The following is a 43,138-nucleotide window of genomic DNA, read 5'->3' as shown; positions in this document are numbered from 1 at the left end:
GCGGCGGAAACGTCGCCATACCGGAACGGGTCATCACACGACCACTGCGCAGCCCACAGGAACCCGCCATGCCCCGACCCAAGCCCAGCCCACCGGCCACGCTCCGGATTCGCCGCGAAACGCAACAACCGCGCCCTCGCCGTCAACGTCCGACCCGCATGCTCAACCGTCAAATCCTCCGGCTCCCCGTCAAAACCCATGTTCCGGTCAAGATGAGCCAACAACTCATCCCGGGCCGTCGAGATGTGCGCGGTGCCCTGCACCAACACATGCCGCGCCTCAGCCCACACCGGCCCCCCGAACACACCATGCCCAGGGCGCGGATCGGTGCGCTGCCTCGGTGAGGGCCGCTCCTCCCACCCGTCCAGGGAATAGATCGTCACCGGGCCGTCCCCACCCCCGATGCTGAGGCCACGCCAATGGATCACCGTACGGCTCACAACGCACCCACCATCTGCCACTTAAACGCGGCCTCAACCTGAGACAAGTCCGCGCCGCCGAGACGCTCCACGTGCACCAACGGGCCGGAAATGGACCGCGGCTCGGTGGGGGCGGGGGCCGCGACCTGGATCACCTGGGGAGCCGCCTGGTACGCCGGAGTCCCACCCCCGGCAAACCCACGCACACCAGCCCTGGCCCACGCACGCATCTGCTCCATCGCCGCATGCCCGCCCGCGCCACGAACCTCCGCCGCGGACCACACATGCTCGTTGTGAGACAGGCGGGCGGCGATCGAGTCCGACGTCTCGCTGCCGGGGCCGAAGACGGGGCCACCGGAAGCGCGCATCAGATCCGCACCCACCTGGACCCTCTGATTGTTCAACTGCCGGATTCGGGCCTGGGCGGCGGCCACGTTCGCGTCGATGTTCACGCGGTACGTCTGCTGCCCAGCCCAACCACCAAGGCCGCGGACGGTGGCGCGGGCGGGGGAGTCGTTGGCGTCGAGCAGCGTGCGAGTCGTTGTGCGCTCCCACCTGCCCGTCTCGCGGTTGAAGACCTGCACAGCCCGGTTCTCGTTCAGATCCAGCAGCGTCTCGGTGGTAGTGCGCTCCCACGCCCCGGTCTGCTCGTTGAAGATCTTGACCGCCGGGCCAGGGTCGGCGCTGAGCATGGTGTCTGTGGTAGTGCCTTCCCAGTCGCCCATCAACGCCAGGGCCTCGGCAATGGCCGGGCGGGGGTCCACGTCCAGGTTCGTGTCAGTTGTGGTGTTCGAGAAGTCGTCCACCAGCGCTTCAAAGCCGGACCGGGCGGGCATGTCATCAATGTCCACACCCGGACGGCGCGCACTCTCTACCCCGTCCGCGAACGCTTCCCCACCCTGCTCGCCCCGGTCGCGAGCAAGGCCGGCCAACTCCACGAACTCGTCGTCCGTCATCGATACCAGCAGGGCCGCGGCCTCGGCTGAGTCCATGCCGCCCGCGATCAGGGCGTCAACCATCTCGTCAGCGGCGTCCCACATGTGCCGGGGGAGCAGGTCCCGCGCCCGCTCAGTGGCACCGATGATGTTGGACTCCCAGTTGTTGTGGGCGTCGATCTGCGCGCTCAGTGCGGCAATCCAGTCCTGCGCCGATGCGGTGGCATCCTCGGAGAATTCCTTAGCCGCCGCCGACGCTGAGTCATAGGCGTCCATCACGTCACCGAAGGACTGGCTGGCGCTGATCGCCATCTCGCGCCACGCCTCGCGCAGTTCGCGAGCGGCCTCCTGGTTCTCGATCCAACCCTGGCGCATCTCTGCCAGCGCCGCGTCGGCTTCGCTGATGCCGCCACGAGCCATCTCTGCGGCATCGTCCAGCGCCATCAGGGCACCCGTGGCCTGCGGCATCAGTTCACTTAGTTGTTCAGCGGAAAGCCCCAGACCCTCCAAGAGCACTCGCACCATATCCCCGTGCCCCGAGTCCACCAGGTGGGCCAGCGCGGCGTCGGTCTCAGCGACCGCGACCTCGGTGTCCTTCATCCAACTTGGGATGCCAAACGATCCGAAGAATGCTGATATCGAGCCCGCCAGGCTCGGGTTAGCCAACCGCTCCAAGGCCTCGCCGAGATTGTTTGACTCGATGGTCACTCGGTCGAATCCCCACGTAGCCATCTGGGAGAAGATTTGGTCCATCTGAAGGTTGGCCAGGTCGTCGCCAGCGTGGTAGATGCGCTGCATCGATCGCGCAATATCTTCCATGTCCCGAGGAATCCCAGGATCATGCACGGCTGCGGAGAGAGCGCCAACCGCCGCGGTAACGCCAGCGATGACCACCCCCACGCCCGCCAGCCGGGCGATGGCGCCAGTGAACCCGCCGATCGCTCTCGACCAGACAGGGAATGACCTCGCAAGGGTCTCTAGGGAGGTCCGGAACTCCACAATCCGCGGGACCGCCAACAGCAGCGACCCCGCAGTTAGAGTCGCGACACCACCGAGCCCGGTAAGCGCCGCTCCGGTTTGGATCAACCCGTCAGGCAGGCGCATGAAGAGACGCATGGCATCGGCCAGGCTGTTCAGCCAGGTGATGAGCGCGCCGCCGCCCTCGGGGTCCACCAGCGGGGCAGCGATCGTGGCCGACAGGTCACGCCATGCAGCCTTCACTCGGTCAACAGCACCCTCGAAGGTCTCCCGGACGTTCGCGGCGGCGCCGCCGAAGTTCTCATTCAGGCCGGCGACAAGCGGGTCCCAGATCTGCTCAACCGGGATGCCACCCGGCTTCATTGCCATGTTGCGGATCTCCTGACCGGAGACACCCATCTGCTCGCCCAAGATCGTCGCCATGTCGATGCCGTACTGGCCGACCTGGTTGAGCGTTTGTCCAGTCAGGCGCCCTTGCGACTGCATCTGCGCAAGCGCGTAGACGATGCTCTCGATGTCAGAGTTCGACCCGCCGACCGCAGCGACGGCATCCTGCACTCCATCGAGGATGGGGATGACGCGACCGGCCTCGACGCCGAAGCCGATCAGTTGCTGTTGGGCGGTGATCCACACCTGGCGGGCGAACGGGCTCGTGGAGGCGAAGTGGTCCAGGCGGTCCATTTGCGCCGCCGCTGCCTCGGCGGAACCGAGCATGGTCGTGAGACCAGCCGTGGCCGTCTGTCGCAAGGTGTTGTACTGGATCCCGGTGTGAAGGACGGCGGCGCCAAGGCCGGTCACGGCCGCGCCGACACCAACCAAGGTGGAGCCGACCGTGGTCCACTCCTGGCGCTGGAGGCGGGCCGACTGTGCCACCCGGCCTGCAAAGGTGTCCGCTGCCCGCTCACCCTCGCCGGACTTCTTGACCACTTGGTCCAGCGACGAGGCAGCAGACGAGATCTCACGGTTGAAGTCGGTGACCTCGGCCCGGAGGCGAACCGCTATTGAGCGAGTGGACACGGAATCACCCCCGTCCGGCGTCGAAGTAAGGCAAACTCAAGGCATGGACACACAGAAGAAGCAGCGAAAGGGCGGGGCAGAGAAGGCGATCGCATCCGGGATTGGGGCGCTGATCGCCATCAGCGGCACCATCGCCGCCGTCAGCAACATCGAAACCGCAGCACTCGGGATCTTCGTCGCCTTATTGGGGTTCGGCGTGTTGATCTATGCGCAGTTCTCCGGACGCATGGACCGCTAACCAGCCCGCGCCTTGCCGACCTTCCCCCTGCCCCGCCGCTTCCGTGGCGGTTTCGGGTTGCGCCACACATAGGCCAACTCGCCCGGTTGCGGCTTGTGGTCATCGCCGGGGTGGTTCGCGGCGCACGCCTGGCACGTCACCGTCTTGCGCTCGTACCGGCCATGGTTGGCCTCGTCGTGGGCCTCGTCCATGTGCTGCCCGCACCCGCCCGGACACAGCCCCTCTTCGTACAGTTCCAGGGCCGTGGTGAGCAGGAAATCAACTTCCGGGTCGCGAGGTAGGCCAAGGTGTGCGCACGGGTACGCCCCGTATTTCCTGCCCGTGCGCAGCACCGTCAGCCAGTACGGGTGATGCCTCAGCGCCCGTGAGAGAAATCCGGCCTCACCGGCGCCTTCGCCGCCACACTGTTGGCGCGCTGCCCAGCCGCATAGATCAGATCCACAGCGGGCTCGTTGACTTCCATCAGCGCCTCCAGGCCCTCAGCGGTCACACCCTTGGGGTGCACCACCTGGTCAGCCAACTGGTGCAGCATCACCGTCTTGGCGTAATCCCCGTACTCTTCGTCGGTGGCCTTCTTGCCGGGACGCTGCACACCGAGTTTCTCCAGGTGCTTCTCGATCTGGCGGCGGCGGGTAGTGGAGCGTCCCTCCATGATGAACAACGGCCGGTTTGCCTCGAACTCAGCCTTGGCTTCCTCGTACTCGCCCACCAGTTCGTCTACGTCCTGGCCGGCGCGTTCGGCTTCCTCGATGCGCATCACGAGCATCTGCATCCGCCCCAGTAGGTCACCGCGCACCGGGACGCGGATGGCGTGGCGGTTCGGGCGGGCGCCTTGCACGAACTCGTCGAAGTCGAAGTCTTCGGGGGTGAGGTCGGCGGGGATGTCCAGGATCTCCGGTTCGTCCGGGTCCGGTGCCGCCTGCCCCAGGGCCTCGTCCTCGATGGGTTCGGCCTTTGCCTTGCGGGAGCCGAGGGTTTCGTCAGTCATGTCAGGTCCAATCGTCAGATGCGGTCAGGTCCAGGCGGTCAGGTCCGGTTGGTGACCCCGGCGGGGCGGGGGACCTGACCCCAGCCCGCCCCGCCGGGGCGTCATTGGTCAGACGACGTTCGCGGCCACGTTGAAGTACGTCTCGAAGTCCTGAACCCCGAGCGGCACAACAACCTTGATGAACCCGTCGTTCGGGTCAGACGGCTCACGCGGCACATCGGTCTGCACGACCCCGCCCCAGCGAACCTCATCGTCGGCCTGCCAGTCCTCATCCGGGTCCGGACCCTTCCGCACGAACAGGCCCACACGAGTGCCCGGCTCCCGCACGGCAGCGAAAGTCGTCTCGCTGGACGACACCGCATCAGGGCGGCCAGTCTCGTCCAGGTCACGCAACACGGTCACCGAGGCGTTCGCGTTGCGGCCGGCGAAGTTCGTCCACTGCCCCTTGCTGCCCAGCGGGGTGTCATTGTGCGTGGTCGAATCCGTAGCCGTGGCCTGGAAGTCGGTCTTCAGGATGTCGTTGTGGATGTCGAGCCCGGCGTTCAGGTCTGCGGCCGTGACGGTCAACAGATCCTCGGGCGGGTCGAGCACGAGCGTCACCTTCTGCGACGCATCAGCGGCTGTGTAGGCCATCGGTCAGTTCTCCTTCTTCTTCTCGGCCCCGCCGGTAGCCGCCGGGGTGTCCACCGTCTTGGTGGGTGGGGTCTTGCGGAACGGACGGCCGAGCACCTTGTGCCCGAGCCAGTGCTCAGGGATGCGGACCTTCTTGCCATCCCTGCTGCGATACGCAGTGGTGTGCGCCATGTCAGCCCTCCTCGGGCATCTCGGTGAACCCCAGCGCCAGGCGGCACAGGGGACAGATAGAAACAGGGCTCAGCCGGCCCGTTGCGGGGTGGAGAGCAAGTGGAAAGCGTCCACACCGAAGATCGGGTGCTGACCCGTCGCAGTCACCCGCACATCGCGGTCCTGGTCGGTCATCTCATGCCGCAGAAACTTGACCGTCGCCTTCCTGTCAGGCACCACCAGACGCCGCGGGCCACGACCAGGTGACAGCACCTCACGCACCGCACCCAACAGCCCCAGCGCAGACGCCGGAGACGTGCCCACAGACCGCACCTGCAAGTCATGGTCGATGGAATCCAACCGCTCATTCAACGGCCGCTCACCAGGCCGCCCGTAGCCCGGCGAGATCAGCACATACGGGTACCGAATACTGTTCGGCTTCGGCACCGAAATGATGTATACGGTGAACCCACGCTCAGACTCAATGAGAGCCTTCATCGCGTTCAGGTGCGCCATCATGGGCCAAGCGCCAACTCTGCCGCGAGGTCAGCCAACGCATCGGCGAACTTCGGCGCCTCACGCTCCAACGCGGCTGTTGGGTCTTCCACCGTCCCGGCTCCGAGGGAATCCCCGAAATATGCGATATTGGCGAGCGAGCCAGGGGAGCCCTTCTCTGGGCCGATCTCAGCCTCATACGCCCCACCAGGGGACCGCATGTCATACGAGATCCCGCGAGCCACCGGGGCGAAGTGCCGAGACTTACGCATCTCCGCTTGCAGGTCGTTCTTGATCTGCACCGCCCCGCGCTCCACCACCGGCCGCACATGCCGCGACAACCGCGAGTCGATCCGGCGCATGTCCTCAGCCAGGGCGCGCACCTCAGAAGCGTCAATGGTCACCCGTCCCACGGCGGCACCTCCTAACTAGGCCCAGGGGCAACGAACGGCCACGAAGCGTTCTTGGATGCATTGCAACTACGACATGCCGGGCGAAGGTTCGCCAGCATATGCGGCCCACCAGCCTTCACCGGCTTGACGTGATCCAATTCCTCATACGGAACCTCGCGGCAGATCCAACAGACCCCGCCATAGAAGGCAATCCGGGCCACGAGTTGTTCGGGCGAAAAGGGAATGACCTGAACGCCAGCCATTCGCGCCCTGCGCCGAGACAAGTGCTCCCGGTTCCAGCGTAAGCGCGCTTCGTAGTTCTCAGCGTGGTAGGCGGCTATCTGCTGAATCCGGGACTCACGGTTTTCCTGATACCAGCGCCTGTTGTATTCGCGGTAGTACTCTGGATTCTCGCGAGACCACCGCAAGGCGTTAAGCCTGCTCTTCTCTTTGTTCTGGCGGTACCATTCTCGGGCCGCTGCGCGCAACGCCTCCCGGTTCGCATTCCGGTACTCCAGGCCCTTCGCTCGCCGCGCCTCGCGGTTGGCGTGATAGTTGGCCCTAACCCTGGCTCGCACGCAGTCCTTGCATGAGCCGCGGGGGCGACCTCTTGCCAGGTAGTACTCAGTGAGCGGCTTCGTGTCGCCACAGGACTTGCAGGTACGGGTAGTGTCAGCCATGCCGGTTACCTCTTGCCAGGTAGTCGGTAGGCCCTCGGGAGGTGCGAACTCCCGGGGGCCGCTTCTTTCTGTAATTCTACCGCTAATTCGGGTTAAACGGTGGAACCTCTAGTCCCACGTTCAGTTCCACCGCGATTCGATATGCGGTCTTGTGTGTAGCGTAGGGTGCCTCAACCGTAACCCGGTAACTCTGCCCGATAAGCAAAGGGTCAATGCTGTCCAGAATGGTGATTACGTCTTCCGGCATTATCCGCGCTACACCTACTGGGATATCGACTCTCACCCGGTTTATGATTTGGGTAAGTCCTGCGGATTCGCGTTCCTGTTCAAAGGCTTCGTGACTCTGAACTTTGCATTTACCGAAATGCGGGCCTTGTCGCGGGTCGTAGATCACGATCAGTTCCGGCACGTCCTCGAACGTCTCCGGGTCCGTGACCATGTTCCCGGTGGGCCGGCGGATCACACACTGGTCGGTCATCAGCCGCTCGGCCGCGATCCGGCCCGAGTACAGGGCCGCGCTCACCGACGAGGCCACAGCGTCCTCCGGTCAGGCTCGAAGCCTGGGCGGGTGGAGAACCCGCCAGCGCCGGCGTGGGGCAGCAGCATCCCCCACTCGGACTCGGTAAGGAACAGGTCGCCGCGGGCGGCGTCCTCGGTCAGCCCGTAGGAGTAGTCGTCGATCCGTTCGTTCTGCTTGCCGGTCGGGTTGAGCGCCTTGCGCACCACGGCGTTCGTGGTGACCATGGCGACGATCTCAACCGTGGGAGCGCCGGCCGCGATCCGCTCGTCAAGGTCGGGGATGCGGGATCGGATGATCGCCTCAACGTCACCGATCCAGGCGTTGACTTGCTTGATCTCGTCAGGGTCGGTGATGGGGCGGCCAAGTCGGTCCGCAACGTCGGTTAGATTCGCGAAAGACATGACCGCCCCACCCCCTCTACTCAGCCCGCGGGGGGCGTGTCGGACACCGCGGTCTCGCCGGTGTCGTAGTTGTGCGTCACGTAGACGGTGGTGCCGTCCGGGCCGACGCGCTCGTAAGTCTCCGAACGCGTCCCGGTCGGGGTGTTGTCCGGCACTTCGCCGGACTTCACCACCGCGTTGACCGTCTGGTGCCCATCCGCGGCCGCTGCGGCCTTGTCTGGGCGCGCACTGGATGCGCGTTCCTTCGGGTCGTAGGTGTCCGCCGGGGCGTCCCCGGGGTCGGTGGGCTGCGGCTTGGTCACATCGTTCGACAGCCGCGTGGTCTTGGGCGCTTTGGTGCGTGCCATGGTTACCCCTCCCGTTCTCAGTTGGTGGTCACGCCGCGCAGGCGTGCGGCGGCCTTACCGCCCTGGACAACGAACCCGGTGTAGAAGTCGATTCGGGTGCGCACTGCGGGCTTCTCGTCGAGTTCACCCAGGTAGTACGCCTGGAGCCCACCGTTGGTGATACCCAGGACGCCGGACACGCCGATGCCCGAAGCGAACTTCACGGCGTACAAGTCGCCGCCGTTGGTCGGATCAACGCCGAGGATGGCGCGACCAGACCAGTGCTCGCCCGGATCGATGAACGGCACACCGTTCCAGGTGAACTCCCGCTTGCCCGTGATCTCGGAGTTGATGTACTCCGCACCGCCAACCTTCCGGCCCAGCGACTTCAGGCGCGAGATGATCGTGCCAGGGCCGTAGACCACATCGGGAGCACCGCCGGTGACCTGGCCGAACAGGGCATCCAGTTCGTCTAGGAACGCCTCTTCGGTGGCAGGCGCGACGGAGTCGATGACCTGCCCGCCGATGAGTCGCTTGCGCAATCCATCGAACGACTTCGGGTCAACCTCAACGTCTCCGTTGAACATGGTGTCCACGTAGGTGGCCTGCGCGGACTCCAGTTTCATGCGGACTTGATCGGCCATGAGTACCCCTCGCGAGGACTGCATGGTCTTCTCGATAAATTGATCCACGTCGGCGTCGCCACCGAGGATCACCAGACGCTCGGTGTCCTGGTTGATCACGCCGGTGGACTCCACGTACGCCTCGTTGACGGTACGGAACGCGGTGCCCGGGAGCACCTTGTCCTTGTCGTAGGCGTAGGCGTTGCCCTCGATGTTCTCGAAGGGCAAGCGGTCCCACACCTGGGACACTTCTACAGCAGTTTCCAGCGCGCCCCGGCGGACGGGAGACGTCTCCAGGGCGGCTGCCTGTGCGAGGGTGACGGCCATGGCCGATCACACTCCTTTCATTGTTGGTGCCGCCCCGGATGGGTCGGCGGTTACTTACGGGTGTTGCTCATGGCGTCATCGAACGCCTGGGCCATGCGGGGAACGCCGGGCAGCGCCTCGGCGCGGACGGGTTCGCCCCGGGCGCCTTGGGTGAGATCCGGCTTCGGAATGCCCGAACCCTGGCCACCGTCCTCGCTGGGAGCGAGTCGCTTGGCTAGGACTTCCATCGCCTCGGCATCCTTCGCGGTGCCAAGAAGTTCGAGGTCTTGCTCGTCGGTGATCTTGTGCTGGTTCGCCAGCCGCAACAGCGCGGACTCGTGCCGCATTGTCGCAACTTGATCCTGCAACTCAGACAAGAGGTCTTTTCCGTCGTCAGCAGGTTCGGGCTTCACGCCGAACGCCTCAGCAACGGAGGACTTGAACGCGTCGAGCTCAGCCTTCAACTGCTGCCGCTCAGTGCGCTCTTTGGCCAGGTCGGACAACACGGACTGCTTGGAATGTTCGGACTTGAACCCGTTGTCAGTCGCGTCCGCGTGAGGCTCAGGTTCATCCGGCTCGCCTTCGGGCTTCGGGGGCTCGGTGGGCTTCGGGGTGGTTTGCTGCGCCTGTTGTTGCCTGGGCTGTGGCGTCCACCCGGAGGTGGCCGGGGTGAGCGAACGTAGGTTGTGCATGGTGGCGATCTCCCTCTCGGAGTCATAACCCAGCGACCTCGCGCCACTGGGAGTCTGTGTGTCAGCGCCAGATGTAGCCGTACTGGCGCAGCAAGTCCTGCATCCGGTCCACGTTGCCGTCGGCGATCTCGACAATGGACTCGGGCATCAGTCGGGGTGCGCCACCGGATCGGCGGCCATACATGCCGCGCCGGGTCGCACCTTCCGCTGTGGTGTACGTGCCGCGTGCGTCACGGGTCAGCCGCCCAGACTGCGCCCGGCTCATCCCGCGGCGTGCGTTCACAACCTGTGTGGGGTCGGCGCCGTTGCGGATCGCCTCGGCCCCGGCCTTGGTGAAGATACGCTCTTGCTCGGCCTCGGACAGTTCCTCGAAGTACTCTTCGGGGCTGACCGCATACCCTTCCGCTTTCGCCGCCAGGTCGGACATGTCGGGACTCACTGGCAGGTGAGTGCACAGGCAGCCGGGGTGGCGCTCGAATGCTTGCCGTGATGAGTAGGTGCGGCCGGCGAGGATCGCGCACCTGGCGCATGCCCCGGGTTGGATCGCCCGGACGAACGAGATCCCACCGCGGGTTGCTCCGCCGACAACTTCGCCGGCTCTGATGGTGTCAGCGAGCAGCGTTGTGGTCGCCATGGTGATCCACGCCAACCCAGCGGCCCTGGCCTGCTGCGGCGTCAATCCGGACCCAACTGCGCTCTTGGTGCGAGTCACCGCCCCATACATCAGCCCCTCGGCGGTGCGCCCGTCCCCAGCCACACCGACCAGCGAGTTCGGGTTGACCCTGCCAACCGGCGCCGGTGGTGGCCGGGTGAACGCCTGGTCCATGTAGTCCGGGATGAACTCCCCAGCCAACTCGGCCACCTGATGCTGCGTGGCGCCAGTGGTGGTCAGGATCGCCGTCCCCACGGACTCCCACGACGCGTCGAAGTCGTCCCCCGTGCGCCGCCACTGCCTGCGCACCTCGGCGACCGCGCCGCGGGCCATGCGTCGCTGCTCTCGCACGTAAGCGGCGTAGGGCGCCGGCAGATTCTGGGCCGGCACGGACTACTCGCTATCGCGGCGAATCGTGATCGGCTGCACGCCCGGGCGGAACCGGATGCCCGCCAACCCCGCCTGCTGCGCGGCGTCCTCTGGCTCAACGCCGGCACGATACAGGGCGGCCATCGCATCGGCGCGCTTCTTGACCTCATCCGGGTCCAGCGCAGACACGGCCCCTGTGTCCTCGCCGCGGTTCAGGAAGGATAGGTCTACGGCGGACTCCTGGGCGATTTCCTCGGCCAGGTACTGCCGCTCCTTAGCCTTCCTGGGTTCGGTCCAGCCCATCTCGTCCCACATGCCTTCGCGGGAGATGTCCCGGGTGGCGCGCAGTTTTGCTAGCGCATCCACCCGCTGGGCGATCGTCGGGGTGCCGGGGTCGAAGTAGTCAACCCGCACCCGGTTACCTTCGACCCACTCACCGGTGGCGAACCGCAGGGCTAAGGCGCCGATCCAACCGAGCACCATTCCCTCCGCTTCGTTCTTATCCTCCACGCCGTTGATCAACTCGATCTCGTCAGCGCGGACCGTGCCTTCGGCGGGCGGGTTGGTGGTGTTGATGCCGAAGTAGCGCGCTGGGAACCCGTAGGACAGGGCCGCTTGGCCGCCGTAGATGTTCAGTGCGGTCTCGAAGTTCTTCAAGTCCGCGGCCCGGAACTGTCCCCACTTGGCGTCCTTGTCGGTGAGCATGTTGATGACGTCGTAGTACGCCTCGAACATCGAGATCGGCTTGCCGTTCTCATCAACGAAGTCACCGGACTGCACACCGGTGGCCCACTTGCCAGGCACACCGTGGCCCTCCTGGGCGAACTGTAGGTTCGTGAGCGACCGGGCCACCGCATCGGTTAGGTCAATAACGTCGGTCAGTTCCGACTCGCCCTCAAACCCCGCACCGGACAGTCGCTCGTTGAGGTGCATCACCACGGGCACGGAACCGAGGCCGTGGGAGTCGCGGTCCTGCTCGCGCCACTTGCCACTCTCGTCTTTCTCGATCCAGATCGTCTCTTCCGGCAGATACAGCGTGACGTTCGTCGGCCCCATGCCAAACGCGTCCTTGCCGAAGAACCGGGCCGCGGCCGTCATCGTCTCGGTGCGGGTGTCCACCAACGCTTCCATCTCGCGGGGGGACTCCACGCGCACCAGCGGCAACTCAGGGTTGTGTTCGTTGGCGCCCACCGACATGTAGGCACGCCCCGAGATCAGCGCATCGCGCCGGAACATCTTAGTGTGCGCCGTCAGGTTCGACGCGTCCCAGATCGCCCGCAACCGGGGGTCCGCCTGTTCTTCCCCAGGAAGGATGAGCGCCCGCACCTTCTGCCGGCCCGCAATGGTCCGAACCACCACCCGAGGCCAGTTCGCGAACACCGTGAACCGGCGCATGTTCGGCGGGATCGCCATCCCCAGGTGCTCCAACGTCTGCCGCAACCTGTAATACCGGTAATGCCGCTCATCCTCCCAGTACCGGGCGTCCAGTTCCGCCTTCAACTGCTCCACTATCTGAATCTCGGAGGGTGTCAGCATGCGGGTTCCCTCCATTCAGTGGGTCAGCGGGGCAGCCTGAGGTACTTGGGTCCGGTGTCAACCGCCCAGCCCAGGGCGCGCATGTCGGATGCGGCTTCGTGAGCCAAGATGTCGGCCATGAGAATGTCGATCTTCTGATGCTCAGATGGCTTGCCGAGCATGTACTTATCGCCCGGCTTGGCGACCTTCCGGGCGTTCAGCGCGTGAGTCTTAGCGGTCTCGTCGCCGTCGTGCGTGGTCAGCCCTTCGGCGGTGTCCTCCAGGAACCGGGACAGCGCATCGAACATGCGGGGCGGGGAGTTCGTGTGCCACAACGCCACCACGTCATCACCGTGTGCCAGCGCCCACTCATCGGCCTGCGTCTCCCAGTGACGGGGGTCCACGTAGAACCGGCCCACCTTGAACCGAGCGAACATCTCCGCCACCGCAGCGTTCACCTCACCCCGAGGGATGCGCCCGTCCCACTCATCCGGATTCCAGAACGCCGGCCGCGCATCCGGCCCGTAGGTCGGGGTGAACCGGTACCCGTCGCGAGTCTCCAACCGCAGCGCCGTCCAGTCGCCCGACCGAGAGCCGTCGAACCCCATCGCCACCGGCGTGCCATCCGGCACCGACTGCGGAGCCGTGGTCTCATCCCACAGCGCCTCGGGCATGTACGAACCCAAGCCCTGCACCAGCATGTTCCCGTAGAACCGCTGCGCCTGTGCCGGGTCCGTCGTGATGATCTCCGCCGCCTCGGCCTCGATCGCGTTCAGGTCCGCCCACGGCGAACCCTCGTACACGTAGGCCAGGATCTTGCGCCGGTCGCGCTTCAGTGTGAAGTCCAGACCGTTCGGCGGCTTGCGGTAGAACCGGAAGATGTCCCTGGCCCGTGACTGGTAGGTCTGCTGCGCGGCGCTGTTGTCCATCGGGTCCCAGGGGTTCGTGATCTCCAGCCCGCGGCCACCCATGCCCGCCAACCCGCGGCGCATCGTCTGCCACACCTTCAGCAACTTGCCCACGTACAGCCCGGACTCATCCGCCAAGGCGAAGTGGATCGGGTTACCCAACTTGCTGTTCGGGGCAGATGTAATCGGGTCGATCCGCCCGTTGTTCGGTGTCCGGATGAACCCTTCACGGACCTTCATCTGCTCACTGAGCGGGCCGCGTCGGATCATCTCCTGCAACGGGCGGTAGACGTTATCGGTCTGATCCTCAGCCGTGGCAAGCAACTGGATCGTGGACATCGGCCGCGGAATACCCATCGGCTCGCCCGGCTCATACACGTAGGACCAGCCGCACGAGCACCCGTGGTCCTCACACCGGTAAACCTCGCCACCCTCAGCCCAGCCGGCGAAGATGCACGGCCCGACAGCCTCAAACGCGGTGATCGACGCACCCCACGGCGACTTACCCGTCTTCTGCGGACCAACCACCAGCCCGCGCCGGTTGGCGAACATCGGCGCACCAGCCGGTCGGGAAGGGGTGAACTTCGCATCCCGCTTCACCCGGTAGAAGTTGACCGTGCACCACAACTGCCAGCCGTCGTGAATGAACGGGTCGCCCATGGACCAGCCATCAGCGACCTTGCAGTGCGCCTCGATCCAGTCCGCGCACAAAAAACCAAGGCTCGGGAAGTCCACCACCCACTCGTCAGCCACCGGGAACAACCTTCATCCGGTCACGAGACGACTGGCGCGGCTTACCCTCCTCCGGCTTCTCGGCGGCACGCTCGGCAACCTCATCGGTGGCGACTTTCCAGCCCATCTCAGCCAGGCCAGCCGTCGTCATCCCGATCTGATCAGCGAACCGGTGCAGGGACGACTTGTCAGCAGCCGTGGCCTCGTCACTCTCGCAGATCACGAACGTGCGCACCCACATCGCAATCGTGTGAATCCGCCACATCTCAGAGGGCATCGACCAGGCGCACGCCTGCGGCGTGGACCACGCCCACTCCCACAGCGCCTGCTCGCGGTCAGCGACGAGTGCCGTCATCTCGTCATCGACAACCTGGAACCTGCGCTTGTCCTCGTGCTCCCAGCGCAGCACGCGCCGAGGCATCAACGGAAACTCCGGCGCCGCACCGTCGTAACCCTCGGCCGGCAACGCCGTCAACGAGTAGCCACGGCGGTCAGAACGGCCAGACTCCTCGTCCGCCTTCGGGCCGGACCTGTTACGCCTGCCTCCACTGGTCATGGTGATCAACTCCAAGTTGGCATCGCGCCAACATCGGGGGTCGGCGGGCATCGCGCCCAGCCGGCGAATATCAGGTGAGAACTTGGGGAACCCTTTGCCGAACCGGGGGGCGAAAGGGTTTGAACCCTCCGCACCATTTTCTCCCCTCCCCGGCGGTCAGGGGCGGGGGCGGGTCGGGGTCACCCCCCACCCCTCGATTGACCTCCGCTTTACCTTCGGCGTCGGTTCGGGTCGGTCGCTGCCCGCCCACCTTCGGCGGTGTTGCAGGCTACGGTTTGTGGTCCGATCCAGCGCGTTCGCTCTTCGTTGTGTCCGAGTTGCCACGCTGTTCCGGTGATTTGTTGTCCGCAGCCGTCTGCGCAATAGATCGTTTCGCCTGCGTCGATGCGGGCTTGCCACCTGGCCCTCTCCCTACGGTGGGGGGCGCCGTACCCCCGTGCGGTGGGGGTGCCCCTGCGGGCCTCGTAGGCGCGGGCGTGGGTGGGGCAGTAGCGGGTGCCTGGTGGTAGTAGGTGGGGGCAGGGGGCGGTGGTGCCGTTGGGGTGGGTGGTGGTTCCGGGGCACCGGTGGCGGGCTGCCATGGGTGTGTTCACCTGCCCTGTGTGCGTGTACTGGGTGTGCGCGTGGCCCCGTGCGGGGGCGTGGCCTACGGGGAGGCTGGTGGCTGGGGATGCCGGTAGCGGGGGCGCCGGTGGCGGGCTACCCCTGGCACAACTAAGGCCCCGCACCTATGGAGGTCGGGGCCTGCGTCCGGGGCCAGAAGCCCCATCACACCGCAACGCTACTCTGCACCCTGGTCATGGTCAACCGCCTCGGGGCTGGGCGTGTCGTCCACCCGGTCGGACCTCCCCCTGCTCGAACAGGAACCGCTCCTGCTCCGACATGGGCACGGACTCGGTGACGACGGCCTTGCAGTGGACGCAGTAGCGCGTCTCGACGGGGCTGCTGATGGTGGCGTCGGTGATCCATTCGTGGTCACGTCGGCCGTTGCTGTCAACGACGGGAGCCTCAGTGCTGGGGCACCAGCCGAAGGGTGAACCGGAGGTCTTTATGTGTTGATCCTTTCATTGCGGCCCGGCGTCTGCTGCGCCAGGTCGAGTGCGGTGGCGAACCGGTACAACCTGGGCGACACCTCGGTCAGCCTGCCGCGCCGCACCCATGAGTTGACGGTCTTGATGCCGCGGGGGATGTCCATGACGGTGAGCGCTGAGACGATCTCGGATTGGGTCATGAGCCTAACTTCGAGCGCCCGTCGCACGAGGTCGCGCTGTGCGATGAGATCCCACGTGTTGCGGCAGGTGTCGCACTTGCCCACAGTCTGCCCGCGCCGGTAGTAGACGCTGCCCTCGCACAGGTCGAGGCGGCAGGGGCCGATGTATGACGGCGGGACGGGCTTCTCCAGGGTGCGCTCAACTTTGTGCCGGTAGTCCTCGGCCCAGTCGATGAAGGCCAGCGCGGTGCGGTCGTCACCGGCGATCCAGTGCCCGTAACGCTGGGCCACGTCGCTGAGCAGCCCTGGCATGGATGAGGTGACCGGGGTCCAGTCGGCTTCGTCCATGAGCACGTGCGCCAGGGCCTCGGCTTCCACGGCGATCTCGTGCATGAGGTCGGACACGGCCAGGTTGATGGGCGGGCGGGACGCTGGTGCCGGTCGCGCGGTGCCCAGGTCCAGCCCTCGCGATGGTCGCAGGCGGGCTCGCAGGTCGGGCCAGCGTGCGGCGATGAACTCCAGGTTCTCTTTGGCGACGATTCCCTCGGCCACGGATACGGCGGAGGTGCGGATGCCCCACTGGTTGCTGCTCACTCGTCCTCCTGGTCGTGTTTGCGTTTGCACATCTCAGCCAGCGACGGCACGACATACCGCTTCCGGCAGGTGGGGCAGGTCCACTGGTCAGTCATCGCGGCCCGCCTCGCTGCTGATGCGGAGCCCGAGTTGGTGCAGTCCGGTAGTGACGTATGGCGCCTGCCCGAGTGGGGGAATCGAACCACATCGGACTCTCGTCATCGTCGGAGCTGATAAGGCCCACGGCGAGTGCCCAGTGGGCGACCATGCCGCCGTCGGGGTCCTCGTCGGCCAGGTGGGCGCGGATGGCGTCATCGAGCGCGGCTCGGGTCTGGTCACTCATCGCTGCGCCTCCGGCAGTGGCCCGAGCAGGTAACTGTGCGCATTGTCCAGTTCGGCGCCCAGATAGGCGTTCTCCTGCTCCAACGCCACGGCGATGTCACGGGCCTGGTCGCGCTGGCCAATAACGGCGGCCACTCGGCGTTCAGCGTCGTCTAGGCGGACCCAGGTGGTTCCGTCCGCCCCGGTAAACCAGTGGTTATTCACTTCCATGGCAACCTCCGCAAGATCGGCCCGACAAGCGTCCAGGCGAAGTGGAGCGCCAGCGGGTGCAGTGCCCGATGTAAGTCAAGGAACGCGCCGACTATGGTCGGTTCCATCGGCCCCTGCCATGCGCAGGTTGCGCACTTGTTGCTCACGTCCATCTCGGCTCCTGTCTCGGTTCGGCTCGGGTTTGGTCGCTCACCTGGCCTCCTGGTGCTGTAGCAGGTGTGCGTGGACGTCCGTGGGGTCGAGTCTGGCCACCACCACGCGCTCGGTGACGATGGCGATGGGGACGGTCTGCCGGCAGTCGGGGCAGGTCCACTCGGCGTGCGCGGTGGGTGGGGTGTCGTCGGGGCTGGGGTCAGGGTTGCGGCGGCCGTGGGTGTGCCCGAGTAGGTAGGCGGCGCAGGAGACGTAGGCGACGATGGCGAGGGCGGTCAAGGTCAGGATGGCGCTCACCACCCCACCTCCCTCATCGGTTCCGCAACCGGCGTGGGCATCGGGCCGAGGTCGGTGGTGCGGAACTTGACCTTGTGCGTGTCGGTGAGCGACTGCCGCAGCGCGTAGTCCATTGCGTGTCTCCAGGTTTCTTTCTGTGCCACGTGGATCGCGTGGAGCGCCTCTGCGACCCATACCCAGCCGGGGTCTGGGTCTGCCGGCTTGCGTGACACTCGCCATTTGCGCTCTAACGGCCCAGAATCACACGGGTGTAACTCAGTGGCGGGTTGGGGGTCCCGAGCCGCTCCTGGCCCGGTTTCTGTCGTCCTGGCGTGGTGTTTGGTCGTGTCGGTCATCGCCCGATCCCTTCTCGATGCAGCATGTCGAGGTCCATCTGCGTGATGCGCCCGGTGGCGGCGATGCGGCACATGACCTCGAACAGGGTGTCGTTCACCCCGAAGGTCTCCAACTGGGCTGCCTGGCGGAGCCGCTTGGCGGTGATGTCGTCGGGTGCGCCGAGGGCTCGGAGGCGGTTGAGTTCGGCGCGGGTTGCGGTCCAGCCGTTGAGCCAGTCGCGGTAGGGCTGTAGGCGCTGGGTCACGCTTCCCTCCAGGTGGTCTCGGTTGCCGGTGTGGTCCATCGGGCAGGTGCGCCGGTCCGGGTGGCAGTCCGGGCAGTGCGGCAGCAGGCACACCTCGCACGACTGGCACCCCTCGTGACCTTCGTTGCGGGCGAGGGCCTCTCGTCTGCGGCGGGCCTTACGGCGGGTCTTGGCGCTCATCAGAACCTCACTTCCTGGTCAGTCAGCACCAGCCGGATGGTGTGGTGCCCTCTCGGTGTCTTGCCGGTCTCACGCCGCCTCCTTCGGGTCGGTGCCGTGCGTGTCGGCGGCGTACACGGCGAGGGCGTAAGCGGCCCACACATCGGCGCGGAAGCCGTAGAACCAGCCGGGGTGGCGCTTGGTGCCTTTGCCGTGGTTGGGGGCGCCTGGGGCGAATCTGTCGACGAGGGCTTGGCGGATGTTGGAGTCTTTGGCGCGGGCGGTGTGGCAGTGGTGGAGTTTGACCGGGTGGCGCTTGATGAGGGCGGCGTGAACGTCCCATTGGCGGATCATCTGGTGGAAGCGGCCGATCCACACGCAGGTCTCGAAAACGTCTGCGCCGACGGCCATGCCGTAAGAGGCGACCATCTCGATGACGGCTTGGTCGAAGTTGAGTGCCCCGAGGCCGATCTCGGCCAGGAGGTCGGGGTTGGTGCTCTTGTCGAATTCCAAGGGCCGGCGGGTGGTGGTGTCGATGACGACCCATCCGGATTCGGTATTGCCGGGATCAATCGCTAGCAGTCTCACTGTGGACACCTCCTTGGTGCTGGCAGCCGTCACAGCCGTGGAATGGGCAGAGGTTGCAGTGGTCAGCCATTGCGCACCTCCTCGAACGTGGCGCCGTCGAGGATGGCTTGCAGTTCCTCACGGACGTAGCGGTAGTCCCAGTTCTCGACCATCAGCCCCACCTGCTCGATAACGCGGTGGACGGTCTCGGTCTCGGCTCGCAGCTCGGCGTAGTCGGCTGCGAACCGCAATCGCTCGGCCCGCAGTTCGGCGCTCTCCTGCTCCAGCGCCACGGCGATGTTGCGGGCACGGTCGCGGTCGGCCAGCGCACCCTGGTAGGCGCTCCAAGTGTCGTCCTCGCAGGCTGTGATCCAATCCAGCGGCGGGGTCTGGCCAGTCGGCGGGTACAGGTCAGTCATGGTGGTCTCCTGCGGCTCTGGTGGGTGCGTCGGTGTAGTCGGCGGGTAGTCCGCGTGGTGCGTCTTGGTGGGTGGTGCCGGGTGGCCATGCTCGAGTGGCGAGATATTCGGCGCGACAGTTAGGGCATGTTCTGGCGCTTGCGTATTCGTGTCCGTAAACGCCGCATCGGGATTCTTTGGGCATTGTCTAAACCTCATTATCTGGGAATTGTTGTTCTCCTGCGCGTTACGTAAGGCAAGATGATCTACCCATGTCTCCCACCTCTTCGTTAGTCCGTCCGTCCGTACGTACGTAGGAGTCGCACCTGGGAGTCCCACCTGGGAGAACCGTTGCAATGGCGCGGATTGTGGGAGCCGGTGTGGGAGCCTGGTTTGGGAGGGTTGCGGGAGGCGCCTGGGAGCGTTCTGGGAGGATTGTGGGAGAGTCTGGGAGGCGGTCGGGAGGGTCACGCGATCCTCGCTTTCCAGCATCCACAGTCCGCTCCGTGGTGCCTTACGCAATTCCCTTTTGCGCTAGCCCGCTTTTTGTCTTGATGAATCTGCGTGGCCACTGCTGACACTTGTTGCCGGTCTGCGAAATTGCGCACCGTCCACCCTTTCGGGTTAGGGTCCACTAATCCCGCGTCCACCATTGTTTCCATATCCCGCTTACTCGCGTGGACGAACGGCAGTGCAGCGAACGGAATGTGCCCGTCCGTGCCATTGCCGACGCTGTAGGCGATGCAGCAAATGTAGGAGAAGGCGATAGCGCGCCCGTCCTCATACCCCAGCAGGTCGAGGATCTTGTCGTGAGAGGCGATATTGGTGTCGAGCCGCGCCCACTGGAGGGCCATTTACGCCACCGCCTTCGCCCTCGGCGGGGCCGGCGTGGCGAGCGCTGTGACAAGGCGGTTGAGGTAGAACGCGGCGCGGTCGTTTTGGTCGCCGAGTTGCAGCCAGGCCCATTGTTTGCCGGTGGCGATTTCGGCTATGTCGGTGGCGATCTTGGCGGCGTTTTCGTGGTCTACGACCTGGGCGCCGGTGCTGTAGTGGTAGGCCACCAGATCGCCGTCTGGTCGTCGGTAGAGCGTGACTCGGGATGTCATTGCCGCCTCCATTCGGGGTCGTCTGCGCGGATGAGTTGTGAGGGCCGGTACCACTGCCCGGCGACTTTCAGCAGCCGCACGTAGGGCGAGTTCTGCACGGCTTCGACGGTGCCGACTTGGCCGGTGTGGCGGATGATGACGGTGGTTTTGTGGTGTATGCGGTCGTGGTGTTTCATGCCTGCCCCCCGCCGTGGTGGAGCCGGGCGAGCGCGGCGAGGGCCAGCGCGTCCTCGTCGGTCGCGGTGGTCGCCTCGGCGCGGGCAGCGGCCTGTTGGGGCGTCCACGGCAGTGGCAGCCCATCATCGGCGCGCCGTGGCACGTAGTGGACGTGGACGTGCTCGACGGTCTGTGTCGCGGCTGGGCCGGACGAGGTGATGAGGTTGAAGTCCTCGCCGCGATCCTCAGCGTGCCGCACTGCCGAACGCATCGCTTCGGCAACCGCGTCAGCGTCCGGGTGCTTGGTGTGCCACTGTGGCACGAACAGCATGTGGCCCGGCGTGACGGGATTGAGCGGCTCGAAGTGGACGACAGTGGGGGCGCCACAGTCGTCGCGGTGGTCGCCTCGCTGGATGCGGTCGCAGAACGGACACTCGGTGAGGGCGTCGTCGGTGACGGACGGGCGGGACGACTCACCGGGCACGTACAGCACCGTGACCGGCAGCAGCGGCTCTACGCGCTGGACCGCGGCGGGCAGGTACCAGGCACCCGTGTGGACGCTGCGCTGCATGACCGCGATACCGGGAGGGTCCACATCGCTGTCGTGCAGGACAACGCTTCCGACCGGTAGCGCGTCGATCTGCTCGGCGGTGGTCAGGGTGTCCCCCACTTGCGGGGTGACGGACGGGCGGTCAGCGGCGGTCATCAGTCCTCCTCCCACGTGCGCGTCCAGCCGGGGAACAGGTCTGTGCAGTCCCTGGTCTCTCCGTGCACTTCGACGTGCGGGCCGTAGTAGGAGAGGCCGTCTGGGGCCATGACGACCCAGAAGAATTCGTGACGGCGGCGGTGGTGGAAGCACCAGCGGTCGCCCATGGACTCCCGGGAGTGCTCCTTCATGCGGGTGCCCGACATGGCGAACCCGTCGCCACTCGTGCACCAGTCGGCCCACCGCTCGGTGGTCTCAGCGGTCATTGGTCAGTTCTCCTTGGTGGTGTCGGTGGGGGCCGCCGAGAGGACGGCACGGACTTCGCCGGTGAGGACCTTCGTGTTGCCGCGCAGGGGCAGGCCCCACTCCTCCGACCGGCGGCGGTCGGTCTCATCGAGGAAGGCTTCGACGGCGGTGAGGCGGGCGGCGAGGGCGTCGCGCTGGTGCCGGTACTCCACGCCTCGCGCGGCGAGCCGGTCGGCTGTGTCGTTGGGGTCGATGCCGAGCAGATCCTCCAGGTGGTCCGGCTCCCGGTACGGCTCGTCGGACGCCTCGGCAATGATCTGTGCGACGTCGGCCCGCAGTGAGTCAACCAGCGACTTATGTTCGGCTTCAACGGCGGTGAGGCGGGCGTGGTACCGGTTGGCCTTCTCCCGCCAAGTCTCGGCGCGCTCATCCTGCTCTTGGAGCGCCCAGAGGTTGGTACGGAGCCGCTCGATCTCGCTAATGGCCTTCTGTAGGTCGTCGTTGGCTTGGTGCCAGCGGGCCTTCCAGTGGCGCTCGGCGGATGCGTAGCCGTCTTTGAAGCGGTCGCCGGTCACTGGTCGGTCCATTCGTCCATGTGGGCGAAGATGCGGGCGAGGGCGAGCATTTTGCGGCCAGGGCGGTCATACGTGGCGGAGTGCTCCCAGTGGCGCCCCGTGGTGCCCCATGCGACGTGGCGGCGGGTGATGGTGGGCTTGCCGTCGCGGGCGGTAAATGCCTCCAGGTCAGCCACGCTGCGCAGGGTGACGGTGGCGATGGGGTCGGGGTCGGCGTGGTGGCCTTTGATGTGCACTTCCAGGGGGTCGAGTTCGGCGGCGTCGAGGATGGTCTGCACCTCGGCCTGGGCTCGGGCGGTGGTGCGGTCGCCGGTGAATAAGTCGGGGGCGGTCACGTCGTTGTTCCTTCCTTGATGGCCTCGACGTCGAGGCCAAGTTCGCGGCCCCTGTCCATGGCGAGGGCTAGGGCTTGGGTGTCGCCGTTGCGTGCTTGGTAGGTGATGTGGCTGGTGACGAGGGTCTGGGCGAGGCACTTGTCGCCGTAGATGGGGTGCTCGCCCTGGGGGAAGCCGCCGATGCGCAGGCTGATGGGGTCGTAGCCGTGGTTGATGCTCAGCAGGTACCCGTTGGGCTCGGTCGTCCCGCACGAAGGGCACTCGGCGGGCTGTCGTTGGGTCTTGCGTTCTTGCTCGCGGCGGTCGTATTCGCCGAAGAGGTCGGGCTGCACCGCGCTCATGCCGGTACGCTCGCGATCCACACGAGTGCGTAGATGACGGCGACCCAGGCCAGGACACCGAGCGAGCCGGCGAGTAGGTGGCCGAGTGCGCGGGCGGGGTTGGAGTCGCGACGGTCGAGGGGGCGGGCGGCCTTGTTGCCGAAGTAGGGGGCGGGGCGGCGGGAGTGGAGACGGTGGCTCATGAGTCGGCCCCCGCTTCCAGTTCGACCGGCGTGCAGCCGCGCCAGTGCCAAGTGTTGTCGTGCCCTTCGGGTAGTGCGCAGGGTTGGCAGCGGAAGCCCTTGCCTTCCCGGAGCGCGCCCGGTCGGTGCCAGGTGTTGTCGCACGGCGAGCCACACGGCTCCTTGTCCGGATCCAGGTAGGCGGCTTGGAGGTCGGGCCATGCGAAACTCAGGCCGCAGCCGTAGCAAGCCGCGTGGTCGGCGTCGGTATCCGTCTCACTGCCGCACGATCCACAGGCGGGCGCCTGGTGCTCGGCGTCGGGAAGTCTGTCCTGGGCGCTCATCGGGCCGGGGTTGGAACCGCGGCGGTCGATGGGCCTCATTGGTCGGTCCACTCTTGGCGCCCGGTCAATTCTTGGTACCCGCTGCAGTCGCACCACTTGGTGATCGTGTTGATGCCCATGAAGGTCTGGCCGCGCGTCTGCCAGGTGTGCCGACATTCGCGGGTGCGGTGACGTGACTTCGGGTGCCCGCAATTCGTGCACGGTTTGCCCCTCATCGCCCCGCCTCCTCGATCAGGTGGTCGGTGACCGAGACGACCCGGAACACGTGGTGGGAGTGAGGGCCGGGGTCTCCACCGAGTGCCGCGTTGGCCTTACTGATCGCCTGTTGCTTGGTCGCGGCCACCACGGTGATCGGCCTTGCCCGGTCCCACCGGGTGTGGAAGTACGGATCGTCGCGGCGGGCGACGTACTTCATCTCAAACCGAAACAGGGGCTCAGCGCTCATCGCAGTGCCTCCTCGATCCGGTCCTGTGCCCACGCCAGCGCCACCAGGCCGGTGCCGGACGGGTCCTGCCCCACCTCGGCCTCGGACTCAGCGCGCAGGTCGGCTTCGGCGTCGATGAGGCGGTGGGAGGGGGTGCCCGGGGTTGGTGGGGTGAGCCAGCCGGTGTCCAGGTAGCCGGTGGTCGGGTCGGTCGGGTCAGGCATCGTCGCCCCCGATCACGGCTAGGTGCGCCGTCGTGCGATCCGCCTCGGGGTCATAGGATGCGGACTCCACCTTGTGGAACTCGCCCTTGAGGTTCGGACCCATCGGCCCGCTGCTGGCCAGCGACTCACGCACATCGCCGGGGTAGTTGATCTTGATGTCAGGCATTGGTTGGCTCCTCAGTTCCCGCCCACTCATAGGCGGCGTCGTTCAGGGTTGGCTCAGGGGGCAGTTCATCCGGGCGCACCGCATCCGGTGCCGGCTGGTGCGCGTCGGGGTCTTCCTTGCGCGGGATGTAGACCCGCTCAGCGCCGTCGATGTTCAGCGACCGGAAGAACTTGTCCAGGTCGAAGTTCGCCGGGTCTTTGGGGGCGAACCCGTGGGCGGGTACGTCGAATGCAACGGTGCGCACCCCGTTGATGAACGGCTCCCGAGGCTGCTTCCAGGTGATGATCGCGTCCACCTCGTAGGCGAGGTTCTTCTCTGCATCGACCTTCCACTCCTTCTCGGCGGTCGGCTTGCCGTTGCGCATCACCGTGACCTCGTTGTACCGGGCGGTGAAGATCGACGGGCCGGCGTTGCGGCGGGCTGCGTCGATGACCTTGCGCCAGCGCTTCTTAGCCGAGTTCCACTGGTCGATGGTGATGGTGTCCTTGCCGCGCTTGCGGCTGATGGACTCCTGCTCATCGGCCAACAGGCCCCACAGCTCGGTCATGGAGTCCAGGACCAGGGCGTGCGGCTTGCCGTTCGGGCGGGGCTGGTCCACGGCCCACTCGACGGCGGCGAGGATGTCTGCCCACGATCCGTCGTGCTCCACGATCTCGTAGCGGGCGCCGGGGATCGCTCCATACTGGTCCGCTGACCCTTCACCGATCTCGATGAAGAATGTCCGGTCGATCAGGTCGGAGGCCGAGAATGCGGAGGCGGTGTAGGACTTGCCGCACTTCTCTCGTCCGGCCAGCAGCACCAGCGGCCAAGATGCCTTGCCGGTGGGCTTGCGGGTGCGTCGGGTGCTCATGCTGTGATGTCCTCTAGGTAGTCGATGCCGGGCAGGTAGAAGCCGGGCGGGGCGAGCGCGTGGGTGCCTGGTGGGTAGGCGTGCCAGTTGCCGGTTCGCAGGGCCTCGGCGTGCCGGGCGAGGATCAGGTCCAACTTCCGGTTGCCACCCTCGATCCAGTCCTCGTGCGCGATCTGCACCACAAGGACGCCGTAGGGCGGCTCGACCTCCACCCAGATCTGAACCATCGGCCCGGTGCGGTCGCCTCGGGCCAGTTCGATCAGGCGCCGGTACATGGCGGCCTGTAGGTCGTAGTGCAGGTTGGAGATTGTGCGGCGCACCGCTTCGGGGGATGCGTCGGCGGTGCTCTTGATGTCCACGGGGAACGTGCGGGCGCCCTTGACCTTGTGCGGCAGGTAATCGACCTTCCCGCGGATCTCCACACCAGTGGCCGGGTCTGTGGCGAACAGGGGCACCTCGGCCTCACCGGGTAGGTCCAGATATCGGCGGGCGTCAGCGTTGCCCAGCACCTCGGCTGCGGCGGCGTGGGCCTGCATGATCTGCCCGGCCTTAAGTGGGATATTCCCGGCCTCGCGCTGCTCAGCAACGAACGCCTTAGCCTCGGCGGTGGACAGCGCCCCGTTCTTCGAGAGGATGTCGGCGGGGATTTCCACCATCTGCCCACCCTTGCCCAGGATCACTTTGTGGATCGCGTGACCCATGTCAAACGCGGGCTTGTCCACCCGGTGCGACAGTGCGCGCTTGTAGTGGGCGGGGGAGCGTAGGTACTCCTTGCCGGTGGAGTAGGACAGTGCCGGGTGTGCGTGGTACTCGGCGTCCGACAGCGCACTCACAGCGCCCCCTCCGCCCGCGCCTTGCGCGCCAGGTCCCCAGCCGCCGCGTCGTCGGCCTCGCGTTCGGCGTCAGCCCATGCCTGCGCGTCGATGTCTTCGGCGCCGACCTGGCCGCACTGGATGGCCTCTATCTGCGAGTCGCTGAGGTGTCGGTGCATCACCACGAGTCCGCTCCTTCCTTGCGCTCGGCCCTGCGTCGGTCGCCCTCGTCGCGGAGGTAGTCGGTGCGCATGGCGTCCAGGTCGATATAGCCGTCGTCGTCGGTGTAGTCGTCGGGGTCGAGGTGGGGTCTCATCGCCACCACCCCCGCCCCAGCAGGCACGTGATGCACTCGGCTACCCCGGTCACGTCGTCCACGTCGTGCTTGCTGACCGGGGCGTCGCAGCGGTGGCACGTCATCGCCCCGCCCTCTCGTCGCGCTCCTGCACAGCGGTGGCCCAGTCCTGGAACAGGTCGTAGGCCAGCCCGTCCTCGTCATGCTCGAGCAGGAAGCCGATGGTCTGAAGCGCCATCGTCACGGTGGGCTGGTCGGTCGGGTCGGGCACGGTGCGCAGCGCTCGTGCGGCGCGGTTGTAGGTGCACTCCACTGATGGGTTGTCGTCGGTGGTGCTCATTGGTCGATCCCTCCCGGCCCCACGAGTGCGAGGCGCTTATCCCGGCTGCGGATGAACGCGTTCAGCCGGTCACGCTGCTGGTCGTATGCGGACTCGGCGGGGGTGGCCGCGAGTTGGGCCATGGCGCGCTCCTTCTCGGCCTGCCACATGGCGCGGGTGGCGTCCCAGGTGCTCATCGATCGCCCCCCTCTTCGCGAGCCCAGTGCGCCACGGCCGCCAGGTCGGCCGCGTGTGCGGCAGCGTGCGCGTCGCACACGTCTGCCAGCGCGGCCAGCAGCGGGCGACGGCGGGCGACCTCCTCACCCCGGGCTTCCGGCCAGTCGTCATCGGAGGCGATCAGCGTCCGCAGGTCCTGCACGGTCCCGGTCCAACAGCCGATGGTCAGGCGCCACCCATGGCAGGTGGGCACCAGTGTCGCCTGGTAGGGGTGTAGGCCGGTGATTTGCAGAATGCCCCCGACCGCGTCCCGCAGGTCCGCGCCCCGCAGGTTCGCGCCCCGCAGGTTCGCGCCCCGCAGGTCCGCGCCCCGCAGGTTCGCGCCCCGCAGGTTCGCGTCCCGCAGGTCCGCGCCCCGCAGGTTCGCGCCCCGCAGGTCCGCGCCTGGTGCGGATGGCCGGACGCCTCGGGTGCGTGCTGTGCGCAGGGTGTCTGCGATGGTGGTGGTGCTCATCGCCACCACCCCCGCCCCAGCAGGCACGTGATGCACTCGGCCACTCCGGTCCGGTCGTCCACGTCGTGCTCACCGACCGGGGCGTCGCAGCGCTGGCACCTCATCGGGACTCACCACCCGGCAGCGTCCCGGTGGCTAGCACGGTTGCGTCGTAGATGGGCGTGTCCGACTCCTGGCGCCACTGACGGCCGGCGGTGTATGGGTCCAGGAAGTCCTCGACCGGCGCGTCGGCGTGCGGGGTTGGCTCGTCGCGGCCCAGGCCGAGCAGTTGGGACAGGGACGGGAAGCGGAAGCGGCTCATGCTGCACCGCCCACGGCGACCGGGGCGAGGGGGTATGCGGACACGTCCCCGGCCAGGGTGGTGGTGGACCAGTCGATCAGTCCGTCGCGGATGGTGACCTTGGCGCGGTCGGGGTCGCCATCGGGGCTGACCGTGTTGAAATCGGCGTCGGACAGGATCGACAGCCAGGCTCTGCGGGAGCCGGACAGGGCCGCGGCCAGTGCGCCGGGGGAGGGTGTGTGTTGTGTGGTGGTCACGGTACGATTCCTTTCGTTGGGTGAAGGTCAGCCGCTCTGTCAGGGGAGGCTGGCCTTCGCTTTCTGTCTGGCCCGGTGCGCCGGGGTCGGGGGTCACCCGTGCGCACCGGGGGCTTAGGAGGCGCGCTTTCGGTAGCGCCGCACCGGGTTCCCCTCAGCGGCACGCCGGGCGCGCCACTGCTCGCGGCGTGCAGCGGAGTCCTCGCGGGCGCATGTCTTGCACTGACGGCGATTGCCGCGCCAGCGAACGTTCTCGCCTTCGAGCGGGTGGCCGTACTTGCAGTGCGTGACGGTCGCGGCGAACCGGGCCACGTTGACCACTCCGGTCACCGCCTCCAGGTGCTGCGGGTTGCAGCACGACTTGTTCATGCACAGGTGATCGATCTGGAGGCCGGAGGGGATCGGCCCAACGAATGCTTGGTACGTGAGCCTGTGAACGGACTTGGACACTCCGTCCACAGCCCACTGGCCGTACCCGCGAGAGTTATGCGCCGCTGTCCAGACCCAGCACCCCGCCTTGGGGCACTCGGTGACCTTGGACCAGAACCGCTCGGTCAGCGTGTCCAGGGTTACGGCGGTCATGCCGACCTCCGCTGCTGCCGCTTGGCCGACAGGTCGGTCATACTCAGCGGGTCGGTGCCCTTGTGGCGAGACTCGTATGCGTCAATGTCAGCGGGGTCGAAGCGCCACAGGCGGCCCACCTTGAAGCCACCGAACGTCTCAGCGTTCTGACGTATCCACTCGACCGGACGCTGCCAGCGGGCTGCCAGGTCCTCGGGGGTGAGCCTGGTCGTTGACATCAGGCGCTCGCTTTGAGGGTGAAGGCGTCCGGGATGAGCGAGGCGGGTGAGACTCCGAGCGCGTCGGCCACCAGGGCTATTTCAGTGAAGGTGAACTCCGAGCGGCCCAGCAGTTTGCGGCTGAGGGTGGAGTAGGGGATGCCGGTCACCTCGGCGATTCGCTGCTTTGTCTGGCCTTGGGTGACTATCGCCTGCGAGACGTTGCGAGCGACCTCTCCGGCCATTCGGTGTGTATCCATACGGTGACAGTACCCCACCAAATGGTGACGTGCAACCATGTGGGTACACCTATTTGGTTACACACTGTTACCGCAGTGGTGCTACAGTGCACCACATGGAGACAACGTCCGAACGCTTCAATGCTGCGGTAGGCGCACAGATGCGCGCCGAGATAGCCGCCCACGGCTATAACGTCAAGTCCGCCGCCGAGGCGATGGGCATTGCTCGCGGCGTGTTGATCCGCTACCTAGAGGGTCAGCGCAACATTCCGATATCGGTCGCGGCCAGGCTCGCGGACCTCCTCGAAATGCCGCTATCCACGCTGATCCAGCGGGCCGAGGATCGCGCCGCGACCAAGACTGACGACTAGCCTTCGATCTGCGGCGCGTCCTGCGTGCCCGGTACGTGCGCGGCCATCAGTGCCGCTGCGCCGACCTGGGCATCGACCAGTAGGTGCGCGTAGACCTGGCTGGTGGTGTTCAGGGACTCGTGCCCTAGCCGGTGCTGGACAACCTGGGCAGGGATGCCGCCCATCAGCGACCACGACGCATTGGTGTGCCTCAGCGAGTGCGGGGTGAGATCCTTCGTGATGCCCGCGCCGGTCAGCGCACGGCGCCACTGACGCTCGCGGAACTGGCCGGGATGGATCGACCCTCCGGCGGGTGTGGTGAACACGAACTCGCTGGCATCCTTGCCCCTCATCAGCGGGGCGAATACTTCCACCTGGGCCGCGTCGAGCACGATGGTGCGCCGCCCGCGCCGGGACTTGGGGGACCCGAGGTAGCGCCCGGCGTAATTCTCTCCAGTCTTCCACGCCCGGCGCACCCGGACCGATGGCATCGCCGGGTTGAGGTCGAAGTCACGGACCTGTATGGCGGTGGCCTCGCTGATGCGGGTGCCGGTGGCGACCAGGAACAGCAGCAGTGGCCGGTAGTGGGGGTCCATGTGCTGCCAGAACCGGGCGAACTCTTCGCGGGTGAATATCTCCCGGTCAGCATCCTCGGAGTCACTCGGCATCCTCACCCCGCGTGCCGGGTTGGCGGCGATGACGCCGAGGGGGTCCACGGCGTAGGCCAGGACGGCAGACAGTAGTCCGTGGGCGTTCTTGATCGACTTGGGCCGGTAGAACTGCACCTCGGGCACTGGCCGGCCTTCGCGCTTGGCCTTGGCGCGAGCCTTGACGGATCGCTCCGTCTCGGTGCGGCGCTGTGCAGCGACCCATTCACTGACGGCTTGGCGGGTGATGGCGTCCACTGGTAGCGGACCGAGGGAGGGTAGCCAGGTGCGCTGTGCCATGCGCAGATACTCCGGGCCGGTTCCCTTGGCCGCGTCGGCGTCGAGTGAGCGCAGGTAGTCGTCCAGCACCTCACGCAGCAGCGGCACGGTCTTGGTGTCGCGGCCGGATCGGCGCTCCAGGACGGTCAGTGCGGCCTCGGGTCCGATGCGTTCGATGAGGTCCTTCATCTCGGCGGCGCCCTCGCCGGTGCGGATGGTGGGGGTCCACCGCAGTTTGCCGTCGTGTCGATAACCCACGCGCCAGGTGGTGATCTTGCCGTCCCTGCTGGTGCGTTTCTGGATGCTGGCCATGGTCTGTTACGCCTCCGTGGATTGGGTTACGGCGCATCAGATGTTACCAAGGCTGGTTACCATGCGTTGCCGATCCGGTGCGATATGGCCTCTGACCTGCAACGATACTGGGGTGAGTGACGGGACTTGAACCCGCGACATCCGCGACCACAACGCGGCGCTCTACCAGCTGAGCTACACCCACCAAGGTGCCGAGGATCACCCGGCGCCGACCAGTGTACCCAACCGCAGTCGATGAACGCCCCCGCCAAGGCGCTACCGCAGCGTTGGCTTCATCACCCTCCGGCTCACTCGCCAGCGGGGGATACCGGCTCCCGCACACCGGCTCGCGGGCTCAGGCCGGTCAGCCCGGTCAGGGTGGAGGACTCCGTGACGGCCTTGGCCGCGGTCTTGGCGGCGACGGAGTCCGGTCCGGGGTGGTCCGGGAAGAGGATGGCGCGGTAGTAGCGCAACTCGTCGATGCTCTCGGCGATGTCGGCCAGGGCGCGGTGGCCACCATCCTTGGCCGGGGCGTTGAAGTAGGCACGGGGGTACCAACGCCGGGCGAGTTCCTTGATCGAGGACACGTCGATGATCCGGTAGTGCAGGTGCTCGGTCAGTTCGGGCATGTCCCGATCGAGGAATACCTTGTCCGTGCCCACCGAGTTCCCGGCCAGCGGTGCCTTGCGAGCCTCGGGTACGAAGGTGCGCACGTAGTCCAGCACCTGCTCCTGGGCCTGGGCCAGTGTGAGGCCCTCGTCGAGCAGGTCCAGCAGTCCCGACTCGGTGTGCATCCGCACCACCACCTCGGGCATGTTCTCCAAGGCCTTGGGCGGGGGTTTGATCACCAGGTCCAGGCCCGCGTCAAATGCGGTCAACTCCGAGTCGGTGACGATCACCGCGATCTCCACGAGCGCGTCGTTGACCGGATCGAGACCGGTCATCTCGCAATCGATCCACACGATCGGATCCTTGATCACCGTCGGGGGGTCCTTGCGTTCACTCACGCCGGCCACCCTATCGTCGCGCCCTGTCACGCGGGTGCCCTCCGCCGTCGTCCGTCACGGGCGACGGCCTTCCCACCGCCGGGCTGCCGCACGGATTTCCTCACGACCCAGCCTCAAGCACCGCTGCACCGATGGCCTCTCCGAGTACCTCCGCGCCCGCAGCGGTGGGGTGCACGCCGTCGTCGGCCATCCCCTCGGCGAACCGGTCCCCGGCACGTAACCCGGCGGCGGCATCGACCCACGTCCACCCCTGATCGGCGGCGAAACCCCGCAGGAACTCGTTCAACTCGGTGGCTGCCTCCGGAGCCGAGTCGATCGGCGGCACCGAGGACAGCACCACCTCCTCCACCCCGGCGACCTCAGCGATCCGGGCCAGGTTCGACCCGATCTGCTCGTGCGGCATCCGCCCGGCATCGTTCGTGCCGGCCAGGATGACCAGCACGTCGGCCTCCAGCGCCGGGGTCTCGGAGGCCATCTGCTCGGTGGAGGCGCCCCACACCGCCCAGCCGCCGACGAACCGCACCTGCGGGCCGACGGCGTAGCCCACCCAGGATTTGGTGCCCACCTCTCCGGCCGGCAGATCCGGACTGTTGGCGTCGGTGATCGAGTCGCCCACCGCGGCCATCCGGATCGCATCCTCGGCCGGTTCCTCGGTGGGGGAGGGCTGGGTCGCACCGGAAGCGCAGGCCGTCAGGATGACCCCAAGTGCCAGGGCGACGCCGAGGAGCCGCAGGCGGGGCGAACGCGCCCGGGCCGGCCGCCGGGGGGCGGCAGCGCTGGTTTCGCGGGTGCGGTGGTGCGCCGGTCGGAGGCGGGGAGGGAGCATCGACGCCCACGCTAGTGCCGGCCGCCCCGGAGGGCAGGCCCGTCGCCACCGGGCGCAACCGGGCCGGGCTGCCGAACCGGTGAGTGGGGGCTGGATCAGATCAGTCGTACCGGGAGGGTCGCTCAGCCACCCCGCCGCGGCAGCTATCATCGAACGATGCGCTCCGTGACCACCCCTGCCGGAACGGGTTTCAACCCGGTGCACCGGACGCTCCCGCCGGGGGTGGGCACGAACGGTCAGGTCTGCACCTGGGGCGCCCAACTCGCAGGAGCCGCACCACCCGAGCGGTGGACGTTGAGCCGCGGCTAGGAGCGCCCAACCGGGCCCGAAGGCCGCTTGCGAACCCACGACGAACCGAGTGAGGTCCTGGTGTTGGTGACAATCCTGGCCGGCGCGGCCCTGCTGGCGCTGGTGGCGCCGTTCGCCGGCCGCGCCCTGGGCGCGGGCGCCGGCTGGCTGCTGGGCGCCGGGTTGGCCGGACTGTGCGCGGCGGTCGCGGCACTGGCCCCCCAGGTGTTCGGTGGGTCGCCGGTGGTGCAGACCGTGCCCTGGATGCCCACCCTGGATGTGCACCTGATGCTGCGCCTTGACGGGCTCTCGCTGGTATTCGCGCTGCTGGTGCTGGGGATCGGCGCGATCGTGCTTGTCTACAGCGCTCGCTACCTGGGTAGGGGACCCCATGCCGGCTTCTACGGTTGGATGAGCGCCTTCGCCGCCGCGATGCTGGCACTGGTGCTGGCTGACGACGTTGTCGTGATGTTCGTGGCGTGGGAGATCACCACCCTGTGTTCGTTCTTCCTGATCGCACGCTCCGGCCCGAGCGCACGCGAGCCCGCCATCCGCACCTTGCTGGTGACCGTGGCCGGCGGCTTGTCCCTGCTGGCCGCGGTGGTGGTGATGGTGGTGGCCACCGGCACCACCAGGCTCAGCGCGATCCTCGCCGATGGGATCTGGGCCGAGCATGGCGTCCTGACCACCACGGTGCTGGTGCTGGTGGTGCTGGCGGCGTTCACCAAGTCCGCCCAGTTCCCCTTCCACGCATGGTTGCCCGATGCGATGGCCGCAATCACCCCGGTCAGCGCGTACCTGCACGCCGCCGCGATGGTCAAGGCGGGGATCTACCTGCTGTTGCGTTTTTCCGCCGCCTTCGCCCAGGTGCCCATCTGGAACGTGCTGCTGATCAGCGCGGGACTGACCACCGCCGTGCTGGGGGCGGTGGTGGCGTTGCGCCAGCATGACCTGAAGGAACTGGCCGCCTACTCCACGGTGAGCCAACTGGGTCTGCTGGTGGCCGTGATCGGGGTGGGCACGCAGGAGGCGATGGTGGCCGGTGTCGTGCACACCGTCGCCCACGCACTGTTCAAGGGGTCGCTGTTCATGCTGATAGGTGTGGTGGACCGTCAGGCCGGCAGCCGGGACCTGCGCCGCATCGGCGGGGTGGTGCGCGCGATGCCGCTCACCGCGGTGGCGTTGGTGGCCACGGTGGCCTCGATGGCCGGCATCCCGCCGCTGCTGGGATTCGTCTCCAAGGAGAACCTGTACGAGGCGTTCCTCAGCGTCGAGGGACCCTGGGGCCCGGTGTTGGCCGGGGTGGCCGTGGTGGCCTCGGTGTTTACGGTGGCTTACTCCGGACGGATCCTGTGGGGGCTGCTGGCCCGGCCGGCCTCCCCGGCCTCGCGCTCCGAGTCGGTGGCGGCCGCTGCGGATGATGCAGCCGCGCCGGCCGCCGGGGGCGCCGAGCCACGTTCTGAGAGGAAGCCGCGTGAGGCCGCGGTGCCGTTCTGGCTGATGGCCGCCCTGCCCGGCCTGGCCGGCCTGGTGGTGGGTGTGGCCCCGTTCCTGCTGGACACCCTGGTCGCTACGGCCGCCGGGGCTGCCGCGGGTACCGGTATCGAGGTGCACCTGGCCCTGTGGCACGGGCTGAACGTGGCGCTGGTCCTCTCGGCGATCGCGGTCGGATTCGGTGCCGTGGCGATCCGGGCCCGAGGGCGTATCGACGTGATCATGCAGGCCCGCAGTTTCCCGTTCTCGGCGCTGGGCGTGGTGGACGCCACCCGGCGGGGCATCATCAGCCTGGGGGTGCGTGCCGGTGCCCCGACGGCTTCCAACGCCCCGGCCCGGCACCTGGCCGTCCCGATGGTGATGATCGTGCTGATCGCCGTGGTGGGCCTGGCCCGGTTCGCCGGGTTGCCCCAGGTGGTCGGGACCCGTAGCCAACCACTGGACTGGCTCCTGGTGGTCCTGATCGTGGGCGGCGTGGCCGGTGCGGTGCTGGCCCCCACCCGGGTGGCGGCGATCGTCGTCACCGGCGTGGTGGGGTTCTCCACCACGCTGTGGTACTACGTCCTGGGCGCGGCCGATGTGGCGCTGACCCAGTTGCTGGTGGAAATTCTGACCGTGCTGGTGATGGTGCTCGTGCTGCGCCGACTCCCGGAACGATTCCGGCCGGCCTCCAACCGGCGCCGCCTGGGTGCGGGCGCCCTGGCGCTGGCCGCCGGGGCGGCCACCACGGTAGGGGTGCTGGCCCTGACCGGCCGGCGCCCGCTCTCCCCGGCCGGGGAGTTCTACCTCATGCGAGGAGAGGACCTCTCCGGGGGGCAGAACGTGGTGAACACGATCCTGGTGGACTTCCGCGCCCTGGATACCCTGGGCGAACTCACGGTGCTCGGTGTGGCCGGGGTGACGGTGGCCGCGATCCTGGCCGCCCGGGACCCGCTGGCAACCCAGCGGCCGGACCCACCGTTGCGCCACGGCGGCGGTCTGGCCGACTCGGCCCACAACACCATCTTCATCCGCACCCTGCAGAAGTGGGTCGGTCCCGCCGTCGTGGTGTTGTCGGTGCTGTTTCTGGTCCGGGGGCACAACCTGCCCGGTGGCGGGTTCATCTCCGCCCTGATCGGCGGGGCGGGGTTCGGGCTGAGCTACCTTGCCGCCCCGCAGGACAAGCAGTTCCGCCTGCCACCGATGGCGCTGATCGGCTCCGGCGTACTGGTCGGGACCGGGATCGGTCTGGTGGGCCTGGCCGACGGCTCGTTCCTGCGGCCGCTGCACGCCTACCTCTTCGACATCCACCTGACCACCGCGCTGGTCTTCGACGTCGGGGTCTACCTGGCCGTGATCGGTGTGGTGCTCGCCTCGATCAACCTGCTCGGCTCCGAGCGTCCGCCTACCAGAGTGCGGCGGGACACCACCGGCCCACCAGACCAGCCCAGCGGAGCCTCCATGGAACCCCCGTCCGCAGCCGCCGCCGGGAACGCGCGCTCCGGTGACCCGCATGCACATACCAGCGGCGAACCCGCGCCAGTCGCTGCCGGGGAGGTGGAGCGGTCATGACCTTGGCCCTGACTGCCGGCCTGCTGATCGCCGGGGCGGTGTACCTGATCCTGCAACGGGAGATGTTCCGGGTGATCCTGGGCTTCATCCTGTTCTCCCACGGAGCGAACCTGATCCTCTTCGCCGCCGGTGGCACCAGCCAGCGTGCCGAACCCATCGGTGGGGACCTGGACCCGGCCACCGTGGCCGACCCGCTCCCGCAGGCGTTCGTCCTGACCGCGATCGTCATCGCCTTCTCCATCACCATCGTGATGCTGATGCTGGCCGTCGCCGGGCGCCGGGCGGACGATACCCACGACTCCATCCCCGATGACGCCGACGACGACGGCAGTGCCGAGCACGACGGGGACGCCGGCAGCGCCGAGGACGCCGGGCGCGCCGAGGACGACGGGGACGCCGGGCGCGCCGGGGCCACCGCTGGGGCCGACCCCGGCGGCGCACCCGCCCGGGGGGTGCAGCCGCGATGATGACGACGCTACTGACGCTCTTCGTTGCGGTGCCGCTGCTCACCGGCGGCATCCTCATCACCCTGCCCCACCGGGTGCGGTTGCACCAGGTGACCCTGCTGGTGAGCCTGGCGGGTCTGACCGGCTTCGCGGTCGCGGTCGTGGCAGCCACCTCCGGCGGCGCCGTGCTCGCCCACGGAGTTGCCGACTGGCCGTTCGGTATCTCCATTCCGTTCGTGGCCGATGCGTTCTCGGCGCTGATGCTGACCGTCACGGGGCTGTTGGCACTGGTCTGCTCCTGGTTCGCGCTGCTCACCCAGGTGGGGCGCTCGAAGTTCCTTGCCCCCATGGTGCTGGTGCTGGTGGCCGGGGTGAACGGTGCGCTGCTGACCGGGGACCTGTTCAACCTGTTCGTGTTCATCGAGGTCATGCTGCTGCCCTCCTACGCCCTGTTCGTGCTGGCGGCGCCCGGGCGCGGGGGGCTGCGCCAGATCTCCGGGGCCCGGCTGTATGTGACGGTCAACCTGCTCACCTCCACCGTGTTGCTGGCCGCGGTCGCACTGATCTACGGGGTTGCGGGGACGGTCACCATGGCTGAACTGGCCGGCCTGGCCGCCGAGAACGGGACCGTGGCGATCGGGGCGACCGTGGCCCTGCTCGCCCTGTCGATCAAGGCCGCGGTGGTTCCGGTGCACGGGTGGCTGGCCCGGGCCTATCCCGCCACGCCGCCGGCGATCAACGCCTTGTTCTCCGGGTTGCACACGAAGGTGGCGATCTATGCGATCTACCGGATCTACGCGGTCCTGTTCGACGGCGACGAGCGGTACCTGTGGGTCGGGGTGGTCGCCTTCACCCTGACGATGGTCATCGGCGTGATGGGCGCGGTGGGGGAGACCCGGGGCCGCACCGTGCTGGCGTTCCACATGGTCAGCCAGATCGGCTACATCCTCATGGGCGTGGCCCTGTTCGGACCGCTGGGGCTGACCGCGGGCATCTTCTACCTGCTGCACCACATGATCGTGAAAGCCTCGCTGTTCCTGTCCGTCGGTGCGGTGGAGGCCACCTACGGCACCGACCGCCTCGGGAAGGTCGGTGGGGTGGCCAGGCGCGACCCGGTGCTCGCGGTGGCGTTCTTCATCGCGGCGCTGTCCCTGGCCGGACTGCCCCCGTTCTCCGGATTCGTGGCCAAGTACAGCCTCATCCTGGCCTCCATCGATGCCGGGCAGGTGGCCGCGGCCGTTGCGATGGTGGTGGTCAGCCTGGTCACGTTGCTGTCGATGCTGAAGATCTGGTCGGGAATGTTCTGGGGCAAGGCCGACGACGACGGACCTGCCCGGGTGGGCCCTGCACCTGCCGCTGAGGGGCCTGAGCCGGCCACCGCCGCTGGTGGTACGGCGACGAAGACGCGTTCCGCCGTCATCGGTCGTGTCGGGCTGCGCCTGACGCTGCCCGCGCTCGCGCTGGCTGCGGTGACCTCCGCACTCGGTGTGGGTGGGGAGGCGCTGCTGTCGTTGGCGGAGGTGGCCGCGGGCAACCTGTCCGACACCTCCGCCTATGTGGAGGCGGTGCGAAACTCATGAGTTGGTTGACCTGGCCGGTGCGCATCGTGGTGTTCTTGTTCTGGTTCGCATGGGCGGTGATCACCGCCAACCTGGCGGTGGTGCGCGATGTGGTCACCCCCGGGCAGGGCTCCACCCCCGGCGTGGTGGAATTGCGGACCCGGTGCGGGACGAACCTGGAGGTCACCCTGCTCGGGGTGATCATCACCCTGACCCCGGGCACGCTGACGATGGGAACTCACGTCACCGATGACGGCACCCGCACGCTGTACGTGCACGGGATGTACAACACCTCGGCAGAGGACCTGGCCGGGGACCTCACGCAGATGGAGTCGTGGTTGTTGTGGGCGATGCGACGCAAGGGGGTGGGCACATGATCGGGCTGGATGTGGCCATCGTGGTCCTGGTGCTGGTGGCGCTGGCTGCCACGATCAGGATGCTGCAGGGCCCGAGCAACGCCGACCGGGCGGTAGCGGCGGACCTGCTGATGTTCTCCGTGCTGGGCCTGATCGCCCTGATCGGGGTGCGCTCGGGCTCGATCGCCACGTTCGACCTGCTGCTGATCGCCTCACTCGTCGGGTTCCTCTCGGCGCTGTCCCTGGCCCGAGCCCTGACCAGAGGGAGGCGATGACCGTGTGGGAGATCATCGGGCAGGTGCTCATCCTGGCCGGCACCGTGCTGTTCGCGGTGGCCGGTCTCGGGCTGTTCCAGTTCTTCGACGTCTACACCAGGATCTCGGCGGTGGGCACCGCCGCGGGGCTGGGCGTGGCGCTGGTCGTGGTCGGGGCATTGTGCCTGCAGCCCGGGCTGTCCCACACGGTGAAGGTGGCCGCGATCGTGGTCTTCCAGCTCACCACCTCGGCGGTGGCCACCTCAGCGATCGCGCGGGCCGCCTACCTGTCCCGGGCACCCCTGCGCCGGCTCAGTTTCGATCAGTTGACGCCGACCGAACCGGACACCCGGGCGGGCGAGGAGGACTGATCCGCCCCCTCTCAGCGAGAATCGGGCCGCCCGGCGCCGTGGGCTCACTCGGCCGGGTGACCCAGCGGCATGATGCCCAGGGCGGTGTGGCCGGTGGGCAGCAGCGGTGCGGCCGCATCCGCCATCGCGGGGGCAGCCAGCCCGCCGATGAACACGGTGCCATGCCCGGTGGCCGAGGCCCACAGGTAGAGGTTCTGGGCGATCAGACCCGCCTCGAGCCAGGCGAACCGCTCACCCTGTCCGGGGCCGAGTTCGGCGAAGTAACCGTCGGCATGCTCGGCATGTGTGCTGAGTAGCACCAGCATCGGGCAATGGGCGGCCCACGCCGCATCCACGGTGGCGCGTGCGAGCCGTTCGCGGTGATCGCCGGCGGTGCGCCTCGTGAGCCGGTGCACCGCGCCGTCGTACTCGTAGGCCCCGGAGGCCAGGTCGCGGACCTGTCCGATGATCGCCGTCACGGTGACCAGGTACTGCCCGCGTGCGGTGGCGTGTGCGGCGCCTGTGACCCGGCCGGCGGCGTGCCGCAGTGCGCCGCCGAGGTCCGCGATCCCCAGTACGGAATCCGGGAAGGACTTCACCGACCTCCGGTGGACTAGGAGCGGGCTCAACGGCGTCTCGGGTCCGGAGGGGAGGGCGACGCTGATCGGTCCGCTGGGATCAACTCCGGTCACGATCCTGCCCCTCCCGGCGCGTCCGGGCCGTGGCCTTGCCCGGCGCGGAACAGTTCGAACACCACCGAGTGGTCCTGCTCGCCCCACCCACGCCGTTCGACCTCCAGGAAGAGTTGGGTGAGTAGCGCGGTCATCGGGCTCGGGGTGGCATCGGCCATGAACGTCTGCATCGCGTAGCGCAGGTCCTTGAGTTGGTTTGCGGCACTACCACCCAGGGAGTAGTCGCCGGTGAGGAGTTTGTTCTGTTTGAGTTCGAGCACGGCGCTGTTGGCCAGCCCACCGGAGAGGATGCTCACGGCGTCATCGAGGTCCAGGCCACCACGCTCGGCCATCGCCAGCGCCTCGGAGGTCGCGGCCAGTGCTCCGGCGACGATCACCTGGTTACACAACTTCATCAGCGAACCCGCCCCGAGTTCCCCCATCCGCAGCACGGTGCCACCGACCGTCTCCAGCACGGGCCGGACGGCCTCGGTGTCCGCTTCGGAACCGCCCATCATGATGCTCATGGTCGCCTCACGTGCGCCCTTGTCGCCGCCGCTCATCGGGGCATCGACCACCCCGACGTCGTACTCGGCCAGATCCGCGGCCAACGCCCGGACCTCACCCGGGGAGGTGGTGCTCATCACCACCAGGCGCGCACGGTCCAGCCCCGCCAGGCCGGCCAGCAGCCCTTCCGGCCCGAACAGCAGGGTGCGCAGCTGGGCCACGTCTGGCAGCACCGACAGGACCACGGGGGCGGCCGCGTCGTGGGGTGTTCGTGCCCGCGCGGCGCCGACGGACTCCAGGTCCGATGCGGGTCGGGGCGAGCGGTTCCAGACCGTGACGTCGTAACCGGCGCCCACCAGGTTGCGCGCCACCGGGGCCCCCATCACACCCAGCCCCATCACCGCCACCGGGCCTTGGGTGGCCCGCGACTCTGCTGCTCCAGTGGGCGTGGTACGCATCGACGTTCTCCCGGCTCATGATCAGGGGCACTGGCTCGTTCCCCCATTGTGGTGCCACACGGGGCGAATCCGTATATTCGATGGACCGGGCAGCGCACTGGTTGCCGTGCACCAAGGAGGTCATCCGAGCATGCTTTCCCCCTATCCGGCGGCGGATTTCCCCAGCCAGGCCACGGCAATCGTCACCGGCGCCGGCTCGGAGCGCGGCATCGGCCGGGCGACCGCGCACCGGCTGGCCCGGGAGGGGTGGGCGGTGGCCGTCCTCGACCTGGACCAGGACACAACCGATCGCGTTGCCACCGAGATCACCGATACCCACGGTGTACCGGCGCTCGGGCTGGGGCTGGATGTGCGTGATCAGGACCAGGTCGGCGCCGCCGTGGAGCGAGTGGTCGCCGAGATGCCGCAACTGGTGGGCCTGGTCAACAACGCCGGAGTGAGTTCGCCCGTGCCCTTCCTCGAGGTCGCCGGTGAGGAGTGGGACCGGGTGGTCGACATCAACCTGCGCGGGACCTTCCTGGTCTCCCAGGCGGCCGCCCGGGTGATGGCGCAGCATCGGCTCGGGCGCATCGTCAACATCTCCTCCACCTCTGCCCAGCGGGGTGGCGCGGTCTACAGCCTGGCCGCCTACGCCGCATCCAAGGCGGGTGTGATCGGGCTGGCGAAGACACTGGCGCGCGAACTCGGCCCCCTGGGCATTACCGCCAACACGGTCTCACCCGGCGCCATCGACACCGACATCATGGGTGGGCGCCTGACCGATGATCGTAAGGAAGTGATGCTCAAGGACCTGCCCGTGGGCAGGGTGGGCACCGTGGACGACGTCGCCCACGTCATCGCGTTCCTGCTCGGCCCCGAGGCCGGGTACCTCACCGGCGTCACCTACGACGTCAACGGCGGCTCACACATCGCCTGACGGCTCTCAGAGCCGGTGCAGGCCGAGCCGGAAGCCGATCCCGAGTGCGGCCACCACGGCGGCGGCGAACACCCAGCCGGAGGCCGCCAGGGCTTGGGTACCGGACAGGAACACCCCCACCGTGCAGCCCAGGCCGATGATCGCGCCCCAACCCAGGAACACCCCGCCGACCACGGCGGTTCCGGTGCCGCGCAGGGTCAGGGGTTCGATGCTGAACCTGCGTCCGGGCAGGGCCGCTGCCAGGGAACCGGCGACGATGCCCGCCACCAGCCAGCCGTTGGAGGTGATCGCATCCACCACCAGGGCCACGCAGCCGCGCAGGGTCTGGTCCAGGCCGAGCAGGGTATGGGGGAGTAGCCCGGCAGAATCCAGACCGGTACGGGTCAGGCCGGAGAGTTGGGAGGTGACTCCAAGCGGTTGATCGCGCAGGAACGCCAGGAACCCGATCACGCCCACACCGGCACCGGTGGCCAGCGCAGGCCAGCGGTTGACGAACACCGACCCGTGCACGCTCTGCGCGGTGACCCGCGCGGCCGGGCGGGCCGGCGTTTGCGGGTTCCAGCGCAGCAACCACACGCCGATCAACACCAGCACGCCCAGTTGCAGCACCGTCGCGATTCCGTAGCCGCCACCGGAGGGCAGCCACGGAACCGGCGCACCGGCGATGGCATGGGTGTAGATCGGGTTCCAGGTGGCAAAGCCCACCCCGAACCCTACGATTGCCCCGCCCAGGGCCGGCAGCGCTCGCAGGCTGCCCTCGCCCAGGCGGTACAGGTGCCCGGCGATGCACCCACCGGAGATCACCACCCCCAGCCCGAAGGCCAGCCCGGCGGCCACCAGAGCCAGGCTCACCGGGCCGATATGGGCCTGCCCGGGCAGGTTCCCGGCGGTCGGATCGGGTAGGCGGATGGAGAAGACCAGCACGTAACCGACCGTGCCCACCGCGATGGCGGTGAGGATCGAGTACATCCCGCGAGTGTTCTTCTCCTCGAAGGCGTCGCGGAAGATGCAATAGAAACAGAACCGGCCGCGTTCGAACAGGATGCCCAGTCCTGCCCCGGCCAAGAGCGCGAACGAGGCGCTGGAGCCACCGACGCCCGCGCCCCGGGTGGCGCCCAGCCACCAGGCGGTACCCAGCAGCGTCAGCGCGATCGCCACCGCGATCGTGGTGCGCACGGTGTCGGCCCGTGTCCATCGGGGCGGGCTCGGCACGATCGCCTGGGACACCCCGTTCTCAGGCGCGGTCAGGACCGACGCCGCAGCGCCGTCGTCGGCCACCTGCGTGGCAGCCGACGACGGTGCTTGTGGTTGAGACGTGCTCAACTCTGGCCCCACAAACCGCCGCGCTCACCGGTGTTGTTCGTCACCGGCACGCCGACGGAGTTGCCCCACTCGGACCAGGAGCCGTCGTACACGGCCACCTCGGCGCCCAGGATCTGGCTGAGTGCGAACCAGGTGTGGCTGGCGCGTTCACCGATGCGGCAGTAGGTGATGATCGGCTCGGAGAAATCCACCCCGGCCTCGGTGTAGATGGACCGGATCTCATCGGCGCTCTTGTAGGTGCCGTCCTCGTTCACGATGTCGCCCCAAGCCACGTTCACCGCCCCGGGGATGTGACCCCACACCGCGGCGCCCTCACCGTCGAAGATCGCCGGGTCAACGCCGATCTCGCCGTTGTACTCACCTTCGGAGCGGATGTCGATCAGGGTGGCGTTGGCCTCACCCTCGACGATGTCGAGCACGTCGGGCTGGAAGGCGCGGATGTCGAAGTTCTGCGGTTTGGCCACGAAGTCGCCACGTTCGCGCTCGGGGACCTCCTGGACCAGTTCGCGCCCTTCGACCTGCTCCCACTTCTTCAGCCCGCCGTCGACCAGCCGCACATCGGGTACGCCGTAGAGGTTGAACACCCAGGCGGCGTAGGCGGCGAACCAGTTGTTGTTGTCCCCGTAGATGACCAGGGAGGAGTCGGTGTTCAGGCCCAGGCCCTGCAGCAGGTCGGTGATTTCGCCGGCGTCGAGGAACTCGCGGGTGTTGGGCTGGACGAACTCTCCGGTCCAGTCCACGTACTGCGCACCGGGGATGTGCCCGTCGACGTAGGCGGTGAGCTCGGACGTGGGCAGATTCTCGCTGACGTCGATGAGCACGATGTCGTTCTCTGCCAGGCCCTCATCGATGCGCTCGGCCAGCCAGTCGGTGGAGACCAGAACGTTCTCCAGGTCCTCATCACCGCCCTGGTGGACATCGTCGAAGCCGCGGTGCTCCCCGACGGCGAAACTCGTGATGGTGGTCGAGGCCACCTCTGCGTCGGCGACGGAATCGCTCGCGGCCGACGCGGTTTGCTCGGCGGTCTCGCTGCTGGCGTCGGCCTCGGAGCCGCCGCCGGCGATCAGGGCGCCGGCGGTGGCGGCCAATGCGGCCACGGCCACGAACGCGATGCCGGTGGTCAGGCTCTTTCGGCTCGAGCCCCGGCCCTGCTCGGTCGGCTCGGACGGGGTGGGCTCGGGTGCGTCGGGAGTGCTCATGGAAGACCTCTCGGTGTGGGTTCGGGGCAGCGACACCGGATCTGCC

General features: G+C 67.5%; 64 protein-coding genes and 1 tRNA gene. 10 read left to right on the top strand and 55 right to left on the bottom strand.

Going from position 1 to position 43,138, the window contains the following annotated elements; translation table 11 throughout:
• Positions 1-436: 436 nt before the first annotated feature.
• Positions 437-3,349 carry a tape measure protein gene (locus ACPL7H_RS15900; protein WP_424797770.1) on the bottom strand — a complete coding sequence of 971 codons (2,913 nt, stop codon included), beginning with the start codon at positions 3,347-3,349 and terminating at the stop codon, positions 437-439.
• Positions 3,350-3,392: 43 nt separating this feature from the next.
• Between ACPL7H_RS15900 and ACPL7H_RS15895 the strand changes: the two genes are divergently transcribed.
• The gene (locus ACPL7H_RS15895) at positions 3,393-3,587 is read left to right on the top strand and encodes a hypothetical protein (RefSeq protein ID WP_424791762.1); all 195 of its coding nucleotides are present in this window, start codon (positions 3,393-3,395) and stop codon (positions 3,585-3,587) included.
• A 355-nt stretch (positions 3,588-3,942) separates the two neighbouring features.
• Here ACPL7H_RS15895 and ACPL7H_RS15890 read toward each other — a convergent pair whose 3' ends face one another.
• The 46 genes from ACPL7H_RS15890 to ACPL7H_RS15665 all read right to left on the bottom strand — a co-directional run bounded on the left by ACPL7H_RS15890 (position 3,943) and on the right by ACPL7H_RS15665 (position 28,341).
• Entirely contained in the window at positions 3,943-4,575 is a 633-nt protein-coding gene (locus ACPL7H_RS15890; protein ID WP_424797769.1) for a hypothetical protein, read from the bottom strand.
• 108 nt (positions 4,576-4,683) lie between these two features.
• On the bottom strand, positions 4,684-5,208 hold the full coding sequence (locus ACPL7H_RS15885) for a hypothetical protein (protein WP_424797768.1): 525 nt from the start codon (positions 5,206-5,208) through the stop codon (positions 4,684-4,686).
• Positions 5,209-5,211: 3 nt separating this feature from the next.
• On the bottom strand, positions 5,212-5,379 hold the full coding sequence (locus ACPL7H_RS15880; protein ID WP_424797767.1) for a hypothetical protein: 168 nt from the start codon (positions 5,377-5,379) through the stop codon (positions 5,212-5,214).
• A 69-nt stretch (positions 5,380-5,448) separates the two neighbouring features.
• Positions 5,449-5,877, bottom strand: coding sequence for a hypothetical protein (locus ACPL7H_RS15875; protein ID WP_424791766.1), 429 nt, complete (start codon positions 5,875-5,877; stop codon positions 5,449-5,451).
• On the bottom strand, positions 5,874-6,266 hold the full coding sequence (locus ACPL7H_RS15870) for a hypothetical protein (RefSeq protein ID WP_424797766.1): 393 nt from the start codon (positions 6,264-6,266) through the stop codon (positions 5,874-5,876). The genes ACPL7H_RS15875 and ACPL7H_RS15870 overlap by 4 nt, the downstream gene beginning before the upstream one ends.
• Before the next feature lie 11 nt (positions 6,267-6,277).
• Positions 6,278-6,508 (bottom strand): HNH endonuclease signature motif containing protein, encoded by a 231-nt coding sequence (locus ACPL7H_RS15865; protein WP_424797776.1) that lies wholly within the window; start codon positions 6,506-6,508, stop codon positions 6,278-6,280.
• A 499-nt stretch (positions 6,509-7,007) separates the two neighbouring features.
• Positions 7,008-7,460 (bottom strand): DUF6093 family protein, encoded by a 453-nt coding sequence (locus ACPL7H_RS15860; protein ID WP_424797765.1) that lies wholly within the window; start codon positions 7,458-7,460, stop codon positions 7,008-7,010.
• Positions 7,445-7,846 (bottom strand): Gp19/Gp15/Gp42 family protein, encoded by a 402-nt coding sequence (locus ACPL7H_RS15855; RefSeq protein ID WP_424797764.1) that lies wholly within the window; start codon positions 7,844-7,846, stop codon positions 7,445-7,447. Before ACPL7H_RS15855 ends, ACPL7H_RS15860 begins: the two co-directional genes overlap by 16 nt.
• A 20-nt stretch (positions 7,847-7,866) precedes the next feature.
• Positions 7,867-8,193, bottom strand: a complete 327-nt coding sequence (locus ACPL7H_RS15850; RefSeq protein WP_424791770.1) for a hypothetical protein — start codon at positions 8,191-8,193, stop codon at positions 7,867-7,869.
• A gap of 17 nt (positions 8,194-8,210) precedes the next feature.
• Positions 8,211-9,122, bottom strand: a complete 912-nt coding sequence (locus ACPL7H_RS15845; protein ID WP_424791771.1) for a major capsid protein — start codon at positions 9,120-9,122, stop codon at positions 8,211-8,213.
• A gap of 50 nt (positions 9,123-9,172) precedes the next feature.
• Positions 9,173-9,793 (bottom strand): hypothetical protein, encoded by a 621-nt coding sequence (locus ACPL7H_RS15840; protein ID WP_424797763.1) that lies wholly within the window; start codon positions 9,791-9,793, stop codon positions 9,173-9,175.
• Positions 9,794-9,854: 61 nt separating this feature from the next.
• Positions 9,855-10,835 (bottom strand): hypothetical protein, encoded by a 981-nt coding sequence (locus ACPL7H_RS15835; protein WP_424797762.1) that lies wholly within the window; start codon positions 10,833-10,835, stop codon positions 9,855-9,857.
• A gap of 3 nt (positions 10,836-10,838) precedes the next feature.
• Positions 10,839-12,350: a phage portal protein gene (locus ACPL7H_RS15830; protein WP_424797761.1), complete on the bottom strand. Its 1,512-nt coding sequence runs from the start codon at positions 12,348-12,350 to the stop codon at positions 10,839-10,841.
• A gap of 23 nt (positions 12,351-12,373) precedes the next feature.
• Positions 12,374-13,990: a hypothetical protein gene (locus ACPL7H_RS15825; protein ID WP_424797760.1), complete on the bottom strand. Its 1,617-nt coding sequence runs from the start codon at positions 13,988-13,990 to the stop codon at positions 12,374-12,376.
• A complete protein-coding gene (locus tag ACPL7H_RS15820; RefSeq protein WP_424791776.1) occupies positions 13,983-14,444 on the bottom strand; it encodes a hypothetical protein in 462 nt (153 codons plus the stop codon). Before ACPL7H_RS15820 ends, ACPL7H_RS15825 begins: the two co-directional genes overlap by 8 nt.
• Positions 14,445-15,573: 1,129 nt before the next feature.
• Positions 15,574-16,329 (bottom strand): hypothetical protein, encoded by a 756-nt coding sequence (locus ACPL7H_RS15815; RefSeq protein ID WP_424797759.1) that lies wholly within the window; start codon positions 16,327-16,329, stop codon positions 15,574-15,576.
• Between the two features lie 318 nt (positions 16,330-16,647).
• Positions 16,648-16,860, bottom strand: a complete 213-nt coding sequence (locus ACPL7H_RS15810) for a hypothetical protein (RefSeq protein WP_424797758.1) — start codon at positions 16,858-16,860, stop codon at positions 16,648-16,650.
• Positions 16,861-17,049: 189 nt separating this feature from the next.
• Positions 17,050-17,310, bottom strand: coding sequence for a hypothetical protein (locus ACPL7H_RS15805; protein WP_424797757.1), 261 nt, complete (start codon positions 17,308-17,310; stop codon positions 17,050-17,052).
• A 331-nt stretch (positions 17,311-17,641) separates the two neighbouring features.
• Positions 17,642-18,070, bottom strand: a complete 429-nt coding sequence (locus tag ACPL7H_RS15800; protein ID WP_424797756.1) for a hypothetical protein — start codon at positions 18,068-18,070, stop codon at positions 17,642-17,644.
• 69 nt (positions 18,071-18,139) lie between these two features.
• Positions 18,140-18,637, bottom strand: a complete 498-nt coding sequence (locus ACPL7H_RS15795; protein WP_424797755.1) for a hypothetical protein — start codon at positions 18,635-18,637, stop codon at positions 18,140-18,142.
• 62 nt (positions 18,638-18,699) lie between these two features.
• Positions 18,700-19,035, bottom strand: coding sequence for a hypothetical protein (locus ACPL7H_RS15790; RefSeq protein ID WP_424797754.1), 336 nt, complete (start codon positions 19,033-19,035; stop codon positions 18,700-18,702).
• A gap of 446 nt (positions 19,036-19,481) precedes the next feature.
• Entirely contained in the window at positions 19,482-19,868 is a 387-nt protein-coding gene (locus ACPL7H_RS15785; RefSeq protein WP_424797753.1) for a hypothetical protein, read from the bottom strand.
• On the bottom strand, positions 19,869-20,120 hold the full coding sequence (locus tag ACPL7H_RS15780) for a hypothetical protein (protein ID WP_424797752.1): 252 nt from the start codon (positions 20,118-20,120) through the stop codon (positions 19,869-19,871). It abuts the gene before it with no gap.
• Positions 20,117-20,296 (bottom strand): hypothetical protein, encoded by a 180-nt coding sequence (locus ACPL7H_RS15775; protein WP_424797751.1) that lies wholly within the window; start codon positions 20,294-20,296, stop codon positions 20,117-20,119. Before ACPL7H_RS15775 ends, ACPL7H_RS15780 begins: the two co-directional genes overlap by 4 nt.
• Positions 20,293-20,982, bottom strand: coding sequence for an HIT family protein (locus tag ACPL7H_RS15770; RefSeq protein ID WP_424797750.1), 690 nt, complete (start codon positions 20,980-20,982; stop codon positions 20,293-20,295). Before ACPL7H_RS15770 ends, ACPL7H_RS15775 begins: the two co-directional genes overlap by 4 nt.
• The gene (locus tag ACPL7H_RS15765) at positions 20,982-21,248 is read right to left on the bottom strand and encodes a hypothetical protein (RefSeq protein WP_424797749.1); all 267 of its coding nucleotides are present in this window, start codon (positions 21,246-21,248) and stop codon (positions 20,982-20,984) included. Before ACPL7H_RS15765 ends, ACPL7H_RS15770 begins: the two co-directional genes overlap by 1 nt.
• Before the next feature lie 3 nt (positions 21,249-21,251).
• The gene (locus ACPL7H_RS15760) at positions 21,252-21,815 is read right to left on the bottom strand and encodes a hypothetical protein (RefSeq protein ID WP_424797748.1); all 564 of its coding nucleotides are present in this window, start codon (positions 21,813-21,815) and stop codon (positions 21,252-21,254) included.
• Positions 21,800-22,138: a hypothetical protein gene (locus ACPL7H_RS15755; protein WP_424797747.1), complete on the bottom strand. Its 339-nt coding sequence runs from the start codon at positions 22,136-22,138 to the stop codon at positions 21,800-21,802. Before ACPL7H_RS15755 ends, ACPL7H_RS15760 begins: the two co-directional genes overlap by 16 nt.
• Entirely contained in the window at positions 22,135-22,479 is a 345-nt protein-coding gene (locus ACPL7H_RS15750) for a hypothetical protein (protein WP_424797746.1), read from the bottom strand. Before ACPL7H_RS15750 ends, ACPL7H_RS15755 begins: the two co-directional genes overlap by 4 nt.
• Positions 22,476-22,661 (bottom strand): hypothetical protein, encoded by a 186-nt coding sequence (locus ACPL7H_RS15745; protein WP_424797745.1) that lies wholly within the window; start codon positions 22,659-22,661, stop codon positions 22,476-22,478. Before ACPL7H_RS15745 ends, ACPL7H_RS15750 begins: the two co-directional genes overlap by 4 nt.
• A complete protein-coding gene (locus ACPL7H_RS15740) occupies positions 22,658-22,984 on the bottom strand; it encodes a hypothetical protein (protein WP_424797744.1) in 327 nt (108 codons plus the stop codon). The genes ACPL7H_RS15745 and ACPL7H_RS15740 overlap by 4 nt, the downstream gene beginning before the upstream one ends.
• A 211-nt stretch (positions 22,985-23,195) precedes the next feature.
• Positions 23,196-23,429, bottom strand: a complete 234-nt coding sequence (locus ACPL7H_RS15735; protein WP_424797743.1) for a hypothetical protein — start codon at positions 23,427-23,429, stop codon at positions 23,196-23,198.
• A complete protein-coding gene (locus ACPL7H_RS15730; protein ID WP_424797742.1) occupies positions 23,426-23,632 on the bottom strand; it encodes a hypothetical protein in 207 nt (68 codons plus the stop codon). Before ACPL7H_RS15730 ends, ACPL7H_RS15735 begins: the two co-directional genes overlap by 4 nt.
• Entirely contained in the window at positions 23,625-23,798 is a 174-nt protein-coding gene (locus tag ACPL7H_RS15725) for a hypothetical protein (RefSeq protein WP_424797741.1), read from the bottom strand. Before ACPL7H_RS15725 ends, ACPL7H_RS15730 begins: the two co-directional genes overlap by 8 nt.
• Positions 23,791-24,648, bottom strand: a complete 858-nt coding sequence (locus ACPL7H_RS15720; protein WP_424797740.1) for an AAA family ATPase — start codon at positions 24,646-24,648, stop codon at positions 23,791-23,793. The genes ACPL7H_RS15725 and ACPL7H_RS15720 overlap by 8 nt, the downstream gene beginning before the upstream one ends.
• Complete coding sequence (locus ACPL7H_RS15715; RefSeq protein ID WP_424797739.1) at positions 24,645-25,481, bottom strand: PD-(D/E)XK nuclease-like domain-containing protein; 837 nt, start codon at positions 25,479-25,481, stop codon at positions 24,645-24,647. Before ACPL7H_RS15715 ends, ACPL7H_RS15720 begins: the two co-directional genes overlap by 4 nt.
• Positions 25,478-25,645 carry a hypothetical protein gene (locus tag ACPL7H_RS15710; RefSeq protein ID WP_424797738.1) on the bottom strand — a complete coding sequence of 56 codons (168 nt, stop codon included), beginning with the start codon at positions 25,643-25,645 and terminating at the stop codon, positions 25,478-25,480. Before ACPL7H_RS15710 ends, ACPL7H_RS15715 begins: the two co-directional genes overlap by 4 nt.
• Positions 25,639-25,776, bottom strand: a complete 138-nt coding sequence (locus tag ACPL7H_RS15705; RefSeq protein WP_424797737.1) for a hypothetical protein — start codon at positions 25,774-25,776, stop codon at positions 25,639-25,641. Before ACPL7H_RS15705 ends, ACPL7H_RS15710 begins: the two co-directional genes overlap by 7 nt.
• 100 nt (positions 25,777-25,876) lie before the next feature.
• Positions 25,877-26,095, bottom strand: a complete 219-nt coding sequence (locus ACPL7H_RS15700; RefSeq protein WP_424797736.1) for a hypothetical protein — start codon at positions 26,093-26,095, stop codon at positions 25,877-25,879.
• Positions 26,092-26,271 (bottom strand): hypothetical protein, encoded by a 180-nt coding sequence (locus ACPL7H_RS15695; protein WP_424797735.1) that lies wholly within the window; start codon positions 26,269-26,271, stop codon positions 26,092-26,094. Before ACPL7H_RS15695 ends, ACPL7H_RS15700 begins: the two co-directional genes overlap by 4 nt.
• On the bottom strand, positions 26,268-26,765 hold the full coding sequence (locus ACPL7H_RS15690) for a pentapeptide repeat-containing protein (RefSeq protein ID WP_424797734.1): 498 nt from the start codon (positions 26,763-26,765) through the stop codon (positions 26,268-26,270). Before ACPL7H_RS15690 ends, ACPL7H_RS15695 begins: the two co-directional genes overlap by 4 nt.
• A 100-nt stretch (positions 26,766-26,865) precedes the next feature.
• Positions 26,866-27,066, bottom strand: coding sequence for a hypothetical protein (locus ACPL7H_RS15685; protein ID WP_424797733.1), 201 nt, complete (start codon positions 27,064-27,066; stop codon positions 26,866-26,868).
• Entirely contained in the window at positions 27,063-27,302 is a 240-nt protein-coding gene (locus tag ACPL7H_RS15680) for a hypothetical protein (protein WP_424797732.1), read from the bottom strand. Before ACPL7H_RS15680 ends, ACPL7H_RS15685 begins: the two co-directional genes overlap by 4 nt.
• A gap of 114 nt (positions 27,303-27,416) precedes the next feature.
• Positions 27,417-27,884, bottom strand: a complete 468-nt coding sequence (locus ACPL7H_RS15675; protein ID WP_424797731.1) for an HNH endonuclease signature motif containing protein — start codon at positions 27,882-27,884, stop codon at positions 27,417-27,419.
• Positions 27,881-28,102, bottom strand: coding sequence for a hypothetical protein (locus ACPL7H_RS15670; RefSeq protein WP_424797730.1), 222 nt, complete (start codon positions 28,100-28,102; stop codon positions 27,881-27,883). Before ACPL7H_RS15670 ends, ACPL7H_RS15675 begins: the two co-directional genes overlap by 4 nt.
• Positions 28,102-28,341, bottom strand: coding sequence for a helix-turn-helix domain-containing protein (locus tag ACPL7H_RS15665; RefSeq protein ID WP_424797729.1), 240 nt, complete (start codon positions 28,339-28,341; stop codon positions 28,102-28,104). Before ACPL7H_RS15665 ends, ACPL7H_RS15670 begins: the two co-directional genes overlap by 1 nt.
• Before the next feature lie 95 nt (positions 28,342-28,436).
• Here ACPL7H_RS15665 and ACPL7H_RS15660 point away from each other — a divergent pair, with 95 nt between their 5' ends.
• Positions 28,437-28,691 (top strand): helix-turn-helix domain-containing protein, encoded by a 255-nt coding sequence (locus ACPL7H_RS15660; RefSeq protein ID WP_424797728.1) that lies wholly within the window; start codon positions 28,437-28,439, stop codon positions 28,689-28,691.
• On the opposite strand, the gene ACPL7H_RS15655 is transcribed toward ACPL7H_RS15660, so the two are convergent.
• The 4 genes from ACPL7H_RS15655 to ACPL7H_RS15640 all read right to left on the bottom strand — a co-directional run bounded on the left by ACPL7H_RS15655 (position 28,688) and on the right by ACPL7H_RS15640 (position 31,720).
• Positions 28,688-29,908 carry a tyrosine-type recombinase/integrase gene (locus tag ACPL7H_RS15655; protein ID WP_424797727.1) on the bottom strand — a complete coding sequence of 407 codons (1,221 nt, stop codon included), beginning with the start codon at positions 29,906-29,908 and terminating at the stop codon, positions 28,688-28,690. The two genes, ACPL7H_RS15660 and ACPL7H_RS15655, sit on opposite strands and share 4 nt — an antisense overlap.
• A 108-nt stretch (positions 29,909-30,016) precedes the next feature.
• Positions 30,017-30,092, bottom strand: a tRNA-His gene (locus tag ACPL7H_RS15650).
• Between the two features lie 103 nt (positions 30,093-30,195).
• Positions 30,196-30,894: an oligoribonuclease gene (gene orn, locus ACPL7H_RS15645; protein WP_424788521.1), complete on the bottom strand. Its 699-nt coding sequence runs from the start codon at positions 30,892-30,894 to the stop codon at positions 30,196-30,198.
• A gap of 100 nt (positions 30,895-30,994) precedes the next feature.
• Positions 30,995-31,720 carry an SGNH/GDSL hydrolase family protein gene (locus tag ACPL7H_RS15640; protein ID WP_424797726.1) on the bottom strand — a complete coding sequence of 242 codons (726 nt, stop codon included), beginning with the start codon at positions 31,718-31,720 and terminating at the stop codon, positions 30,995-30,997.
• Positions 31,721-31,876: 156 nt separating this feature from the next.
• Here ACPL7H_RS15640 and ACPL7H_RS15635 point away from each other — a divergent pair, with 156 nt between their 5' ends.
• The 7 genes from ACPL7H_RS15635 to ACPL7H_RS15605 are packed head-to-tail and all read left to right on the top strand — an operon-like array spanning position 31,877 to position 38,039.
• A complete protein-coding gene (locus ACPL7H_RS15635) occupies positions 31,877-32,029 on the top strand; it encodes a hypothetical protein (RefSeq protein ID WP_424788519.1) in 153 nt (50 codons plus the stop codon).
• A gap of 60 nt (positions 32,030-32,089) precedes the next feature.
• Complete coding sequence (locus ACPL7H_RS15630) at positions 32,090-35,053, top strand: DUF4040 family protein (RefSeq protein WP_424797725.1); 2,964 nt, start codon at positions 32,090-32,092, stop codon at positions 35,051-35,053.
• Positions 35,050-35,520: a sodium:proton antiporter gene (locus ACPL7H_RS15625; RefSeq protein WP_424797724.1), complete on the top strand. Its 471-nt coding sequence runs from the start codon at positions 35,050-35,052 to the stop codon at positions 35,518-35,520. The genes ACPL7H_RS15630 and ACPL7H_RS15625 overlap by 4 nt, the downstream gene beginning before the upstream one ends.
• A complete protein-coding gene (locus ACPL7H_RS15620) occupies positions 35,520-37,079 on the top strand; it encodes a monovalent cation/H+ antiporter subunit D family protein (RefSeq protein WP_424797723.1) in 1,560 nt (519 codons plus the stop codon). The genes ACPL7H_RS15625 and ACPL7H_RS15620 overlap by 1 nt, the downstream gene beginning before the upstream one ends.
• Positions 37,076-37,435, top strand: a complete 360-nt coding sequence (locus ACPL7H_RS15615) for a Na+/H+ antiporter subunit E (protein ID WP_424788515.1) — start codon at positions 37,076-37,078, stop codon at positions 37,433-37,435. Before ACPL7H_RS15620 ends, ACPL7H_RS15615 begins: the two co-directional genes overlap by 4 nt.
• Complete coding sequence (locus ACPL7H_RS15610) at positions 37,432-37,689, top strand: monovalent cation/H+ antiporter complex subunit F (protein ID WP_424788514.1); 258 nt, start codon at positions 37,432-37,434, stop codon at positions 37,687-37,689. The genes ACPL7H_RS15615 and ACPL7H_RS15610 overlap by 4 nt, the downstream gene beginning before the upstream one ends.
• Positions 37,686-38,039: a cation:proton antiporter gene (locus ACPL7H_RS15605; RefSeq protein WP_424797722.1), complete on the top strand. Its 354-nt coding sequence runs from the start codon at positions 37,686-37,688 to the stop codon at positions 38,037-38,039. The genes ACPL7H_RS15610 and ACPL7H_RS15605 overlap by 4 nt, the downstream gene beginning before the upstream one ends.
• Positions 38,040-38,083: 44 nt before the next feature.
• Here the strand turns inward: ACPL7H_RS15605 and ACPL7H_RS15600 are convergent, their stop codons facing one another.
• Both ACPL7H_RS15600 and ACPL7H_RS15595 read right to left on the bottom strand, forming a co-directional pair.
• Entirely contained in the window at positions 38,084-38,617 is a 534-nt protein-coding gene (locus ACPL7H_RS15600) for a nitroreductase family protein (RefSeq protein WP_424797721.1), read from the bottom strand.
• An 89-nt stretch (positions 38,618-38,706) separates the two neighbouring features.
• Positions 38,707-39,654 (bottom strand): NAD(P)-dependent oxidoreductase, encoded by a 948-nt coding sequence (locus ACPL7H_RS15595; RefSeq protein ID WP_424797720.1) that lies wholly within the window; start codon positions 39,652-39,654, stop codon positions 38,707-38,709.
• Positions 39,655-39,784: 130 nt separating this feature from the next.
• Between ACPL7H_RS15595 and ACPL7H_RS15590 the strand changes: the two genes are divergently transcribed.
• On the top strand, positions 39,785-40,570 hold the full coding sequence (locus tag ACPL7H_RS15590) for an SDR family NAD(P)-dependent oxidoreductase (RefSeq protein WP_424797719.1): 786 nt from the start codon (positions 39,785-39,787) through the stop codon (positions 40,568-40,570).
• A 6-nt stretch (positions 40,571-40,576) separates the two neighbouring features.
• Here ACPL7H_RS15590 and ACPL7H_RS15585 read toward each other — a convergent pair whose 3' ends face one another.
• Together ACPL7H_RS15585 and ACPL7H_RS15580 are read right to left on the bottom strand one after the other, a co-directional pair.
• Entirely contained in the window at positions 40,577-41,893 is a 1,317-nt protein-coding gene (locus ACPL7H_RS15585) for a YeeE/YedE family protein (RefSeq protein WP_424797718.1), read from the bottom strand.
• Positions 41,890-43,092 (bottom strand): sulfurtransferase, encoded by a 1,203-nt coding sequence (locus ACPL7H_RS15580; RefSeq protein WP_424797717.1) that lies wholly within the window; start codon positions 43,090-43,092, stop codon positions 41,890-41,892. The genes ACPL7H_RS15585 and ACPL7H_RS15580 overlap by 4 nt, the downstream gene beginning before the upstream one ends.
• Positions 43,093-43,138: the final 46 nt, after the last annotated feature.

This window comes from Pseudactinotalea sp. Z1732 (assembly GCF_049724975.1).
GTDB lineage: Bacteria > Actinomycetota > Actinomycetes > Actinomycetales > Beutenbergiaceae > CALKWS01.
The sequence above is the reverse complement of the archived record's forward strand: the minus strand, read 5'-3'. Positions and strand labels throughout refer to the sequence as shown.

Excerpts from the sequence above, each read along its gene's own strand:
- ACPL7H_RS15895 (WP_424791762.1), top strand. The coding sequence starts at position 3,393 with ATGGACACACAGAAGAAGCAGCGAAAGGGCGGGGCAGAGAAGGCGATC.
- ACPL7H_RS15890 (WP_424797769.1), bottom strand. The coding sequence starts at position 4,575 with ATGACTGACGAAACCCTCGGCTCCCGCAAGGCAAAGGCCGAACCCATC.
- ACPL7H_RS15885 (WP_424797768.1), bottom strand. The coding sequence starts at position 5,208 with ATGGCCTACACAGCCGCTGATGCGTCGCAGAAGGTGACGCTCGTGCTC.
- ACPL7H_RS15880 (WP_424797767.1), bottom strand. The coding sequence starts at position 5,379 with ATGGCGCACACCACTGCGTATCGCAGCAGGGATGGCAAGAAGGTCCGC.
- ACPL7H_RS15875 (WP_424791766.1), bottom strand. The coding sequence starts at position 5,877 with ATGATGGCGCACCTGAACGCGATGAAGGCTCTCATTGAGTCTGAGCGT.
- ACPL7H_RS15865 (WP_424797776.1), bottom strand. The coding sequence starts at position 6,508 with ATGGCTGGCGTTCAGGTCATTCCCTTTTCGCCCGAACAACTCGTGGCC.
- ACPL7H_RS15855 (WP_424797764.1), bottom strand. The coding sequence starts at position 7,846 with ATGTCTTTCGCGAATCTAACCGACGTTGCGGACCGACTTGGCCGCCCC.
- ACPL7H_RS15850 (WP_424791770.1), bottom strand. The coding sequence starts at position 8,193 with ATGGCACGCACCAAAGCGCCCAAGACCACGCGGCTGTCGAACGATGTG.
- ACPL7H_RS15845 (WP_424791771.1), bottom strand. The coding sequence starts at position 9,122 with ATGGCCGTCACCCTCGCACAGGCAGCCGCCCTGGAGACGTCTCCCGTC.
- ACPL7H_RS15840 (WP_424797763.1), bottom strand. The coding sequence starts at position 9,793 with ATGCACAACCTACGTTCGCTCACCCCGGCCACCTCCGGGTGGACGCCA.
- ACPL7H_RS15830 (WP_424797761.1), bottom strand. The coding sequence starts at position 12,350 with ATGCTGACACCCTCCGAGATTCAGATAGTGGAGCAGTTGAAGGCGGAA.
- ACPL7H_RS15810 (WP_424797758.1), bottom strand. The coding sequence starts at position 16,860 with ATGGAAGTGAATAACCACTGGTTTACCGGGGCGGACGGAACCACCTGG.
- ACPL7H_RS15800 (WP_424797756.1), bottom strand. The coding sequence starts at position 18,070 with ATGAGCGCCAAGACCCGCCGTAAGGCCCGCCGCAGACGAGAGGCCCTC.
- ACPL7H_RS15790 (WP_424797754.1), bottom strand. The coding sequence starts at position 19,035 with ATGACTGACCTGTACCCGCCGACTGGCCAGACCCCGCCGCTGGATTGG.
- ACPL7H_RS15785 (WP_424797753.1), bottom strand. The coding sequence starts at position 19,868 with ATGGCCCTCCAGTGGGCGCGGCTCGACACCAATATCGCCTCTCACGAC.
- ACPL7H_RS15780 (WP_424797752.1), bottom strand. The coding sequence starts at position 20,120 with ATGACATCCCGAGTCACGCTCTACCGACGACCAGACGGCGATCTGGTG.
- ACPL7H_RS15775 (WP_424797751.1), bottom strand. The coding sequence starts at position 20,296 with ATGAAACACCACGACCGCATACACCACAAAACCACCGTCATCATCCGC.
- ACPL7H_RS15770 (WP_424797750.1), bottom strand. The coding sequence starts at position 20,982 with ATGACCGCCGCTGACCGCCCGTCCGTCACCCCGCAAGTGGGGGACACC.
- ACPL7H_RS15765 (WP_424797749.1), bottom strand. The coding sequence starts at position 21,248 with ATGACCGCTGAGACCACCGAGCGGTGGGCCGACTGGTGCACGAGTGGC.
- ACPL7H_RS15760 (WP_424797748.1), bottom strand. The coding sequence starts at position 21,815 with ATGGACCGACCAGTGACCGGCGACCGCTTCAAAGACGGCTACGCATCC.
- ACPL7H_RS15750 (WP_424797746.1), bottom strand. The coding sequence starts at position 22,479 with ATGAGCGCGGTGCAGCCCGACCTCTTCGGCGAATACGACCGCCGCGAG.
- ACPL7H_RS15745 (WP_424797745.1), bottom strand. The coding sequence starts at position 22,661 with ATGAGCCACCGTCTCCACTCCCGCCGCCCCGCCCCCTACTTCGGCAAC.
- ACPL7H_RS15740 (WP_424797744.1), bottom strand. The coding sequence starts at position 22,984 with ATGAGCGCCCAGGACAGACTTCCCGACGCCGAGCACCAGGCGCCCGCC.
- ACPL7H_RS15735 (WP_424797743.1), bottom strand. The coding sequence starts at position 23,429 with ATGAGCGCTGAGCCCCTGTTTCGGTTTGAGATGAAGTACGTCGCCCGC.
- ACPL7H_RS15730 (WP_424797742.1), bottom strand. The coding sequence starts at position 23,632 with ATGCCTGACCCGACCGACCCGACCACCGGCTACCTGGACACCGGCTGG.
- ACPL7H_RS15725 (WP_424797741.1), bottom strand. The coding sequence starts at position 23,798 with ATGCCTGACATCAAGATCAACTACCCCGGCGATGTGCGTGAGTCGCTG.
- ACPL7H_RS15720 (WP_424797740.1), bottom strand. The coding sequence starts at position 24,648 with ATGAGCACCCGACGCACCCGCAAGCCCACCGGCAAGGCATCTTGGCCG.
- ACPL7H_RS15705 (WP_424797737.1), bottom strand. The coding sequence starts at position 25,776 with ATGAGACCCCACCTCGACCCCGACGACTACACCGACGACGACGGCTAT.
- ACPL7H_RS15700 (WP_424797736.1), bottom strand. The coding sequence starts at position 26,095 with ATGAGCACCACCGACGACAACCCATCAGTGGAGTGCACCTACAACCGC.
- ACPL7H_RS15695 (WP_424797735.1), bottom strand. The coding sequence starts at position 26,271 with ATGAGCACCTGGGACGCCACCCGCGCCATGTGGCAGGCCGAGAAGGAG.
- ACPL7H_RS15690 (WP_424797734.1), bottom strand. The coding sequence starts at position 26,765 with ATGAGCACCACCACCATCGCAGACACCCTGCGCACAGCACGCACCCGA.
- ACPL7H_RS15685 (WP_424797733.1), bottom strand. The coding sequence starts at position 27,066 with ATGAGCCGCTTCCGCTTCCCGTCCCTGTCCCAACTGCTCGGCCTGGGC.
- ACPL7H_RS15675 (WP_424797731.1), bottom strand. The coding sequence starts at position 27,884 with ATGACCGCCGTAACCCTGGACACGCTGACCGAGCGGTTCTGGTCCAAG.
- ACPL7H_RS15670 (WP_424797730.1), bottom strand. The coding sequence starts at position 28,102 with ATGTCAACGACCAGGCTCACCCCCGAGGACCTGGCAGCCCGCTGGCAG.
- ACPL7H_RS15665 (WP_424797729.1), bottom strand. The coding sequence starts at position 28,341 with ATGGATACACACCGAATGGCCGGAGAGGTCGCTCGCAACGTCTCGCAG.
- ACPL7H_RS15660 (WP_424797728.1), top strand. The coding sequence starts at position 28,437 with ATGGAGACAACGTCCGAACGCTTCAATGCTGCGGTAGGCGCACAGATG.
- ACPL7H_RS15655 (WP_424797727.1), bottom strand. The coding sequence starts at position 29,908 with ATGGCCAGCATCCAGAAACGCACCAGCAGGGACGGCAAGATCACCACC.
- ACPL7H_RS15640 (WP_424797726.1), bottom strand. The coding sequence starts at position 31,720 with ATGCTCCCTCCCCGCCTCCGACCGGCGCACCACCGCACCCGCGAAACC.
- ACPL7H_RS15635 (WP_424788519.1), top strand. The coding sequence starts at position 31,877 with ATGCGCTCCGTGACCACCCCTGCCGGAACGGGTTTCAACCCGGTGCAC.
- ACPL7H_RS15625 (WP_424797724.1), top strand. The coding sequence starts at position 35,050 with ATGACCTTGGCCCTGACTGCCGGCCTGCTGATCGCCGGGGCGGTGTAC.
- ACPL7H_RS15620 (WP_424797723.1), top strand. The coding sequence starts at position 35,520 with ATGACGACGCTACTGACGCTCTTCGTTGCGGTGCCGCTGCTCACCGGC.
- ACPL7H_RS15615 (WP_424788515.1), top strand. The coding sequence starts at position 37,076 with ATGAGTTGGTTGACCTGGCCGGTGCGCATCGTGGTGTTCTTGTTCTGG.
- ACPL7H_RS15610 (WP_424788514.1), top strand. The coding sequence starts at position 37,432 with ATGATCGGGCTGGATGTGGCCATCGTGGTCCTGGTGCTGGTGGCGCTG.
- ACPL7H_RS15605 (WP_424797722.1), top strand. The coding sequence starts at position 37,686 with ATGACCGTGTGGGAGATCATCGGGCAGGTGCTCATCCTGGCCGGCACC.
- ACPL7H_RS15595 (WP_424797720.1), bottom strand. The coding sequence starts at position 39,654 with ATGCGTACCACGCCCACTGGAGCAGCAGAGTCGCGGGCCACCCAAGGC.
- ACPL7H_RS15590 (WP_424797719.1), top strand. The coding sequence starts at position 39,785 with ATGCTTTCCCCCTATCCGGCGGCGGATTTCCCCAGCCAGGCCACGGCA.
- ACPL7H_RS15580 (WP_424797717.1), bottom strand. The coding sequence starts at position 43,092 with ATGAGCACTCCCGACGCACCCGAGCCCACCCCGTCCGAGCCGACCGAG.